Below are 53922 nucleotides of genomic sequence, written 5' to 3' on the forward strand. Positions count from 1 at the left end.
TCTTCGCCGTTCAGGCTGTCAAATCGACACGCCGTGAGGCTCAGAACCAGATCTGCAGCTCGGGGCTCAAGGCGCCGAGGCAACTTCACTAGCTTATCCGTTCCGAAGCGGCTGTCAAATCGGCAGTCGATCCGGGGTGGAAGCTCCAGGTCAGACAGAAGTGTGTCTGCGATCTGCTCCGAGGAGCTGATCGAGTGGAGGTGGTTCTCCGCTTGAGGGGGGTAAGGCTCTCGGCCTCTCCGCTTCCCTGTGGGGCGAACAAGTAATAAGTTACGCGGATCCGCGGGTTCCGGCAAATCAGGCCCGTCCGCCGGGCGTGTCGCCCAGGATCCCGCCTTTCGGGCCGCCCGCCGCCCTGGCCGGCCACGTCGGGGAAACGAACGAAGGCTCCGAGCTGACGCTCGGAGCCTTCGTGAGTTCCGGTGGACCTAAGGGGATTCGAACCCCTGACCTCCTCGATGCGAACGAGGCGCGCTACCAACTGCGCCATAGGCCCGTGAACCTCGTCTACGTTATCACGCTCGGCGAGGCGGTCGAACCGGGTGGATCACCCTGCCGCACGCTTCGCGAGCAGGTCCCGCACATGCGCTTCGATCTCGGCGTCGTCGACGAATCCCATGCGCGCATAAGGGGAACTCGCCGCGGGAAGCTGCACCGGAGCGACAGGAGCCATCTGCTCTGCCCTTTCCCGGAGAGCAGCGACCCTCGCCGCCTTGCGGCGTTCGTTCTGGGCGTCGATCTCCGCCTGTGCGGCCTGGGCGCGCGAGCCCGCCATGGAGACGAGCGGCTCGGGCAGCGGACGGGGAGTCCATGTCGCGCGGCCCTGATCGTGAAGAGGCGGCGCGACGCGCGGAGCGCTCTCCGCCACCTGCTGCGCGGGGCGCCGCACCGAACGATGAGCGACCGATGCCATCCGCTGGAGCACCACTGCGGCTGCCACCGTGAGCGCCGCTCCCGTCCACAGGAGCATCTGCGCCTGCAGGGCGACCAGCTGCCACACCCCTACGCCGACGAGTGCGATCCCTGCGATCAGAACGACCGTCGCGGACATTCGGACTCGACGGCGAGCACGCGCCTGACGGACGGTCGGATCGGCCCGCGTGGCAGCGAGCTCCTCACGCAGCAGCGCGAGCTCGGCGGCCTCCTTCTCGGCCTGCAGCCGCTTGGCGAGCTTCTGCTGTGCGAGCGCCGTGCGGGCGTTCAGCTCGAGATGCACCTCGCCCGGCGTCTCACTGGTCTCGGCCAGCACACGGAGCGCCTGGTTCAACCGCACGGCGTTGCGCTCGGCGGCGTTGTACTGGAAGCGCCCGCGCCAGGACGGCAGCAGGTAGAGCATCCACAGGAGCACGGCGACGAGCACGATCACTCCCCCGCTCAGCACCGGCCCGTCCATGACCACAACGGTACGGGAACAGCCGTCTCCCAGACGTTCAGTCCGGGCGCGTGTCGCGACGGGTTCCGCCGCGCGGGCGCCGCGATCAGAGTGTCAGCCGGTCGGACGGCGGCACGGTCGCCGCATCCGGGGGAACCTGACCGTTCAGCCACCGCGCGAGGACCCCCTGCGGAACGTCCTCTCGCGTCAGCGCGAACGCGTAGTGATCACGCCAGTCCCCGTCGATGTGGATGTAACGCCGGCGCAGACCTTCGTATCGGAAGCCGAGTTTCTGCACCACGCGGAGGCTTGCCGCATTCTCGGGACGGATGCAGATCTCCATGCGATGCAGTCCGTACTCGGCGAAGCACGCGTCCGTGGCGAGCGCCACCGCCGTGGGGGTGATCCCCTTGCCCGCGAAGCGTTCGCTCACCCAGTAGCCGATCGTGGCGGAGCACAGGGATCCGCGCGCGACCCCCCACACGTTGAGCTGACCGGCAACCTCCCCCTCGTACTCCATGACGAAGGGGTATCCACCGCCGTCACGGTACTGCTGGAGCAGACGACGGATGCTGAGTCGCATGTCGAAGGACACGGCACCGTACGGGACGGTGGCCTCCCACGGCTGCAGCCACGAGCGGTTCGCGAGCAGCTCGTGCTGCAGTGCCCTCGCGTCACGCGATCGGACGAGTCGCAGCCCGATGGGGCCGTGCCGCATCCCCGCCGCCTGATCCATCATGCGCTCCGCGCCGCAGTGACGCCTAGAGGCGTTCCGCGAACTCCTTCAGCCACGGGCGCAGCTCGGGACCGAGATCCTCGCGATCGGATGCGAGCTGCACGATCGCCTTGATGTAGTCGACGCGGTCGCCCGTGTCGTACCGGCGGCCTCGGAAGACGACGCCCACGACGCCGGGGCCCTCGGGACGGGTCGCCAGCTCCTGCAGAGCGTCGGTCAGCTGGATCTCTCCGCCCTTGCCCGGCTCGGTGCGCTCGAGGACCTCGAAGATCGAGGCGGGGAGGACGTAGCGTCCGATGATCGCGAGGTTCGAGGGAGCATCCTCCTGGGCGGGCTTCTCGACGAGTCCCGTCACGCGGACGGCATCCGATCCCTCGATCTCCTCGACGGCAGCGGCGCCGTACATGTGGATGTTCGCGGGGTCGACCTCCATGAGGGCGATCACCGCGGCGCCGGTGCGCTCGTGCTCGGCGATCATCTCGGTGAGCAGCTCATCGCGCTCGTCGATGAGGTCATCACCGAGGAGCACGGCGAACGAGCTGTCGCCCACGTGCGTGCGGGCACGCAGCACCGCATGACCGAGGCCCTTGGGCTCGCCCTGACGCACGAAGTGGATGTCGGCGAGATCGCTCGAGTGGATGACCCGCTCGAGACGACCGGTGTCGCCCTTCTCCATCAGCTTCACCTCGAGCTCCGGCACGGAGTCGAAGTGGTTGGAGATCGCGTTCTTGTTGCGGCCGATGATGACGAGGATGTCCTCGATGCCCGCATTGGCCGCCTCTTCGACGACGTACTGGATCGCCGGCTTGTCGACGACCGGCAGCATCTCCTTCGGCATCGCCTTCGTCGCAGGCAGGAATCGTGTTCCCAGTCCCGCAGCGGGAATGACGGCTTTGATCTTCTGATGACCCATCGTCCCAGCCTAGCGGTGCCGCCGCCGTAGACTCGGAGGCATGGCGAACGACGTCGAGCACGAGAAGCGCGCACTGCGCGCCGAGCTGCGCGAGAGACGGCAGCTGCTCAGCGAATCGCAGCGCCAGGACGCGTCCTCCGCCATCGCGCGGCGGCTCGACGACCTGGTGGCCTCCGTCGGCGCTCGCTCGATCTCCTGCTTCCTCTCCACCTCCACCGAACCCGACACCCGCGAGTTCGTGAGCGCCGCCGTGCGCCGCGGAATCCGCGTGCTCCTCCCCGTGACCAGATCGGACGGACTCCTGGACTGGGCCGTCGCGACGGACGACGATGAGATCGCTGCGGGGCTGTTCGGCCTGCCGGAGCCGACGGGGGAGGTGCTCGGGCCGATCGCGGTGAACGACGTCGACCTCATGATCATCCCCGCGGCCGCGGTCGATCGCACCGGCATGCGCATGGGGTGGGGACGAGGCTACTTCGACAAGACGATCGGCTCGATGGAGAGATGCCCTCCCGTCTACGCCGTCATCTATGATTCCGAGGTACTCGACGTCCTGCCGAGAGAGGTCCACGACCAGCCGGTGACCGGAGTCGTGACCCCCACGCAGACCCTGCTCCTGTCGCCCACGCGACGCTGACCCCGCGAGGATCACCATGCCCACCTATGCCTATGCCTGCCGTTCGTGCGGGCACGCCTTCGACGCCGTGCAGAGCTTCTCCGACGACGCCCTCACGGTCTGCCCCGAGTGCGGCGGCGAGCTGCGCAAGCAGTACGGATCCATCGGCGTGACCTTCAACGGCTCGGGCTTCTATCGCACCGACTCGCGCTCCGGATCCGGTGCGCCCGCAGCCGCCCCGGCATCATCGAAGGCGGAGCCGACCAAGAGCGCCGCTCCGGCGCCGGCGTCGAGCACCACCTCTTCCTGACACACAACAGACCTTCGGAGGTTCCCATGCTCAAGGGTTTCAAGGACTTCATCCTTCGCGGCAACATCATCGACCTGGCCGTCGCCGTCGTCATCGGCACGGCGTTCACCGCCATCGTGACCGCCGTGGTGAACAGCATCATCACGCCGCTCGTCGCACTGTTCTTCCAGGCCGACGCCACCGGCGAGTTCGGCTGGACGGTCACGAACATCTACGGCGACGACGTGACGTTCCCGATCGGCGACCTGATCTCGGCGATCATCAGCTTCCTCGCCGTCGCCGCCGTCGTCTACTTCGTCTTCGTCCTGCCGATGAACACGTTCAAGGCACGGGTCGAGGCCCGCAAGGGCACTCCCGCCGAGGAGCCGCAGGAGGAGCCGGCCGCCGCGACCGAGGCCGAGCTGCTCATCGAGATCCGCGACCTGCTCGCCAGGAACGTCCGCAGCTGACGTCTGCTCACATCTTGTGCACGAAGCGCACGGCCCGGATCGGGTCGTGCGCTTCGTCGTATGCCGCTCAGTAGTGCGGAGGTACGTCCTGCATCAGCCGGTCGTCGTTGGGTCCCTTGGGCCCCGTCGGCCCCTTCGATGCGCGAGGGACGGATGCCGTCGGCCGCGGCCCCTCCGGCACCGTCGTCTCGGGATCGACGTCCGTACCGGGCACGGGGGTCAGTCGCGCGCGCCGGGATCCCGCGACCCGCACGACCTTCTGCCGCGGCGCATCCGGACCGGTCTGCTCAGTCATCCTGCGGATCGTCGAGATCGAGCGGCTGCGTGTCGTTGTCGGCCCTCGGCGTCGACGGGGAGATGCCGAGCACGGCCGCGATCCGCGTCGCGGCGGTCGCCGGGTCGCTGTACAGATCGAAGGCGTGCACCCGCACGTAGTGCCAGCCCAGACGCCGCAGCACATGCGGACGCAGGCGCAGCGTCTCGCGCAGCGACTCGCCGCGGGACTCGGGGTCGGACTCGATCACCACTGCCTTGCCGTCGTGCTGGGCGACGAGCGGCAGCAGACCCCGGTAGTCGACGTCGACCGCGGCACCCAGGCGCCGCAGCTCACGGGCCAGCGCCAGCGTCAGGGGGTCGGCGAGATCCTCGAGACGGGCATCGCGACTCCGCGTCGCGAGACCGCCGAGGATCGACATCAGTGTGGCCGCGCCGTACTCGAGCCGGCCGTCGTCGAACGCCGAGGGGCGTATCGACGACACGATGACCATGGACCGCCGCGCTCTCGTCATTCCGACCGTGAGCAGTCGCTCGCCGTCGGAGGTCGACAGGTCGCCGAAGTCGCTGAGCACCCGACCGTGCTTCGTGAGCCCGTACCCCAGGGAGAAGATGACACGATCCCGGCTCTCGGCGACGGATTCTTCGAGGGTGAGCACTGCGAACGGCTCCGCGGTGTCGCGGCCGACGAAGTCCGCGACGTCGGACCGCCCCGCGAACGCGGAGGTGACCGCGGCGCGGACGCGCTCGGCGTGCCGTCTGCTCGCGGTGACGACCATGAGCGACTCATCGGGGCGATGCACGGCGTGCTCGACGACGAGCGTGACGACGCGGGCGACCTCGGCATCCGGGCTCTCGACCGCCCCGGAGATCGGATCCGGCGCTCCGGTCCCGCCCTCCACGTAGTCGACGGTGAGGCTGCCACGCCCGAGATACGAGCCGGCCCACGGCAGCGAGACGATCTCGCCGCCGTAGAACGCATCGTTGATGAGCTCCGCGAGGTCCTCTCCACCGGCGCGGTAGCTGCGGGTGAGAGTCATCACCGGCAGCAGCTCGGAGAGCCGCTCGAACACCGAGACCTCGTCGAACGGAACCTCGGGCTCCCAGGAGGTCGCCGAGCCGACGGCGACCTCGAAGGGCGTCGGTCGCTGCGTGACGGGATCACCGAAGGCGACGACCTGCCGTGCCCGCCGGATGGCCGGCGCGGCCTCGGCGAGGTTGATGGCCGCGGCATCGACGAGCAGCACGGAGTCGAAGTCGACGGAATCGGGGATCTCGGGCACGAGATAGGGCGACGAGATCCATACCGGTGCCAGCGCGGCGATGAGGGTCGGGGCCGCGCTCACGATCTCGGCGGTCGTCGTGCCCGGCCGCGTCAGCGCCTTGCGGAGGTTCTGCGACTCCTGCGGCTCGTCGACGATCGCGATCTTCCACTGGTTCGCCAACTGCCAGGCGAGCAGCGGACCGGCCATGGCCGCGTGCGCCTCGTCGACCAGGCGGAAGTCCCGCTCCAGTCGGTCGACGACTGCGGTGTTCGCGCCGAGCAGCGCCCTGTCGTCCTGCAGTGCGCGCTCGAGCAGCGACTGCCACCAGGCGAACTCCAGCTCCTCGCCCACCTGCGCCTCGGAGACGTGCCTGACCGACAGCTCTGCGAGCAGCGGCTCGAGCCCGAGGCCGGCGAGGCGGTCACGCAGCTGGGCGCGTTCGACGAGGTTGTCGAAGACGTCGGACTTGGCGGCGAGTCCCGCGAGGATGCGCACGAGCCGTGCGACCGGAAGGGACGCGAGAGGCTCTCGGCGACCGAGCGCCGCATCGAGCTCCGAGAGCTCGGCCGTCACCCGCTGCCAGGCGGCATGGACCTCGGCGAGCCCGAGGGGGATCTCCGGCGCCGCGCCGGCCTCGACGCAGCGCTGCCACTGCGTGCGCTGCGACTGGATGCGCAGCAGCGCCTCGTGCATCTCCGTGACGTGGATGCCCGGGCGCACGTATTCCTTGGCGAGCCGTCGCAGGCGGCGACGGTTCGCGCTCGACATCGCCGGTGCGTCGCGGCGGGAACCGTGCGCCAGGATCAGCTCGCCGAGCGGACGCTCGAACACCGTCGGGCTGAAGCGGTCGAGGGAATCGCGGATGCCCTGCAGCAGGCGCAGATACTCACCGAGCTCGTCGATGGTCGAGAACGGACGCATGTGCGTCTGCGCGATCAGGGCGTATCCCCGCTCCAGCAGGGCGGGCACGCTGTCGGCGTGCAATCGCGCGGCGAGGTCGTGAGCGGAGCGCGCGGCCTCGGTGCTCGAGAACGTCACCCCGTACCACGGCGAGTCGTCGGGACCGAAGCGGAACTCCCCGAGACGAGCGGCCTGCGACAGCGCCTCGGCGGCCTCCGACCGATCGTCGGCGAGGCGACGCAGGGTGTCCGGTGTCAGCCGTGCGGTCGTCGACGGCGGCGTGGGCAGAGACGCGAGCCGGGTGAGCTGGCGCGTGGCGTCGAGGACCGATGCGCTGGTCCCCGCGACGGGCGACGTGAGCGCCCGGCGGTAGTCGCGCAGGACGGTGCGCAGGCGGACCAGCGCGTCGTCGACGTCGCTCACCTTGGGCGCGGTCGCCTTCTCGTTGCGACCGATGGCCCGAACGAGGTCTCGGCGCACGCTCTGGCTCGACACCGCGAGGCTGTCGAGTCCGATGCCGGCGAGCCGGTGGCGGACGCCGTCGAGAGTCGATCGCCGGGCGGAGACGACGAGGACGCGCTTGCCGGCGCGCACGAGCTCGCCGAGCGCGTTGATGACGGTCTGCGTACCGCCCGTTCCCGGAAGGGTCGCGACGGTCAGCGAATGCCCGGCGGCGATCCTGGCGAGGACGGCCTCCTGCTCGGCATCCGCATCGAGGAGGAGGTTGTCGGATGCCGGCGCGCGGTCGTCCGGCCCGGTGTGGTGCGGTGCGGGCCTGCGGGCGCTGACCTGCTCGCGATCGCCGACGTGGCCCGCGAGGGCATTGAGCACGAGGTGGTCGAGGTTGCCGCCGTCTCGGGACATCGCTCCGCCGACATCGGCGAAGGTCGACACGACGAGGCGCGGCAGCACGGTGAAGGTCTCGATCGAACGGGTCGTCGCGCGGAGGCTGTCGATCACCGGCTGCGGTTTGAAGATGCCGCCGTCGTAGGCGAGCGCGGCGAGCGCGGTCGCGTCGATCGTGATGCCGAAGTGCTCCCGCGCGATGCGCACGAGCTCGGGGTTCACCTCGAACGCTCCCTGCAGCTTGAGCTCGAAGTCCGAATGGTGGCGGCGGATGGCGAGCGGGCGCAGCAGGACCGGGGCGGCGAAGTCCGCGCCGCCGATCCGCCAGCCTGCGACGCCGACGGCCAGATGCACGGCCTCGATGCCCCGAACGGTGCGGAGCTCCGTGTTCTTCGCCGTGATGCGCTCGGCGGCGAGTCGCGCTGTGCGCAGACCCACCTCGTCGCGGAAGAGATTGGAGAGGAGCGTCGACTTGCCCGTGATGAACTGCGGCAGGCTGCCCGGATGCGCCTTCGAGATGTCGATTCCGGATTCCGGGCTGTCGCGGAACGTGACGAGAGGGGAAGGACCGCCGAGATCGGCCGCCTCGGCGCGCAGGCGGGTGCGTTCGGCCTCCGCCGCGTGAGCGACCTCGACGCCGGCGGGGGTCACACGCATATCGCTCAGGGTCACCGGGGCAGCGCTCACCGCCTCCGCAGCCTTGCTATCACGTCGCCACACACCTCACACACTATGCGCGCCGGGGCGTCGGGGCGGTATCCCGAGCGGGTTTCACGGGATTTCCGCCCTCGAGCGCCGCCCGACGTGCGCGGCGACTGCTCCTGCACAGATCGGCGGGGTGAGCGACCTCTCCCCCGTCACCGCGATGCGCTCCGTCGGTCCTCCGCGCGGCCCTCCAGTATGGGATGCATGACCTTCCGCTACGACTTCGCCCCCACGCCGTTCGGGGATGCGCTGGCGGTGTTCTCCGACGAGGGGATCGTGCGCTTCGATCTCTCCGAGTCGGAGGACCCGTCGGTCCCCTGGCTCCTCGAGAGCGTCTCCCGTCAGCTGCACGCCGTCCCCGAACCCGATCCGGGGGCCGCCGACGATCTGACCTCGCTGCTGGAGGACTACTTCGGCGGGGAGCCGGTGCGATTCGACGACCGCCTCGCACTCGACTGGCGCCTGGCCGTGGGCTTCTCCCGTACCGCTCTGGCGACGATCTGCTCGATCGAGTGGGGCCAGACGCTGAGCTACGGCGAGGTCGCCGTGCTCGCGGGCCACCCCGGTGCCGCTCGTGCGGTGGGCACCGCCTGCCGGCTGACCCCGTTCTCGATCATCGTTCCGGTGCACCGTGTCGTCCGCTCCGACGGCACTCCCGGTCATTACGGCGCGCACCCCGAGCGCAAGCGCTTCCTGCTCGACCTCGAGTCGCATGGCTGACCGGCCGTGATCGACGGACACGGGACGACGGCAGGAAGACGACGTGGACCCCGGCGAGTAGGCCGCCGGGGTCCACGTGGTTCATGCGCCGATGCGAAGAGCGCTCACGGGCCGCTCAGTGGTCGACGGCCTTCTCCGCACCGAACCCGGTGAGCGAGCGCACCTCCATCTCGGCCGCCAGCTGAGGCGACTCCTTCTGCCTGCTGGTGATGGTCCCGAGCCAGCCGAGGAGGAACCCGAGCGGGATCGACACGATGCCCGGGTTGTTCATCGGCCACAGCACGATGTCGATACTCGGGATCATCGCGGTCGGCGATCCCGAGAACACCGGCGAGAGGATGATGAGGATCATCGCCGCGGCGAGCCCGCCATACATGCTCCACACGGCGCCGCGCGTGTTGAACCTCCGCCAGAACAGGGAGTACAGGATGGTGGGCAGGTTGGCCGACGCGGCGACGGCGAACGCCAGGGCGACGAGGAACGCGATGTTCTGTCCCTGAGCGCCGATGCCTCCGACGATGGCGAGGATGCCGATCACCACGACGGTGCGGCGCGCGACGCGCACCTCGCCGTTCGGGTCGGCTTCCACGGGGTTCCCCGCAGCATCCTTCCGGCCCTTCTGGATCACGTTCGCGTAGATGTCGTGCGCGAACGATGCGGCCGCCGTGATCGTCAGCCCCGCCACCACCGCGAGGATGGTCGCGAAGGCGACGGCCGAGATGAATCCGAGCAGCACCGGACCGCCGAGATACAGGGCGAGAAGGGGTGCCGCCGAGTTCGGTCCGCCGGGGGCGGCAGCGATCACGTCGGCGCCGACGAGCGCCCCGGCGCCGTACCCGAGCACCAGGGTGAGCAGGTAGAAGCCGCCGATCAGCCAGATCGCCCAGACGACGGAGCGACGGGCCTCCTTCGCCGTCGGCACGGTGTAGAAGCGCATCAGCACGTGCGGGAGTCCCGCGGTACCGAGGACGAGAGCCATGCCGAGAGAGACGAAGTCCCAGGGATTCGCGCCGTACTGGAGCCCCGGTCCGAGGATCGCCTCGCCCTTGTCGGAGTTGGCGACCGCCGCCTCGAGCAGCGTGTTGAGGTTGAACCCGTTGATCGCGAGCACCCAGATCGTCATCGCGATCGCCCCGCCGATGAGGAGGAACGCCTTGACGATCTGCACCCACGTCGTGCCCTTCATGCCGCCGATCAGCACATACACGATCATCAGCACGCCGACGACGGCGATCACGATCGACTGCCCGATGCGCCCCTCGATGCCGAGGAGCAGCGATACGAGACCGCCGGCTCCCGCCATCTGGGCGAGGAGATAGAAGAAGCACACCGCGAGCGTGGTGATGGCGGCCGCCATCCGCACCGGACGCTGCTTCAGCCGGAACGAGAGCACGTCGGCCATGGTGAACTTGCCCGTGTTGCGCATGAGCTCCGCGACCAGCAGCAGCGCTACCAGCCATGCCACGAGGAACCCGATCGAGTAGAGGAACCCGTCGTATCCGTTGATCGCGATCGCGCCGCAGATCCCGAGGAACGAGGCCGCGGAGAGGTAGTCCCCCGCGATCGCGAATCCATTCTGCGGTCCGGTGAATGAGCGACCGGCGGCGTAATAGTCCGCAGCCGTCTTGTTGTTGCGGCTCGCCCTGATGACGATGAACAGGGTCACCGCGACGAAAGCGCCGAAGATCGAGATGTTGAGGATCGGATTGCTCTCGACCGCGACCGGCTCGACTGCCAGAAGGATGCCGTTCATGCTCCGCCCTGCGCCTTCTCGAGGTCTTCACGGATCTCTGTGGCGATCGGATCCAGCTTTCGATTGGCGAACGAGACATAGGTCATGGTGATGGCGAATGTGGTCACGAATTGCCCGAGACCGAGCAGCAATCCGACGGTGATATCGCCCCAGACCCGCTGGGACATGAATTCCGTCGCGAAGGCGGCCAGCAGCACGTAGACGAAATACCAGATCAGGAAGAACGCGGCGAGCGGGAAGATGAATGAACGCTGCGTGCGTTTCAGTGTGCGGAATCGCTCGGATTCCTCGACGGCGATGTAGTCGATCACACCGGCCGAATCGGGCGTTGAATGGTCGGTCATGGGGCCTCCTTGCCTCATGTTCGCGGCTCGCACGGGCGTGTCGTGCGAGTGGTAGGGTCGACGCTACGAAACGGGGAACGGTGCCGTCACCCCCGAAAGTAGGTAGTCGTGAGCACAACGGCAGAGCTGGAATCCGAGACCGAGCTGGTCACCAGGGCTGTGCGGGAACTGGCCAGACGGACGCACTTCCCGGTGACGTTCGGAGGCCTGATCGACGAGGGCGTCGTCAGTGTGACGAGCATCGTCGGAAACCGCACGCACAGCCTCGATGGTCTGCGCGTGCGACCCGAGCGCGGACTCGGCGGGCGAGCCATGATGGAGCTGCGCCCCCGGATGACCAACGACTACGGGTCGTCGCGACAGATCACCCACGACTACGACGTCTTCGTGCTGGGTGAGGGACTGCGCACGCTGCTGGCTCTGCCGATCGTGGTGGGCGGACGCCCTCGCGGCGTGCTCTACGCCGGCGCCTGGGACAGGACGCCGGTGGACGGCATCACGACCGCGCCGGCCATGCAGGTCGCGCAGTCGGTCGCCGATGAGCTCCGCGTCCGCGACGAGGTCGAACGGCGACTGCGCGCCGCGTCGCCGGCACCCGACGCGGTGGCTCCGCGTCATCGCGAGGAGCTCCGCGAGAGCTTCGCCGAACTGCGCAGCATCGCCGCGGCCGTCGAGGACGCGGGGCTGCGAGATCGCATCGCCCAGGTGGAGCATCGACTCCTATCGCTCGCAGGCGAATCCGTGCCGGTCACGACCGGCGCCGTCCCGACCGTCCACCTGTCGCGCCGCGAGACGGATGTGCTGGCCTGCGCCGCCCTCGGCGCGACGAACGCGGAGATCGCCGGCCAGTTGGGGCTTCGCGAAGGCACCGTCAAGGCCTATCTCGGCACCGCGATGTCCAAGCTCGATGCCTCTACCCGTCACGCGGCCGTGACCAAGGCCCGTCGGGCGGGGCTCCTCCCCTGACGCGCCGCGGGGAGGCCTGATCCGCGCGAACTGCCCAGTCCCTGCCCAGGCCGCAGGGCTAGCATGGGGATCGGTCGGCGATCGTCGGCCCCGGACGAGGTAGACCAGTACCCGGTGAGCGCAAAAGACTGGTCCGGAAGGACCGATAATGTCGTGGCTGATTCTGATCGCATCCGGAGTCCTCGAGGCCGTCTGGGCGACTGCCCTGGGCAAGTCCGAAGGCTTCACCAAGCTCTGGCCGAGCATCATCTTCGTCGGCGGACTCATATTGTCGATGATCGGGCTCGCATTCGCCATGCGTGATATCGCCACGGGGACGGCGTACGCGGTCTGGGTCGGGATCGGCGCGACTCTCACCGTGGTGTGGGCGATGATCACCGGCGACAGTGAAATCTCCTGGATGCGCATTCTGCTGCTCCTGGGGCTCGTCGGCTGCATCGTCGGGCTGAAGCTGATCGACCCGGGACACGAATAAGCGTCATCGCAATTCGACCGGGCACGGGGTAATGTCATTTCCATGGCGAGACGAATTGTGCATCAACTGGTGGATGACATCGACGGCAGTGTCCTCGAAGTCGGCGAAGGCGAGACCGTGCATTTCTCGCTCAATGGGACGTCCTACGAGATCGACCTGAATTCAGCGCACGCCGAGGAGCTGCGTGCGGCCCTCGAGCCGTACATCTCGGCGGGACGCCGGGCGGGATCGGCGGGCGCGGCAGGAGCCGGGCGCTCCTCCTCGTCGCGCAAGCGCCCTGCGCGCAACCCCGAGGTGGCAGCGATCAGGGCGTGGGCGAACGACAACGGCTACACGCTGTCCGAGCGGGGCCGCATCCCGGCGCCCGTGGTCGAGGCGTACAACGCCGCGCACTGACTCACTCCGAGGTCGCGACTCCGGCCTGGGCCCACGGCTCATCCCGGAGCGCGATCTCGCCTGCCATGTCCGTCAGGAACCGGATCACGACCTCGCGTTCATCCGCCGTCAACCGCGCCGCGGAGTAGAACCGCTTCGCCTGCTGCTTCCCCACGGTCTCCATGGCGGCCTGCCGGGTCTCGGGCGTGATCGTGATCGCCAGTGCCCGTCGGTCGGTGGGATGCGGCGCACGCTTGATGTGCCCGCCCTTCTCCAGCCGGTCGAGCAGCTTCGTCGTCGACGCGGTCGAGATCCCCAGATGCGTCGCGATGCCTCCCGGCGTCGCTGTGGCCCCGCGGTTCGCGCACACGATCAGGTAGTGCAGCGCGCGCATGTCCGTCTCGTTGAGCTTCATGTAGCGCCGCGACGCGAGCGAGAGCTTCTGCTCCGCATCCCTGAGGTTCCCGAGTGCGCCCATGAGCACAGCGATCTGGCGCAGATCCTCCGGGTCCACCCCTGAGCGATCGATCAGCGCGCTGCGCGGATCGGTCGCCTCCACGTCGTAGATCGCCGCATGGGCGAGTCCATCCGGCGAGGTCGCGCTCCGCTCCGCGACCGCATCCGACGAGCCGCTCCCCCAGGGGCTGGCGTCAGATCCGTTGTCCATGCCATCATGCTACACACGATTGGATTCATGTTATGTTGATTATTAGCTAAGCTAGCGAAATCGAGGAGGTTCCCCCGTTGGATGAGGTCACCCTCCTTTCTGCAGACGGAGACGCGATCGGCGTAGCCGCCAAGGACACGGTGCACACCACCGACACCCCGCTGCATCTCGCGTTCTCCTGCTATGTCCTGGACGGTGACGGCCGCCTCCTGGTGACGCGGCGAGCGCTGTCGAAGCGCACCTGGCCGGGGGTCTGGACCAACAGCTTCTGCGGTCATCCCCGCCCCGACGAGGACATGGCGGATGCGGTGCACCGGCGCGCCCTGGACGAGCTCGGCCTGACGATCACCGACGTGACGATGGTGCTTCCCGACTACCGCTACCGCGCCGTCGACGCGAGCGGGATCGTCGAGAACGAGATCTGCCCGGTGCACGTCGCCGTGGCCGACGGCGAGGTGTCCCCCTCCCCCGACGAGGTCGCGGAGTGGGCGTGGGTCGATCCTCGCGTCTTCGCAGACACGGTGGCATCCGCGCCCTTCGCCTTCAGCCCGTGGCTCGTCGAGCAGCTGTCGCAGCTGCGCGCCCACGGAGCGGTCTGATCATGTCGTCGACGATCGTCCACGAGGACATGGGCATACGCGTCGAGGAGATCCTCCGTCAGCGCTTCAGCGTCCACAGCGAGAGCGCCGAGGCATACGGAGCGGAATTCGCATCCCTGTGGCGGGCGGCGGCGGATCACGCCCTCGGCGGCAAGCTCGTGCGCCCTCGCCTCCTCCTCGACATCCACCGGGCCCTCGCGCCCGACGCCGGGACCGAGCCGACCGCCGCAGCGGTCGATGTCGCCACCCACATCGAGCTCCTCCACTACGCCTTCCTCCTGCACGACGACGTCATCGACGGCGACCTCACCCGGCGTCGGCGGCCGAACCTCATCGGCGCCCTGGCGGCGGCGAGCCTCGGCACCAGCGAGGAGGACTCCTTGCACTGGGCGCGATCCAGCGCCATCCTCATGGGCGACCTCCTGCTCTCCGCGGCCGTGCTCGGTTTCGCCCGCGCCGACATCCCGCACCAGGCGAGGATCGGACTCCTCGATCTCATCGAACAGGCGATCATCGAGACCGTGGCGGGTGAGCACACCGACGTCGCCCTGAGCCACGGCATCATCGCGCCCGAGCTCCCCACGGTGCTCAGCATGAGCGTCTACAAGACGGCCACGTACTCGTTCTCCCTCCCGCTGCGGGCGGCGGCCCTGCTCGCCGGCGCACCGCTGACGGCACAGGACACGCTGCACGCCGTCGGCCGCCACCTCGGCCTCGCCTACCAGCTGCAGGACGACCTGCTCTGCGTCTTCGGCGATCACCGGACGCACGGCAAGGATGCGTTCTCCGACCTGCGCGAGGGCAAGGAGACGGCGATCATCGCCTACGCCCGGTCGACGCCCGCCTGGCCGCACATCGAGCCCGCCTTCGGCTCGTCCGACCTCAGTCTGCAAGCCGCCGCAGAGATCCGTGACCGCCTTCGCGACTGCGGGGCCGAGAGCTTCGTCACCGGACTGATCGGAGATCAGCTCGACTCGATGCACGCACTCCTCGCGGATGCCGAGCGCAGCGGTGACCTCAACTCCGACGCCGCGCGCTCGATCCTCATGGCGGCGGCGCGGCTCGAGGGGCGTCAGGCATGAGCCCGGCCCCCGGAGCGGATCCGGACGACAGCCTCGGGAGGTTCAGCCGCGCAGCGGACACTGCCTCCACCGACGTCATCCGCACCTACTCGACGTCCTTCGGCCTCGCCACCAAGCTCCTCGGTTCCCGACACCGCCAGCACGTCCGCAACATCTACGCGATGGTCCGGATCGCCGACGAGATCGTCGACGGCGTCGCCGCTCAGGCCGGGCTGAACAGCTCGGCGCAGAAAGAGGCGCTGGCCTCGTACGTCGCCGAGACGCACCGCTCGATGCGCACCGGCTACAGCACGGACCTCGTGCTCCACGCCTTCGCACGCACGGCACGGGAGTGCGGGATCGGCGAGGACCTGACGCAGCCGTTCTTCGACTCGATGAGCGCCGACATCGCCGACCCGACGGACTTCGCCGTCTACGACGCGGAGGCTCATGAGAGATACGTCTACGGCTCGGCAGAGGTCGTCGGGCTCATGTGCCTGCGCGTGTTCCTGCGCGACGTCACCCGCACTGAAGAGGAGACAGCCGTGCTCACGCATGGGGCCAGACAGCTCGGCGCCGCGTTCCAGAACGTGAACTTCCTTCGCGACCTCGCCGATGACACCGACCGGCTGCAGCGCGGATACCTCGGCGACTCGGGGCGTCTGACGGATGCCGACCGCGACGCCTGGGTGCGGACCGTCGAGTCCCAGCTCGACGACGCCCGCCTCTCGATCCCGCTGCTGCCCAAGGACAGTCGCGCCGCCGTCCGCAGCGCGCATGCGCTCTTCGCGGCGCTCACCCGACGCGTCGCACGGACCCCGGCATCCGAGCTGTACCGGCGCCGCGTGCGGGTTCCCGATCCGATCAAGGCGCTGCTCGCCGGCCGCGCCCTCGTCATCACCGCCCTGGAGCGGGACCGATGAGCCGGATCGCCGTGATCGGTGCGGGAGTCGCCGGTCTCGCCACTGCCGGACTGCTCGCTCGCGAGGGCCACGAGGTGACCGTCTACGAGAAGAACGCGCGGGTGGGCGGACGCGCGGGCACCATCGAGCGCGAGGGGTTCCGCTTCGACTCCGGTCCCTCCTGGTATCTGATGCCCGAGGTGTTCGATCACTTCTTCGAGATGATGGGCACGTCCACCGAGGAGCAGCTCGACCTCACCCTCCTCGATCCGGGCTATCGCGTCTTCCGGGCCCCTGCCTCCGACGGGCGCCCCTCGCCGTCAGTCACGGTCCCGACCGGGCGCGCCGCGGTGACGAGGCTGTTCGAGGAGCGCGAACCCGGATCGGCCGGGGCACTCGACGCCTACCTCGACTCCGCACACGAGGCCAGGACGATGGCGGAGAAGTACTTCCTCTACAACCCCTTCACGCGCCTCCGCTCGCTCACGACGCCCGAGGTGCTGCGCGCGCTCCCCCGACTCTTCTCGCTTCTCGGCACGCGGCTGCAGGCCTTCGCCGCCCGGCGCTTCCGTGACCCGGTGCTGCGGCAGATCCTGGGCTACCCGGCGGTCTTCCTCGGCACCGACCCCCGCAGCGCACCCGCGATGTACCACCTGATGAGCGCACTCGACCTCGACGAGGGGGTCAGCTACCCGCAGGGCGGGTTCTGGCGCGTCGTCGAACGGATCGCCGAGCTCGCCCGGCATGCAGGAGTCACGATCGTGACGGAGGCCGACGTCACGGCGATCCTGACCGAGGACGCCGGCGGACGACCGCGGACCACCGGGATCTCCTGGCGTGACAGAAGCGGGGATTCCCATGTGTCCGAGGCCGACATCGTGGTCTCCGCGGCGGACCTCCACCACACGGAGACGTCGCTGCTGCCGCCTGATCTGCGCTCCTATCCCGAGACCTGGTGGCGCCGACGCACGAGCGGTCCCGGCGCCGTGCTCGTGATGCTGGGCGTCCGCGGCGCCCTGCCGCAGCTGCCGCATCACTCGCTGTTCTTCACGGACGACTGGGATGCGAACTTCGACGCCATCTTCGGCGATCGGCCGTCGATCCCCTCCCCCGCCTCGACCTACGTCTGCCGTCCGAGCGCGACGGATCCGACCGTCGCACCGGACGGGCACGAGAACCTCTTCGTGCTCGTGCCTGTCCCGGCGGACACCGGGCTGGGCGGCGGAGGCGCAGACGGCGCGGGCTCCGAGCAGGTCGAGCGCGCGGCCGACGCGGCGATCGACATGATCTCGCGGTGGGCCGGCGTCGATGATCTCCGGGAGCGCATCGTGGTGCGCGAGACCAAGGGACCGGCCGACTTCCGGGACGATTACAACTCCTGGCGCGGAGGGATGCTCGGTCCCGCCCACACGCTGGCGCAGAGCGCGATGTTCCGGGCGCAGAACGAGTCGCGCCGAGTCGCGGGCCTGTACTACGCCGGAGCGACCACGGCACCGGGTGTTGGCGTGCCGATGTGCCTCATCAGCGCGGAGATCGTGCTGAAGCGCATCCGCGGCGACCACTCGAGCGGCCCGCTCGACGTGGCCACCGCCGCACCGACGGGAAGCCGGGCGGAGTGATGGGGTTCCTGTATCTCGCCGTGCTTCTCGCCACGCTCGGCTGCATGCTTCTGCTGGACCGACGGTTCCGGCTGTTCTTCTGGCGCGACGCGGTCTCGGCATCCGTCGTCACCGCCGTCGGGCTCGCGTTCTTCCTGCTGTGGGACGTCGCGGGCATCGCCGGCGGGATCTTCTTCCGCGGCGAGGCCGTCATCGCGACGGGGATCGTGATCGCCCCCGAGCTGCCGATCGAGGAACCGGTGTTCCTGCTGTTCCTCGTGGTGTGCACGATGGTCGTATACACCGGCGCCGTCCGGGTCCTCGCCCACGTGCGCCGCGGGCGCGCTGTCGAGGAGACATCATGACGTACGTGGAGCTCGCCGCCTGGTTCTTCGGCTCCGCGGTGGTGATCGCGATCGTGCTGTCGCTCGTGTCCCGCGGACACCGCGCGCACCCCGCGGCGATCGCGCTCACGGCGGCCGTGCTCTTCGCCCTCACCGCGATCTTCGACACCGTCATGATCGCGACGGGCCTCTTCCACTACTCCGCCGGGCATCTGCTCGGCATCCACGTCGGGCTCGCGCCTCTCGAGGACTTCGCCTATCCGCTCGCCGGCGCCGTGCTGCTTCCGACCCTCTGGGCGTTCGTGCACGGCCGGCGGCGGCGCACGGGCTCGCACAGTGGGGAGGAAGAGGCATGAGCGCACCCGCACCGAGCGTCCGCACCGACCTCGCGCAGATACTCCTCTCGTCCCGCCCGATCAGCTGGATCAACACGGCGTTCCCGTTCGCGGCCGCCTACGTCCTGAGCACTCGCGAGATCGACCTGACCCTCGTGCTCGGCACCCTGTACTTCCTCATCCCCTACAACCTGGCGATGTACGGCATCAACGACGTGTTCGACTACGCGTCGGACCTCGCGAATCCGCGTAAGGGCGGGATCGAGGGCGCCCTCCTCTCCCCCCGCATCCACCGCGCGACGCTGTGGGCGGCGGCGGTGACGAACATCCCGTTCCTCGTGTACCTCGTGGCCGTGGGCGACCCCGTCTCGTGGGTCTGGCTCGCGATCAGCGTCTTCGCGGTGATCGCCTACTCCGCTCCCGGCCTGCGTTTCAAGGAGCGCCCGTTCCTCGACTCCACGACGTCGAGCCTGCACTTCGTGACGCCGGCGATCGTCGGCCTCGCCCTCGCGAACGGGCCGGTCACCGTCACCGCGGTGATCGTCCTCGTCGCGTTCTTCCTGTGGGGCATGGCCGCGCACGCCTTCGGCGCCGTGCAGGACATCGGCCCCGACCGCGAGGGCGGCATCGGCTCGATCGCCACGGTCATCGGCGCGAGGGCGACCGTGCGCCTGGCGATCGTCCTCTGGATCCTCGCGGGCGCGGCGATGCTCTTCACCTCGTGGCCGGCGCCTCTCGGTGCGCTGCTCGCGCTGCCGTACATCGTGAACGCCGCCCCCTGGTGGAACGTCACCGACGACACGTCGGGGCGGACGAATCGCGCCTGGCGCCGCTTCATCGCGCTGAACTACTTCGCCGGCTTCCTCGCGACGATGATCCTCATCCTCGCGTGGGTCTCCTGACGATCCTCCCTTCTGCCCGCCCCCCTTTCTCCGAGAGGCATCCGATGCCCAGCCCCGATCACGCCCCGAGCCCCACGCCCCGCCAGCGCACCCGGCGGCACTCCTGGGCGCGCGTGCTCATCCCCGTCGCCCTCATCCTCGTCTGGCTCGTCGGCGCAGGACTTGGCGGGCCGCTGTTCGGCAAGGTCGACGAGGTGTCGTCGAACGACCAGACCAGCTACCTCCCGGAGTCCGCGGACGCGACGCAGGTGCAGCAGCTTCTCGGGGAGTTCACCGACAGCGACGCCATCCCGGCGATCGCCGTGTTCGTCTCCGATGCGGAACTCACCGACACAGAACTGCAGACCATCTCGGATGCCGTCGCGGACGCGCCGTCCGTCGAGGGCGTGAGCGAGGACGTCTCGCCCGCCCTCACCTCCGACGACGGCCGTGCCGTGCAGGCATTCATCCCCATCGAGGGCGACGCGGAGCTCGCGGATGCGGTCGTAGCCCTGGGCGACGAGCTGCGTGACGCCGCCCCTGACGGCGTCGCCGTGTACATCACGGGCCCCGCAGGATTCAGCGCCGATCTCGTGGCGGGCTTCGCCGGCATCGACGGGCTGCTGCTCGGCGTCGCCCTGCTCGCCGTCCTCGTCATCCTGGTGCTCGTGTACCGGTCGTTCCTGCTGCCGATCGTCGTACTGTCGACGAGCCTCTTCGCGCTCTGCGTCGCGCTCCTGGTGGTGTGGTGGCTGGCGAAGTTCGAGGTGCTGCTGCTCAGCGGGCAGACCCAGGGCATCCTGTTCATCCTCGTGATCGGCGCGGCCACCGACTATGCCCTGCTGTTCGTGGCGCGCTTCCGCGAGGAACTGCGCGTCGCTCAGGACAAGGGCGCCGCCGTGCTCGCCGCGTGGAAGGGCTCGTTCGAGCCGATCGTGGCGTCCGGCGGCACCGTGATCGCCGGACTGCTGTGTCTCCTGTTGAGCGACCTGAAGTCGAACAGCACCCTCGGCCCCGTCGCCGCCATCGGCATCGTGTTCGCGATGCTCGCCGCCCTCACCCTTCTGCCCGCATTGCTGCTGCTGTTCGGGCGCGCGGTCTTCTGGCCCCGTCGACCGAAGTTCGAGCCCGAGGTCGTCGCCGAGGAGCACGGCATGCGCAAGACCGGACTCTGGGCGCGACTGGCGCGACTCATCACGAAGCGACCGCGCCTGATCTGGGTCGTCACCACACTCGTGCTCCTCGCCGGCGCCTCGGGCGTTCTGCAGCTCAACGCCGTCGGAGTGCCGCAGTCGGATCTCGTGCTCGGCGCCTCGGAGGCCCGAGACGGCCAGGTCGCCCTCGGCGAGCACTTCCCCGGAGGCTCGGGCAGCCCGGTCTCCGTGATCGTCGCGGAGGACAGCCTGCAGGACGCGGCGGACGTGCTGCTGGCCAGCGACGGAGTCGACGGGGTCACCGTGACCTCCGCGGACTCTCCCAGCGGATCCGCCCCCGTGACCGCAGACGGCATCACCGCGGTGGGCCCTCCCGGAACACCCGCGCCCGAGCCGACCGTGGTCGACGGCGAGGTCCTGCTGCAGGGCACGCTCACGGATGCCGCAGACTCGGACGCCGCGGCATCGACGGTGCGCGACCTGCGCTCGGAGCTGGACGGGATCGACGCGCTCGTCGGCGGCGTGACCGCGACGGCGATCGACACGAACGACGCGTCGATCCACGACCGCACGCTGATCATCCCGGTGATCCTCGTCGTCATCATGCTCATCCTGATGCTGCTGCTGCGCTCGATCCTCGCCCCGGTGCTGCTGATCATCACGACCGTGCTGTCCTTCGGCACCGCGATGGGCGTCTCGGCGCTCGTCTTCAACGGCGTGTTCGACTTCCCGGGCGCCGATCCGGCCGTCCCGCTCTACGGATTCGTGTTCCTCGTCGCTCTCGGCATCGACTACAACATCTTCCTGATGACGCGTGTGCGCGAGGAGTCGCTGCAGCACGGCACCCGAGAAGGGGTGCTGAGGGGACTCTCGATCACGGGCGGGGTGATCACCTCGGCCGGCCTCGTGCTCGCCGCCACCTTCGCCGCGTTGTCGGTGATCCCGATCCTGTTCCTCGTGCAGCTGGCGTTCATCGTCGCCTTCGGCGTGCTGCTCGACACCTTCGTCGTGCGATCGCTGCTCGTGCCCGCGCTCGCCTACGACCTCGGCAAGGTCATCTGGTGGCCGTCGAAGCTGTGGCGCCGCGGTCAGGACTGAGCGCTGACCGCGGAGTGGTGCCCTCGACTGGATTCGAACCAGCGACCTGCCCTTTAGGAGAGGGCTGCTCTATCCTGCTGAGCTACGAGGGCGCGGAGTCCAGTCTAAAGGACGCCCGAGCCCCTCTCCGGACCCGGGACTCGCTCCGCACCCGAGCGCCGCTCAGGCCGCGAGGGCCAGGTACGGCTCCCAGCGAGGGTCGCTGCGCTCGCTGCCGCGCACCGTCCAGGAGGTGCCGCGAGGGGGCCGGGGAGTGAACCGCAGCTCCCAGCGCATCTCCTGCGGGGTGCGGTCGCTCTTGACGTTGTTGCAGCGCAGGCAGCAGGCGACGAGGTTCTCCCATGAGTCCGCCCCGCCGCGCGACCGCGGCAGCACGTGGTCGATCGTCGACGCCGCCTTGCCGCAGTAGCCGCACCGGTGGTCGTCCCGGCGCAGCACACCGCGCCGGGTCACCGGCACTCGTCTGCTGAGGGGGATGCGCACGTAGCGCGACAGGATGATGACCGCAGGCCGGTCGTACACGCCGTGGCTGCCCCAGACGGGATCATCCTCCACGCGCTCGATGACCGTCGCCTTGTCATTCATGACAAGGACCAGAGCTCTCTTGAACGACACGATCGCCAGAGGCTCGTATCCCGCGTTCAGTACCAGTGTGCGCATCGTCATCCTCTCGATCCGCCGGGACGGCTTCCCGGCACTCTCGACTCACACGAAGCCGCACGGAGCGGAATCGATCACAGGGACGAAAAAAGGCGCTGTCTACAGACAGCGCCTTGTGCGCACGGCAGCACCGTGGCGTCCCTGCGGCCGATGCTGAAGGACGTGACGACCGAGGGCATCCATGGTTCGGATGCACGGTATTCGCTCCATCAGCTTCTCCCGCCTGTGCGACAACGGGTTCAGGCTAACCCATCGCAGAGGGGCGGGGGCCGAATTCCCGGTGAACACCCGAGGGCGTGTTCCCTCCGAGCTGCACGGGCGCGCTCGCATGAACCCGTTCGGCAGAGGCTCGACCGGGTTCAGTCGGAGCTCAGCCGGGGTCGGTCGATGCTCAGCCGGCGTTCGCGCCGAGCCAGGCGATCGGCTCCATGAGACCGCCGTTGACCCAGACCTCGAAGTGCAGGTGGTTCGCGGTGGAACGACCGGTGCTGCCGACGAAACCGATCAGCTGTCCGGCGGCGACCGTCTCGCCGGCCTGCACCTGGCGCGAGCCGTAGATCATGTGACCGTAGGTCGTCTGGACGCGCTGACCGCCGATGACGCTGTCGAGCATCACGGCGACGCCGTATCCGCCGATGCTCTCGGCCGATGCGCGGACCACGCCGGCCGCAGCCGCGTAGATCGGAGTTCCCGCAGGGGCGAGCATGTCGGCACCCTGGTGCGCTCCGCCGACCGTGCGGCTCACACTGTACGAGCCCTGAGGCAGCGGATACCGGACCTCGCCCGATCCCGGGGAGACGAGTGCGTAGTTGCCGATGTCGAAGGATCTGCTGCCGGCCGACGTGGCGGCGGCGGCGGTCGCGGCCTTGGCTGCCGCACGCGCTGCTGCCGCCTCCTCCGCCTTCTTCTTCTCGATCTCGTCGGGCGTGGTGGCCGTGAACGTGCCGCGGCTCAGCGATGCGGAGGTGGCGTCAGAGGCCACGACGAGGGACTGCGCGTCGACGGCGGCCATCTGCTGGACCGTCGTGGCCGTCTCGGCCGGCTTCGACGACGCGTACGCCGGAAGCGCCACGGCGGCGACGAGGGCGCCGACCGCTCCGAAGATCGCGATCGACCGCAGCGGCTTCACTGCCTTGCGGGCGTTGATCCCCGCACGGGCGGTGCGGGCTACTGCACGGTCTTCAGATGTCTTCGCGGGCGACTCGATGTCTCTGACCAAAACGTAATCCTCCTGCGCCTGCGCGCTCGGGCAGCGCTGGCTCGTCGGCACTCTGCTCTCGTGGCACGAATGTAGCTTCGGGTACTTTGTGCGTTCCTACCGAGAGGGCGACGAGCCTGGAAGGCGAGACCTCTCGGGTATCGCCTGCGGGCTTTCGCGGACGACCTGTCCGAGGCTACCCGAAGATAACGATCGTGTCACCCTGCGAACCTGGCAATCGTCGGAGAGGCGGAATTCCGCGGCTCAGCGCCACGGGATCCCGTCCGATCAGGCCGGTTCCCCGACGAGGAAGATGTGCGAGGCGAGCTCGACCGGGAGCTCGAGACCGTCGTCCTTGCCCTCCATCTGGATGAGGACGTAGCCCTCGTTGAAGCGGTAGTCGCCCTTCGCGCCCGGCACGACGCCGGCGTCACGGAGCTGCTCGAGCAGCTCGGGGTCGACCTGAGCGGGCTCGGCGAGGCGGCGCACGGTGCCCTCGATCGGGGCGCCCGCGGCGTTGAGCTTCTGCACGAGGCCGATGACGCCCTCGTCGAAGGTGCGGGCCGGGAGGTCGCCCAGCTGGTCGAGCCCCGGGATCGGGTTGCCGTACGGGGACTCCGTCGGGTGCCCGAGGAGCTCGACGAGACGGCGCTCGACCTGCTCGCTCATGACGTGCTCCCAGCGGCAGGCCTCTTCGTGCACATAGGCCCAGTCCAGCCCGATGACGTCGGACAGCAGGCGCTCGGCGAGACGGTGCTTGCGCATCACGTCGACGGCCTTGCGGCGACCGGAGTCGGTGAGCTCGAGAGTGCGGTCCTCGGACACCACGACGAGACCGTCTCGCTCCATGCGGCCCACCGTCTGCGACACCGTCGGGCCGGAGTGACCGAGGCGCTCGGAGATACGCGCGCGCAGAGGGACGATGTTCTCCTCTTCGAGCTCGAGGATGGTGCGGAGGTACATCTCCGTGGTGTCGATCAAGTCCGTCATAAGGCCCTCCGAGTCTCGTTAGGCAAGCCTACATTCCCGTGCGGACATCGGGCGTCACGCGGTGAATCGCAGCGGACGGCACGCCCTAGACTCGGACGCATGGCGATCGAGATTCCCCGAGACCTCCTGCCCGCTGACGGCCGCTTCGGATGCGGTCCCTCGAAGGTGCGCGCCGAGCAGCTCGATGCGCTGCTCGCTGCCGGCCCGACGCTCCTCGGCACCTCGCATCGCCAGGCGCCGGTCAAGAACCTCGTCGGCAGCGTCCGCGAGCAGCTGGCCGCTCTCTTCCGCCTTCCTGAGGGCTACGAGATCATCGTCGGCAACGGCGGCTCGACGGCGTTCTGGGATGCCGCGGCGTTCGGTCTGATCGAACGGCGCAGCCAGAACCTCGTGTTCGGCGAGTTCGGCGGCAAGTTCGCCGCGGCGGCCGCCGCTCCGTGGCTCGAAGCGCCCGATGTCCGCAAGGCCGAGCCCGGTTCGCGGGTGGCGGCGGAGATCGTCGACGGCGTCGACGTCTACGCGTGGCCGCACAACGAGACGTCGACCGGTGTCGCCGCCCCCGTCGAGCGGGTCGCCGCCGAGGGCGCACTGACCGTGATCGACGCGACCAGCGCGGCGGGCGGCATCGACTTCGATCTCACCCAGGCGGACGTCTACTACTTCGCGCCGCAGAAGAACCTCGGCTCCGACGGCGGACTGTGGTTCGCGGCCGTGTCGCCGGCGGCGATCGACCGCATCGAGAGGATCGCGGCCTCCGGCCGCTACATCCCCGAGTTCCTCAGCCTGAAGAACGCCGTAGACAACTCGCGCCTGAACCAGACGCTGAACACCCCGGCGCTGACCACGCTGCACCTGCTCGACAGCCAGTTGAGCTGGATCCTGGCGAACGGCGGCCTCGCCTGGGCGGGCGCGCGCACCGCCGAGTCCTCGGGCGTGCTGTACGACTGGGCCGCCGCATCCGCCGTCGCGACGCCCTTCGTCTCCGATGCCGCGCATCGCTCCCCCGTGGTGGTCACGATCGACTTCGACGAGACCATCGACGCTGCCGCCGTGGCCAAGACCCTGCGCGCCAATGGGATCGTCGACACCGAGCCGTACCGAAAGCTCGGTCGCAATCAGCTGCGGGTGGCGACGTTCGTCTCGATCGAGCCGGACGACGTCCGCCAGCTCACCCGGGCGATCGACCACGTGCTCGCGCACCAGGGCGACTGACCACCCACCGGGACTCACCCGGGTACGACGAAGGGGCCGCGTGAACACGCGGCCCCTTCGTCGTCGTCACCCTGCGTCGGGGAAGCGAACCCCGACGGCGTCACTCCTCTTCGTCGGACGCGTCGTCTTCGTCGTCATCGGCGTCGTCGTCCGACTCGTCATCATCGTCCGACTCGTCGTCATCCGACTCGTCGTCATCCGACTCGTCGTCGTCATCCGCGTCATCCGCGTCGTCCGACTCGTCGTCATCCGCATCGGCGGAGTCGTCCAGTTCGTCGATGTCCACGCCGTCGAGATCGCCCGCGTGAAGCACACGCGGCTCGGCCGCGAGTTCGTCCTCGTCCAGGTCGTCATCGTCATCGTCATCGTCATCGTCATCGTCGAGTTCGTCGTCGTCGAGTTCGTCGTCGTCGTCGAGCTCGTCATCGAGTTCCTCGTCGTCGAGATCGTCGTCATCGATGTCGTCGCCCTCGAGCGCATCCGCACCCGCATCCGCATCGGCTGCCGTTCCGTCGGCCGCCGCAGCGGCCTGCTCGGCGAGCTCCACCTGATGGGCCCGGTATTCCGCGAGGCGCTCCGCCCAGGGCACCCACTCGGGAGCGAGCAGCGCTCCTTCGCCGGGAAGCAGTTCGACCTCGAGGACGGTCGGCTCCTCGTCATCGACCCGTGCGACCGTCACCGTCCAGTACCAGCCCGGGTAGCCGGACAGTCGGTTCTCGAAGCGGAGCGACACCGAGCCGTCCTCCTCGGGGAGGTAGCCCGCGGCGGGCCCGATCGAAGTCGCGGGAGTGATCTCGCGCAGCGCAGCGAGCGCGAGATCGTGAGCGTCGACCAGACGCTGATCGAGGTCAGGCTTCGAGGTCATCGGCTACCTTGCGGAGAACGGCGGCGATCTTGCGACCGTGGCCGGAGGCGGGATAGCGACCGCGACGGAGGTCGCCGCCGATGCCGTCGAGCAGCTTCACGAGGTCCTCGATGATGATGGCCATGTCGTCGGCGGGCTTGCGCTTCGCCTTGGCAAGGCTGGGCGGCGCCTCGAGCACCCGCACCGAGAGCGCCTGGAGCCCGCGCTTGCCGTCGGCCACGCCGAACTCCACGCGTGCACCCGCCTTCACGGCCGTGCCCGCGGGCATGGCCGAAGCGTGCAGGAAGACGTCCTGGCCGTCATCGCTGGCGATGAAGCCGAAACCCTTGTCTTCGTCGTAGAACCTGACCTTGCCGGTGGGCATGGGAGACACCTCGCTGAATCGGTGTGGAGCTGGATGACGGCATTCGCCGCCACACCCAGCCTACCGGTCGGGGAGCAGAGAATCCGAAGGTCGCGCCGCCGAACCGCTTCCCCCACCAGCGACTAGGCTGAGACGGATGAGCACGCATACTCCCGACCCGGATGTACCCGTTCGCCGGGTCGATCGCATCCTGGCCTTCGGCGCCCTCGGCATCGCCGCGGCATCCGTCGTGTGCTTCTTCGCGATCATCGTCGGAACCGCTGTCGGGATGCAGCAGGAGGACTTCGGCGGCGGGGCATGGCCGGTCATCGCGGCCGTGCCGTACTGGGGACTCCCCCTCGCCTTCGTGATGATCATCGTGCTGCTGGCGATGAGCTTCATCCGCAAGAGTCGCGCGGCGTCGCGCCCCTGAGGAATCCGGCATGAGCACGCACGCACGTCCGCTGGCCGAATGGTTGGCCGCGGCGAGCGATGCGGAGCTGGCCGCACTCTTCGACGCGCGTCGCGTGCGTACCGATGCCGGGTGGCAGGACTTCTTCGACGCCGCGGAGGCGCTGCTCGATCCCGCCTCGATCGCGCGCATCCTGCCGACGCTGTCGATCGCCGAGGCCGTCGTGCTGTCCGATGCCGTCGAGGCCGGCAGGGCGGCGTCCGATTCCTCCGAGCGGACGACCCTCGAGCGCCTGGCCCTGCTGCGACCGGACGGAACGCCGCCGCCTCCCGTGGCCACAGCCGTGTCCGAACGCGAGAAGCCCGTCCTCCCCGAGGCGGCGGCGCCCAGGGCATCGGACGACGCCGAGCAGGCGCATGCGGCGGAGCGCGCGTTCACCACGGTGTCGACGCTCGCGGATCTCCTGCTCCTCGCCCGCGCCAAGCCGTTCGCGCTGCTCACCGGAGGGACGGTGAGCGCCGCCGAGAAGCGCCTGCTGAACGAGGCGGGGGTCGCCGCCGAGTCGATCGACGACCTCATCGCGATCGCCGCGGACGCCGGACTCGTGCATGCCGACGAACGGAGGCTGCGCACGACGGCCCACGCCGACGAGTGGCTGCGATCCTCGGTCGCCGACCGCTGGAGCGGTCTGGTCACGGCGTTCCGTAGTTCGCTCCCTCGCGGCGTCCGCAGTGCGGACGGCGGGTGGATCCCCACGACGGCGTGGTCGCACGCGCATCCGTGGGACCCCGCCGGCGCCGCCCGCGCCGAAGCGCTGCTCGGTCGCGCCCGACTTCTCGGGCTCCTCGCCGACGGGGACAGCGAGCCGGAGTGGACGAGGCCGCTCCGTCGTGGAGACCGGGTCGACCCCGAGCCGCTGACCCGGTTGCTCCCCGCCGAGGTCGACCGCATCTTCCTTCAGAACGACCTGAGCGCGATCTCCCCCGGCCCCCTGGCCCCCGCATTGGATGTGCGCCTGCGCACGATCGCGTCCCGTGAGTCCGCGGCGCAGGCGTCCACCTATCGCTTCTCCCCCGAATCCATCGCCCGTGCTCTCGTCGCCGGCGAGACCGAGCAGTCGATCCTCGCCTTCCTCGACACGCTGTCGCTCACCGGCATCCCGCAGCCGCTGCGCTACCTGGTCACCCAGACGGCGCAGCGGCATGGCCTCGTGCAGGTGTCGACGGATCCCGAGACCGGCCGCACCCGTATCGAGAGCGGCGATCCGCACCTGATCGAAGCCATGGCGGTCGACCAGACGCTGCGGCCGCTCGCCCTGACCAAGCACGTCGGCTCGATCACCACCCGGGTGGGCCGCGACACCGTCTACTGGGCGCTCATCGACGCTCGCTACCCGGCGACGCTCGTCGACGAGGACGGCATGGTGATCAGCGGTGAGCGCACACCGGTGGCCCCCGCCGACGGATCCACGACCGTCGACCATGGTCCGCTCATCGCCGCGCTCCGCTCGCACCAGGGTCCCGACGCCGACGCCGCGTGGCTCGACCGCGAGCTCGAGGCGGCGGTGCGGGCCAGAGCGGTGCTGAAGGTGACGGTCGGGATGCCCGACGGGTCTACGCGGGAACTCGTGCTCGAGGCGACAGGTCTGGGCGGAGGCCGGCTCCGCGGACGCGACCGCACGGCCGACGTCGAGCGCACCCTCCCGGTGTCGAGCATCCGCGCCGCCTCCGTGATCGCGCAGTAAACTGGACAGCTATGTCTGATGGCCCCCTGATCGTCCAGAGCGATCGCACCGTGCTGCTCGAAGTCGCCCACGCCGATGCCGAGAGCGCCCGCCATGAGCTCGCCATCTTCGCCGAGCTCGAGCGCGCTCCCGAGCACATCCACACGTACCGGATCACCCGGCTCGGGCTGTGGAACGCACGTGCCGCGGGCCACACGGCGGAGGACATGCTGGAGACGCTCGACCGCTGGTCGCGCTTCCCGGTGCCCCCGTCCGTGTCCGTCGACCTCCGCGAGACGGTCAACCGATACGGCCGGCTGGTCATCGAGCGCGACGACGAGGGCACGCTCATCCTCCGCTCGAACGATCCCGCCGTCCTCGCGCAGGTGGCGAACAACAAGCGCATCCAGCCGCTGCTGATCGGACACCCGTCACCCGAGACGTTCGTCGTCGACGCCTGGGCCCGGGGGCAGATCAAGCAGGAGCTGCTGAAGATCGGCTGGCCCGCGGAGGATCTGGCGGGATACACCCCGGGGACGCCGCACGAGATCGAGCTCGCCGAGGACGGCTGGCAGATCCGGCCTTACCAGCAGGACGCCGTCGACGCGTTCTCGAAGGACGGCTCGGGCGTCGTGGTGCTGCCGTGCGGTGCCGGCAAGACGATCGTCGGCGCCGGCGCCATGGCCGCCACGAAGACCACCACGCTGATCCTCGTCACCAACACGGTGTCCGCGCGTCAGTGGCGCGACGAGCTGTTGAAGCGCACCAGCCTCACCCCCGAGGAGATCGGCGAGTACTCCGGTCAGGCCAAGGAGGTCAAACCGGTCACCATCGCGACCTATCAGATCCTCACGGCGAAGAGGAAGGGCGCGTACGCCCACCTCGCCCTGCTGGACGCTCTCGACTGGGGCCTCATCGTGTACGACGAGGTGCACCTGCTCCCGGCGCCGGTCTTCAAGCTCACCGCCGACCTGCAGGCTCGCCGCCGCATCGGCCTCACCGCGACGCTGGTCAGAGAGGACGGCCGCGAAGGCGACGTCTTCAGCCTCATCGGTCCCAAGCGATTCGACGCCCCGTGGAAGCAGATCGAGGCCCAGGGCTTCATCTCCCCCGCCGCCTGCTACGAGGTGCGGGTGGACCTGCCCCCGACCGATCGGCTGGAGTACGCGGCGGCGACCGACGACGAGCGCTACCGGCTCGCCGCATCCGCCCCCGCCAAGATCCAGGCGGTGCGCGAGCTCATCGCGAAGCACGAGGGCGAGCGGATCCTCGTGATCGGCCAGTACCTCGACCAGCTCGACTCCCTGTCGCAGTCCTTGAACGCGCCGCAGATCACGGGCGCCACGCCCATCGACGAGCGGGAGGAGCTCTACCGGGCGTTCCGCGAGGGCGAGATCTCCCTGCTGGTCGTGTCGAAGGTCGCGAACTTCTCGATCGACCTCCCCGAGGCCTCGGTCGCGATCCAGGTGTCCGGGTCGTTCGGCTCCCGTCAGGAGGAGGCGCAGCGTCTGGGGCGTCTTCTGCGCCCCAAGCAGTCCGGCCACACCGCCAGCTTCTACACGCTCGTCGCGCGCGACACGATCGACCAGGATTACGCCCAGAACCGTCAGCGATTCCTGGCCGAACAGGGCTACAGCTACACGATCATGGATGCGGACGCGATCGCCGCCTGACCACGAACGCGTTCCGCTGCGTGCGGGGCTCCGCCGTCGGCGTCCCCGCCGCTCCGACGGATCACCAGCAATCCCATGGCCGATGTCACCATAATGGGGTCATGACTGATGCGCGCATCCTGGTCGTCGACGACGAGCCCAACATCCGCGACCTGCTCTCCACAGGTCTCAGCTTCGCCGGGTTCCAGGTGAAGACGGTCGCCAACGGCGCCGCCACCATCTCGGCCGTGCTCGAGGAGGAGCCTGACCTCATCATCCTCGACGTCATGCTGCCCGACATGAACGGGTTCAGCGTGACGAAGCGCCTGCGCGGCGCGGGCTTCACCGCCCCGATCCTCTTCCTCACCGCGAAGGACGGCACGGAGGACAAGATCGAGGGGCTCAACGCCGGCGGCGACGACTACGTGACGAAGCCCTTCAGCCTCGACGAGATCGTCGCCCGCGCGCAGGCGATCCTCCGCCGCACCATGCAGGCCGACGAGGAGTCCATCATCCGGGCGGGCGAGCTGTCGATGGATCAGGACACGCACGACGTGCAGGTCGGCAAGGAGTCGATCGAGCTCAGCCCCACCGAGTTCAAGCTCCTCCGCTACCTGATGCTCAACCCGAACCGGGTGCTGTCGAAGGCGCAGATCCTCGACCACGTCTGGGAGTACGACTTCAACGGCGACGCGGGCATCGTCGAGAGCTACATCTCGTACCTCCGCCGCAAGATCGACCCGCACACCGAGGAGTCCGTGATCCAGACCAAGCGCGGCTTCGGATACATGCTCAAGGTCGGCAAGTAGTCCGGTCGACGCGCATCCGCTGACGTCCGACAGCATCCGTCATCAGGGAGGACCGCATGGCGCACAAGCCCGACGCGGTCACCCGCTGGTGGCGGGGCATCAGCCTGCGCGCCAAGGTCACCGGCGTCACGGTCGCGGTGCTGGCGCTGGGGCTGCTCGCCGCCGGGCTCGGCACGGTGCCGATCCTCCGCAACGCGCTGATCGCCAACATCGACGCGCAGCTTCCGGCGCTGGTCTCGCCCGACCTCGCTGAGCGGTACTTCGACATCACGACTTCGGTCGACGGCGAGACCCAGTACACGCCCACCGAGTCCCCTCGGGACTTCTTCGTCGCGATCTATGACGGCGAGGGCGTGCTGCAGACGAAGACGGGGACCTCCGCGAACGGGTCGATGCCGCTGTTCCCGGCCTCGTTCACGCTGCTCGACGTGCAGGTGAAGGGTGACAGCGTCTTCCCGCTGGAGGGCACGAAGGGAGCGAGCTACCACGCCGCCGTGGCCAGCCAGCCCGGCGAGGGAGGCGGCTCTCTGCGCATCCAGATGGTCGCGATGCCGCTCGACTCCGTCGACCGGATCATCGGGCAGTATTTCGGCATCTACCTGACGGTCGCCTTCGTCACGATCTTCATAGCCGCCGTGCTGACGCGGGGACTCGTGACCCTCACCTTCCGGCGGCTGGGGCAGGTGGAGTCGACCGCGATGTCCATCGCCGCAGGCGACTTCAGCCAGCGCCTCACCGACCTCGAACCCACCACCGAGGTCGGCCGCCTCAATGCGGCCATCAACACCATGCTCGATCGCGTCGACGGCTCTCTGGCGCAGCGCGACCGCACCGTGCGCCACATGCGCCGCTTCATCGGCGATGCCAGCCATGAGCTGCGCACGCCTCTCGTGAGCGTCCGCGGCTACGCCGAGCTGTACCGGATGGGCGCCATCAAGGGCGAGGAGGACACCGCGAGAGCGATGGAGCGGATCGAGAAGGAGGCCATCCGGATGGGCGTGCTCGTCGAGGACCTCCTCGCACTCGCACGCCTCGACGAGGAACGCGAGCCGGAGATCGAGGCTCTCGACCTGCGCCCGATCGCGCGGGACGCCGCCCTGGATCTGCGCGCCGCTGCGCCCGCGCGCACGGTGACCGTCGTCGACCGCACCGTCGAGGCGCCGCTCATCGACGTGACGACCCGCGCGAACCCGGTCGTCCCCGCACCGGCGGTCCCGGCCCCGCGAGGTCTCTCGCGCGGCACGCTCTCGAGGCTGCGTCGACGCCCTCGATCAGCGGAGAAGGTGCCGGCCATCGATTTCACCGAGGCGACGGACATCCCGGTGCGTACGCCCCCGATCGTGCTCGGCGAGGAGAACAAGGTCCGCCAGGTGGTGACGAACCTGCTCGGCAACGCCCGTCGCTTCTCGCCCGAAGAGAGCCCCATCGAGATCGTCGTGGACGCCGACCGCGTCCGCGGCACCGCGAGCATCGCGATCGTCGACCACGGCGAGGGCATTCCCCCGCAGATCCGCGAGCAGATCTTCGAGCGCTTCTGGCGGGCCGACACCTCCCGCGCTCGGGAGACGGGCGGATCGGGACTCGGCCTCGCGATCGTCTCGTCCATCGTGAAGGCGCTCCACGGAGACGTCGCCGTCTCGGAGACGCCCGGCGGCGGAGCGACGTTCACCGTCACGCTCCCCCTCGCACCGTCCCGGGCCACGCCGGCGCATCTGCTCGAGGACACGCAGCCTCTCGAGTCGTTCGACCTCGGCGACCGCTGAGACCCTGCCTCCACGTCGTGTGGAGCGGCGGGTTTATGCACACCCCTCGCGATCACCCGGCAGAGACCCGACGCCCGCGACAGCTCGACTCCTATCGTCGGAATCCCATCGAAAGGAGTTCTCATGTCCGTCTTCACCGTCGACACCGAAGCCGTGGGTGCCGCGCAGGCGTCGACACTGGCCACCATGGAGCGCGTGCGTGCCGAGTCGGCGACCCTCATGGCGCAGCTGTCGCAGCTGCAGTCGTCCTGGGTCGGCACCGCGTCGACAGCGTTCCAGTCGTGCGCCGAGCAGTGGCGCGGAGCACAGCTGCACGTCGAGCAGGTGCTCGAATCCATCGGCACCTCACTGGGCAGCGCTGCGACGCAGTACGCGGATGCCGATCAGTACTCGGCGAACCTCTTCCGCTGATCGCCGCCCGCCACAGAACGCAGAAACGCCCCGACCGAGGTCGGGGCGTTTCTGTCAGTGCTGATGGATCAGAAGTCCATGCCACCCGACGGGTCACCCATCGGCGCGGCGGCCTTCTCGGGCTTGTCGGCCACGACCGCCTCGGTGGTGAGGAACAGAGCCGCGATCGAGGCTGCGTTCTGCAGCGCCGAGCGGGTCACCTTGGCGGGGTCGATGATGCCGGCTGCGAACAGGTCGACGTACTCACCGGTGGCCGCGTTGAGTCCCTGGCCCGCGGGGAGCTCGGAGACCTTGTTCGCGACGACACCCGGCTCGAGGCCGGCGTTCAGAGCGATCTGCTTCAGCGGGGCCTCGATCGCGACGCGCACGATGTTCGCACCGGTCGCCTCGTCGCCCGAGAGCGACAGACCGTTGAGAGCCTTGGTGCCCGACTGGATGAGCGCGACGCCACCACCGGGGACGATGCCCTCCTCGACGGCCGCCTTCGCGTTGCGGACGGCGTCCTCGATGCGGTGCTTGCGCTCCTTGAGCTCGACCTCGGTTGCCGCGCCCGCCTTGATGACGGCGACGCCGCCGGCGAGCTTCGCGAGGCGCTCCTGCAGCTTCTCGCGGTCGTAGTCGCTGTCGGTGTTCTCGATCTCGCGACGGATCTGCGTGACCCGACCCTCGATCTGGTCCGCCTCGCCAGCACCCTCGACGATGGTCGTCTCGTCCTTGGTGACGATGACCTTGCGAGCGCGACCCAGCAGGTCGAGCGTCGCGTTCTCGAGCTTCAGGCCGACCTCTTCGGTGATGACCTGACCACCGGTGAGGATCGCGATGTCCTGCAGCTGCGCCTTGCGACGGTCGCCGAAGCCGGGAGCCTTGACGGCGACCGACTTGAAGATGCCCTTGAGCTTGTTGAGCACGAGAGTAGCGAGAGCCTCGCCCTCGACGTCCTCGGCGATGATGACGAGCTCCTTGCCGTCCTGGATCACCTTGTCGACGATGGGCAGGAGGTCCTTGATGTTCGAGACCTTCTGGTTCGCGATGAGGATGTACGGGTCCTCGAAGACCGCCTCCTGGCGCTCCGGGTCCGTGACGAAGTACGGGTTCAGGTAGCCCTTGTCGAAGCGCATGCCCTCGGTGAGCTCGAGCTCGGTGCCGAAGGTCTGCGACTCCTCGACGGTGACGACGCCCTCCTTGCCGACCTTGTCGATCGCCTCGGCGATGAGCTCGCCGATCGCCGGGTCTGCTGCCGAGATGGAAGCGGTCGCGGCGATCTGCTCCTTGGAGTCGATCTCCTTCGCGCTGGCGAGGAGCTCCTCGGTGATCGCGGCGACGGCCTTCTCGATGCCGCGCTTGAGCGAGATCGGGTCGGCGCCGGCTGCGACGTTGCGCAGTCCCTCGCGGACGAGAGCCTGAGCGAGGACCGTGGCGGTGGTGGTTCCGTCACCGGCGACGTCGTCGGTCTTCTTGGCGACCTCCTTGACGAGCTCCGCGCCGATCTTCTCGTACGGGTCGTCGAGCTCGATCTCCTTGGCGATGGAGACACCGTCGTTCGTGATCGTGGGGGCGCCCCACTTCTTCTCGAGCACGACGTTGCGGCCGCGCGGGCCGAGCGTCACCTTGACGGCGTCGGCGAGGATGTTGAGGCCGCGCTCGAGGCCGCGGCGGGCCTCCTCATCGAAAGCGATGATCTTTGCCATGAGTTTTGTCGTCCCTCCTGGACGTAGACGTTGGGTTTAGCACTCAGAGTGAGAGAGTGCTAACGCCATTCTGGCACTCGACCCCATCGAGTGCAAGCCACGGAGGGGACTACGGGGCGGGGGTGTCCTCAGGATCCGCCGGCGCCTCCGCCGACCGGTCGAGACCGATCACGACGGTGAGCTGCTTCTGCTCCGTGTCGTTGAGATCGGCGTAGAAGTCGCTCTGCTCGACGGCCGCTCCGCCGATCAGTCCGGCGAGCCCGATCGCCGCGAGCTCGTCCTCGGGGGCGATGTAGTAGACCGTCGTGGTCGAGAAGTCCTGGCTCGTGCTGTCGCTCGCGAAGACCGTCTCGGCAGGCCAGCCGTTGTTGATCAGCACGTCCCGCATCTGCTCGTCGAGGCCCTCGTCGGCCGTGGCGTTGAGGATCATGACCGAGAAGGTGGTGTCGACGACTCCCGTCTCCTCCGGGATCGGGGTCGACGACGCGACGGGCTCAGGGAAGAGCGAGATGCGCCCCATGACGACGAGCGAGCCGAAGATGCCGGCGATGATCAGCACCAGGGCGGCGACGAAGGACCAGAGCAGGACGACCCATCCGTTCATCCCCGGAGCCTCGGCGCGGTGAGCGCCCACGCGTCCTGAAGAGCGGGGCACGTCGTCGAATCGGTCTCGGGTGGGCTTTGACACCCCTCGATGCTAATGGCACGCGCCTGGGGATCCGCGCCGGGCGCGCTGGCGGCCTGGAGCGAGCCCCGGCCGGGCGGTCAGCCGACGAAGCCGGGGGTCCGGGTGGATCGCTGCACCGCGCGCGCGTCCCTGATTCGGCGCAGCCGACGCACGAGCATCGGGTCGTACTCCAACGCCCGGTCGGAGTCGATCAGCCGTCCGAGGAGCTGGTAATACCGCGCGGCGCTCATGCCGAGCTGGGCGCGGATGACCTCTTCCTTCGCCCCGCCGTGCCGCGGCCAGGCGGTCTCCAGAGCGAGGATCGCGCGGTCGCGCTCGGTCAGGTCTCCCAGCATGTGACCAGATTAGGTCGGCTGGTCGCCGTCTCCCGCGCGCCACTCCCACCATCGCCCGAGTGGATCTGCGGCCGCCCGTACGCGACCGTCCAGGGCCACCACGAACCCGGGCCATGCATCGGCGTCGACCGGCGGCTCCCACACGTCGAGGAGAGCAGGCGGATCTATCGTCACCCACCGGGCGGGCAGCTCCCGGATGCGCCGGATCAGCGCCTCGCGCGGCGCGCGCGGGATGTGCACGAGCACTCCGGGCGTCGTGATCACGAGGGTCGCATCTGCCGGGGCCGCGGCGGCGAGCGCGTCGATGCGGTCGAGCGCATCCCCCGCCACGAGCAGTGGAGGATCCTGGGCGACGATGTCGAGGGCTGCGGCGACCCGGTGCTCGCGCCCCTCCTCCCCCGGCCACACGAGTCCCTGCAGCCACCGGCGGTCGCGCTCGTCTCGGGCGTCGAGCGGGGCGAGGTCGATACCGGCGCGCCAGACGATCTGCGGCATGCTCAGCGGCGGCAGCGTCCCCTCGACACGGCTCTCCAGCACCACGGGCGACACGCCGTCCGCCGGATCGAGCGAGATCCGGAGGCCGCCGTCCGCATCGGTGAAGCGGTAGGAGTACCGGTCCGGGTACAGGCACAGCCCGGCCGACGCCCCCACCTCGAGGAGGGCGAGCGGGCCTTCGATCTCCGCCAGCACGGGGAGCAGCGGAGCCAGACGCAGCGGCTCGTTCGTCTGCAGCCGTCGGGAGGTGCACTCGTCGACGACCTCGTCGGCGTGCGAGATCACGAACGATCGCCACCGTGCGTAGTCGACGAGGCCGACGCCCAGCATCCGGCTCACCGCGAAGACCAGCGGGGGCTGTCGTCGCTGCTCGGGGATGCGGGCGAGGATGCTCTGCACCACGCCGTCGTCGGCCACGCCGGCCGCCCACTCGGCGTACAGCGCGCTGCGCCCCGGCGCCTCCTCCTCGGCGAAGCGCGCGTAGCGCTGCTGCACGGCATCCGTCATGCGTCCATTCTGACGTGACCCCGGAGGTCGTCCGGCACGAGAGAATGGGAGGAGACCCCAGGAGGACCGATGTCGTACAGCGTGGACAAGACAGAAGAAGAGTGGCGAGCGGAGCTCGGTGACGAGCAGTACGCGGTGCTGCGTCAGGCGGCGACCGAGCGCGCCTGGACGGGCGAGCTGCTCGACGAGGGGCGCGCCGGGCTCTACACCTGCGGCGCGTGCGGAGCGGAGCTCTTCAAGAGCGGCACCAAGTTCGACTCCGGATGCGGGTGGCCCAGCTTCTACGAGTCGATCCGTCCGGAGGCGGTCGAGCTCCTCGAGGACGACAGTCTGGGCATGGTGCGCACCGAGGTGCGCTGCGCCTCGTGCGGGTCGCACCTCGGACACGTCTTCCCAGACGGATTCGGCACGCCGACCGGCGACCGCTACTGCATGAACTCGATCGCCCTGAACTTCACCCCCGACGAGTCGTGAGCGCGCTCGACGCGGTCCGCGCTCGGCAGTCCTGGTCGAAGGTCACCGATGAGGCGCCCTCCCGCGACGAGCTGCTCGAACTGGTCGCCGCCGCCGGGCGCGTGGCCGATCATTCATCGCTCCGGCCCTGGCGGCTCATCGAGCTCCGTGGCAGCGACCGCGAGGTGCTCGGTGCGGCGATCGCGAAGGCCGAGGGCGACCGATCCCCGTCCTCCAAGCCGCTCAGAGCACCGCTGCTGATCGCGGTCGTGGCGAGCTTCCGCAAGAGCGAGAAGGTGCCCGCGTGGGAGCAGGAGGCCGTGGCCTCCGGTGTCGCCCACGTCCTGAGCCTCCTCCTCGACGAGGCCGGGTGGGGTGTGCTCTGGCGCACCGGCCACTACACGCGCTCGAAGGCGGTCGCGAAGGCGCACGGGCTGAAGAAGAACGAGGTGCTCCTCGGCTGGCTCTACGTCGGACGCAAGCCCGCCGGTCGCCGACCAGGACGACGCAAGCCGGTGGATGCCCGCAAGCTGCTCACGCGGATGCCGAAGAACCAGAAGAAGAAGTAGCGCGGGTCCGGTCGGTCAGCGTCGCCGCCTCCGTGGCAGCGCCACCACCACGGACGCCACCGCCGCGGCGGCCATCCCTGCGATCTGCCACAGTGCGGGACCGGACTGCGCCGGCCAGAGCAGGTCGATCACCACGGATGCCGCCAGCTGGCCGAGCACGGATCCCAGCCCCATGAGCAGCACGCCGGTGTGCGCGACGATGACGGCACCGAGCAGGATGTAGGCGAAGCCGAGCAGGCCGCCGAGATACAGCCACGGCTCCGCCGGCGGCGCGTCCGGGAGGCCGCGGACCAGCACGCTCACCGCGGCCGCGATCACGAGCGCGATCGTGCCGGCGATGAAGCTCATGAACGTCGCGGTGATCGGCGACTGCACGCGCTGGGCGAGCCGCCCGTTGGTGGCCGCCTGCCAGGCGATGCCGACTCCGGCGGCGAACGGCAGCACGAGCATCCACAGCGGCGCGGTCGACAGCACGTCCCCGCCGACCGAGATGCCGACCGCGGCGAGCGCGAGCACTCCGCCGAGGACCCTGCCCGGGGTCACGGCCACGACACCGGCCGGCCCGAACCCGATGCGGTCGAGCACGAGGCCGTGCAGGGTCTGCCCGGCCACGACGCCGACCGTGAACAGGGAGACCCCGAGGACTCCCGCCGTCAGCCCCTGCGTCGACACCGTGAGCGCTCCGCAGGCGCCGCCGAGCAGCATCCACGTCGGGATCGTGCGATCGCGGATGCCGTCGCGCAGTCGACCGACCCCTCGCCGTGCGGAGGGGGTGCAGGCGATCACGGCGATGAGCGCCAGCAGACCCACCGCGAAGGAGATGAGACCGGCGACGATCCCGTTGTCGACGCGGACGCCGAGCACGCCGTTGATGCGGGCCTGCACGGCGGTCATGACGCCGATCGCGACAGCTCCTCCGAGTGCCACCGGGGCGGGCAGTCGGCGGGTCGGAGTCACCCGTCGACCCTACCCGAGCACGCGTCGGCGCCCTTCGGTGCGGATGTCGGAGCCCCGGCGTACGCTGGCCGCATGTGCGCGAGCTACGGACTCGATCCGCGATTCACCGACACCGAGCTCCTCGAGGCGGCCGACGAGGCGGTGCTCGACGGCCTGCGAGGATGGGCGGAGGAGAACGCGGGCGAGACGCTGCGACCGACGGGCAAGAACCTCCGCAACCTCAACCCGATCGTCGTGCAGCCCGAGGGCACACCGACCCTCGAGCCCGCGTGGTGGGGATTCCTGGTCGGGGGCGAGCCGTCGAAGTTCCCCTCGATCAACACGCGCTCCGAACGGCTGCAAGACCGACCGGGCGGGTTGAAGACGCGAGCGCTCGTGCCGGCCACCCGGTGGTACGAGATGAAGAAGCCCGAGCGGGTCTGGCACGAGTTCCTCGTCGACGACGGCGCACTGTTCGGCATGGCCGCCGTGACGCAGCGGGGTCGCACCGCCGACGGAACGTCGTTCACCTGCTACTCGATCGTCATGCGTCCCGCACCCGAGCACCTCGCCGACATCCACGATCGGATGCCGCTGCTGATCCCCGCCTCGCTCAGCGCGGACTGGCTCACCGCCGAGCCGACCAGGGAGATCATCGACGAGGCGATCGCCGCATCAGACGAGATGGCGGAACGCGTGCGGACCGCCCCGCGAGCGGACGACAAAGGCGCGGATCGGCTGTTCTGAGCACATGACTCCGACTGAACTCATCGACGCCGCGACGTCCCGCGCCGAGGAACTGCCCGGCGCCGAGCGCGAGAACCCGTTCGGACCCGAGTGGGACGCGTACAAGGTGCGCGGGCGGGTGTTCCTGCTCATCCCGCTCGACGGCACCGGACGGGTCACCCTGAAGTCCGACCCGGACGACGCCGTGGCTCTGCGCGAGGCCTTTCCCGACATCGTCCCCGGCTATCACATGAACAAGAAGCACTGGCTGACGCTCCTGCCGGGGCCGTCGCTCGAGGACGAGCTCGTCAGCGAACTGGTTACCGAGTCGTACCTGCTGGTCGTCGAGAAGCTGCCGCGCGCGCGGCGCCCCGTCGATCCGCAGACGTTCGGTCGCACTGTCCTCTGAACCGATGCGCACGGCGCGGGCCTCCGCCATGAGGAGGACCCGCATGACGGCTCGAACGGTACCCGGGGAGGACGCGGCGATCGGATCCCCCGCGTAGCGTCGGAGACATGATCACAGCAGAGGGCCTCACGAAGAGGTTCGGAGACAAGACAGCCGTCCAGGACGTGTCGTTCACGGTGCAGCCGGGAACCGTCACGGGCTTCCTCGGACCCAACGGCGCCGGGAAGTCGACCACGATGCGGATGATCGTCGGCCTCGACCGACCGACGTCCGGCACCGTCACGGTGGCCGGGAACGAGTACCGCAAGCTGCGGGCGCCGCTCACCGAGGTGGGCGTGCTGCTCGACGCGAAGGCCGTGCACACCGGGCGCACGGCCCGCGACCACCTCAGGGCGATGGCGGCGACGCACGGCATCCCGTCATCGCGTGTCGATGAGGTCATCGACCTCGCCGGCATCGGATCCGTGGCGCGCAAGCGCGCGGGCAAGTTCTCGCTCGGCATGGGGCAGCGCCTCGGCATCGCGTCGGCCCTGCTCGGCGACCCGCACACGCTCATCCTCGACGAGCCGGTCAACGGCCTCGACCCCGAGGGGGTGCGATGGGTGCGCCAGTTCGTCCGCCACGCCGCGTCCGAGGGCCGCACGGTGCTGCTCTCGAGCCACCTGATGAGCGAGATGGCGCAGACCGCCGATCACGTCATCGTGATGGGCCGCGGCCGAGTGCTGGCCGACGCTCCGCTCGAAGAGCTCGTGCGCGCCTGGACCACGAACACCGTGCGGGTCCGCACCCCGCGCGCCGCCGACCTCGCCGCCGCCGTCGGCGGCCCCGCCGTCGAGATCGTCAGCTCGGCACCCGACCTGCTCGACATCGTGGGTCTGCCTGCCGCGCGAATCGGCGACCTCGCGGCAGAGCGCGGCATCCCGCTGCATGAGCTCACCCCCACCACCGGATCGCTCGAAGACGCCTATCTCGCCCTCACCGGCGACTCCGTCGAGTATCGGACCAAGGAGATCGCATGACCGTCCAGGCTCCTCCCCGCACCCGCCAGCCCGTCGCACACGGGCACCGGCTGACGTTCGTCCGTGCGGTACGCGGCGAATGGATCAAGCTCGCGACCCTCCGGTCGACCTGGTGGTCGATCGGCATCGCCGCCGTGCTCACGATCGGCATCGCGGTGCTCATCGCCCAGGCGGTCGATCTGCCGGGCTTCGACCCCATCCAGGCCGTCGTGATGCCGATCCAGTTCACGATGCTGCTCGCCGGCATCCTGGGTGCGATCTCGGTCACCGGAGAGTATTCGACCGGCATGATCCGATCGACGCTGGCGGCGAACCCGAAGCGCGGCGCCGTGCTCGCGGCCAAGGCCACGGTGGTCGCCGTGTTCCTCTTCGTCTCGTCGCTGGTGATCTTCTCGCTCGCCGCCGTGGCGGTGTCGGCCGTCGTGGCTCCGCGCGACCAGAGCATCGACTGGTCGGACCCCGCGGCCTCCCTGCTGCCGATCCTGGTGTCCTCCGTCGCGATGGCCGTCTTCGCCCTGATCGGCGTGGCCTTCGGCTTCATCCTCCGCTCGGGGGCGGGCGCGATCGCCGCGACCGTGGGGCTCCTGTTCGTCCTGCCCATCGTCGCGAGCTTCTTCGCGATCGCCGGAGAGGCGTGGGCCTGGGTGACGGATGCCGCGAACTACCTCCCGGTCGCCGCGGCGCAGAGCGCGATCCTGCCGGAGGGCGCAGCCCTCGAAGGGCCGGTCGCCTATCTCACGCTCGCTGCGTGGGTGGCCGCGGGCATGCTCGCCGCCTGGGCCGTGCTGCGCGGCCGCGACGCGTGACCGCGCCGCGGCGCCGGACGTCCGCGTAGAGTCGCCCGGTGAGCATCCTGAACAGCCGCAGTCTCTCTGTCCGCGAGGACGAGGGGCTGCGGCTACCGCGTCCGCCCGGCGTGCTCCGGCGTTTCTGGGCCCGACACCCGATCGTCGCCGATGTGCTGCTCATGCTCCTCTGCATGGCGCTGTCGCTGCTGCCCGCCACGACGTTCAGCCGTCAGCAGCCCGAGCCGTTCGGCACCGTCCTGTCCGCGATCGCGCCCGTGCTCATCGTGGCTGCGTGCGTGTCCCTGCTCTGGCGCCGCCGGGCGCCACTGGTGCCCTTCGTCGCCTCGTTCGCGGTGGAGACGATCTTCCTCTTCGCCCAGCTGCCCGTGGGCACACCGCTCATCCTCGTGACGTGCTACTCGCTCGCCGTCTACCGGTCGTCGCGGCTCGCGTGGGCCGGGTTCGGCATCGCCGTCGCCGTGCTCGCGGGCGTCGCGGGTCTGCTCACGCTCGCGGGTGTCGCGACCCTGCAGATCGCCGTGAACACGACGGTGTCGTCGGTCGTGCTGGGCATGATCGGCACCCTCATCGGGGTCAACGTCGGAGGACGCAAGAGGTATCTCGACGCCGTGATCGATCGTTCTCGTCAGCTCCTCGTCGAACGCGACCAGCAGGCCCAGCTCGCAGCGGCCGCAGAGCGCGCCCGCATCGCCCGGGAGATGCACGACATCGTGTCGCACTCGCTGACGGTGATCGTCGCCCTGTCCGAAGGTGCGGCGGCCACGCCCGACCCCGCCCAGGCGAGGATCGCAGCGTCATCGGCGGCCGACACGGCGCGCGGCGCTCTGACCGAGATGCGGGCGATGCTCGGGGTGCTCCGTGCCGACGACTCCCCACTGCCGCTCGCCCCGTTGGAGCCGACGTCGCCGCACGACACGGTGTCGAGCGCGCAGCGCGCGGGATATCCCGCGACGATCGCGGTGTCCGGGGAGGCCGAGGTCTCCCCCACGGTGGCCCATGCCGTCGGACGAATCGTGCAGGAGGGCGTCACGAACGCGATGCGCCATGCGCCGGCGGCGACGACGATCGCTGTGCGCCTCTCGTATGCCGCGGAAGCGGTGGAGGTGGAGATCGTGAACAACGGCGTCGACGGCGGCATCGGGCGCTCGGGGTTCGGCCTCCGCGGACTCGCGGAACGAGCGAGCCATGCGGGCGGAACGATGACGTCCGCGCCGACGGGCGACGGGCGGTGGATCCTCCGCGCCACGCTGCCGACCGCGCCTCCTGCTCAGGGAGCGTCCTCCGACCTCGCCGGCCCGGCGCCCGCCCCGAACCGGATCATCCCGAAGGAGACCCGACCGTGACCACGCCCATCCGCCTTCTTCTCGTCGACGATCAGGAGCTCATCCGTCTGGGCTTCCGCATGGTCCTCGAGGCCGAGCCCGACTTCCTCGTCGTCGGGGAAGCCGCCGACGGGCACTCCGCGATCGCGCAGGTCTCGGCGCTGCAGCCCGATCTCGTCCTCATGGACATCCGGATGCCGGGGCTCGACGGGATCGCGGCGACCGAGGCGATCGTGCGCGACAACCCGCTGGCGCGGGTGCTCGTGCTGACGACGTTCGACCTCGACGAGTATGCGTTCGGGGCGATACGCGCCGGCGCGAGCGGCTTCCTCCTGAAGGACGCGCAGCGGCACGAGATGATCGCCGCCGTGCGCGCGGTGCACCGCGGCGATGCCGCGCTCGCTCCACGGATCACACGGATGCTGCTCGAGCACGTCACCTCGCAGCTCGGTGCGACACCGGCTCCGAACGCCGCAGAACCCTTCGCCGACCCGACGGCACTGCTCACCGATCGCGAGCGCGATGTGTTCCTCGAGATCGCACGCGGCCTGACCAACGCCGAGATCGCCCGGGCGCTCTATGTGAGCGAGTCGACGGTGAAGACGCACGTCGGCCGTGTGCTGGCCAAGCTGGGCGCTCGTGATCGCATCCACGCCGTGATCCTGGCGCACCGACTCGGCGTCGTGGACGACGACGCCCTGCCCTCCGGTCCATGACCGAGGGCAGGGCGCATCGAACCGCTCAGGCCTGAGCGGGCGTCCACTCCGAGACACGGTTGAGCGTCTCGATCTCGTCGGCGCCGAGCTCCAGCCGTGCGCCGGCCAGGAGGTCGGGCACCTGCTCGACGGTGCGGGCGCTGGCGATCGGCGCGACGACGGTCGGCTGCGCACGCAGCCACGCGAGCGATGTCGCGGCGATCGACGCACCGTGTGCGGCACCGATCTCCTCCAGGGCGTCGATGACGCGGAGTCCGGCGTCGGTGGCGTACTTCGCTGCGCCCGCGGCACGCGGCGACGTCTGCCCGTCGGTCTCGACCGAGCGGTACTTGCCCGTCAGGAATCCGCTCGCGAGGGAGTAGTACGGCACGAGTCCCAGCCCGAACTCCTCGGCCACCGGGATGATCGACTCCTCGACCTCGTTGCGATGCACGAGGTTGTAGTGCGGCTGGATCGCCACAGGCTGCGCGACGCCGGTGCGCCGCGCGATGTCCATCCACTCGCGGATGCGGTCCGCCGAGTAGTTCGACACTGCGACGTGTCGCACGAGCCCGTCGGCGACGAGCTGACCGAAGGCACCGACCGTCTCCTCGAGGGGCACGCTCTGGTCGTCGAAGTGCGCGTAGTAGAGGTCGATCGACTCCACCCCGAGCCGGCCGAGCGAGGCTTCGGCAGCCTTGCGAACGTTCCCGGCCGAGAGACCGCGGAAGTCCGGATGCTGGCTGACCTTGGTCGCGACGGTGAGTCCCGCCGGCTTGCGGGAAGCCAACCACTCGCCGATGATCGTCTCGCTCTCGCCGCCGGAGTTCCCGGGCACCCAGGAGCTGTACGAGTCCGCCGTGTCGATGAAGTCGCCGCCTCCGTCCACGAACGCGTCCAGCACGGCGAACGACGCGTCGCGGTCGGCCGTCCAGCCGAACACGTTGCCGCCGAGCGACAGGGGGAAGATGTCGAGGTCACTTGTTCCGATACGAGTCATGCTTCGAGACAACCGACGAGCGATGTCGGGTATTTCTCGATGACGCCGCGTGTCGGTCTGTCAAGCCGCATGCCGGTCATCGGCGCACGGCGTACTGTGCTCTCATGGGAACTCTCGAGTACAACAGCTCTCACCCGCCGATCCATATCGACGACGCGACCCTCGCGCATGTGAAGGTCATCATCGGCACGAAGCTGCGCCGCCAGGAGAGTTTCATGATGACGTGGCTGTCGCCTACCGGCGACTCGAGCGGGCGCATGACCGCGTGGGTGCATCCGAGCATTCCGCTCGTGCTCGCATTCGACGACCAGAAGATGCCATCGATCGACCGAGCGCGGATCGCTCGCATGATGGACGGCCTGAACGCCCACGGCGAACTCGTGATCGACACGCTGTCGGACAGCTGACGCCGCGCGAGTCAGTCGAGGTCGGATTCGACGTTCGCCGGGGCTTCCAGCGGAAGCGCAGCGGGGGCTTCGACGTTGCGGGTCGCCTGCCGCAGGCGCGCGACCAGCTCGGGATCTTCCAGTTCACTCCCCTGCTCGCTCACGCTGCGGATGACGATCTGGCTTGCGGGTCCGATGAGGAACTTCGCGCTGGCCTCCGTGCCGTCGTCCTCGCGGATGGGGATCTCGACGATCTCCGCCCGCTCGTTGTCACCCAGCGCGCGGCTGTATGCCAGCAGCGCGTCCGCGATGTCGTCGCCCGTCAGATACTCGTCTCCCGCGTACGTGATCATCTGCATGATCCCTTCGTAGTACAGCTGTCCTCGCACGGGGCGGTCCTTGCCCCCGTGACCGGCGACTGCTAGTGCCAGGGGAGCCGCCGGGTCTACGATGTCCGGCATGGAGACGTCCCTGCTGGTCCTCGCCGTGCTTGCCATCGGATGGTTCGCGGTGCTCATGCGGCGACCGCGTCGGGACCTCCACCCGGATGCCGACGGCCCCGGGGTCGATCCCGCGCTCACCCGCGCCCTCGATGCCACCGCGGCGGATCAGGCCCGCATGCGCGGCTACCCCTGAGAAGACCGACCAGCAGCCTGCATCCGCTGGTCCGTGAAGGATCTGAGAGCCGACTACGGGACTCGAACCCGTAACCCCCGTATTACAAGTACGGTGCGCTACCAATTGCGCCAAGTCGGCGGATGCCACCAGCTTAGCGATGGCGGCGGGCGACTCCGAACTACGAGGCCGGGGTCTCGGTCGCGGTCGGCTCGGGCGACGGCGACGGCGACTCGGTGGAGTAGTACGCGTCGCTGGCGACCGTGAGGACGAACTGCGAGAACTCGCTCGGGTCGTCGAGTGCCCCGACGTACGCCTCGCCGTTCACGACGATCATCGGCGCCGACGTGAGGACGAGGTCCTCGGAGCCGTCGAGCGGCCCTTCGAGGGCGCGGGACGTGGCGTCCTTGGCCCAGGTCACGTAGTCCTGCTCCTCGATGCACGAGCGGACGGTCTTGGCGTTGTCCGCACCCACGGCGCCGGCGATGTCGGCGAGCTCGGCGTCGGAGAAGCCGTCGGTGTTGACCTCGGGCTGGTCGTCGAGCAGATCGTGGTTGAACGCGTAGAACTGCGCAGGCGAGTGCGTCGCCACGCAGGCTGCGGCGGCGGCCGCGCGCAGCGAGTACTTCGTGCCGTTCGAGCTCGCGGTCAGCAGCGCGACCGGGTGGTAGGTGACGCTCGCGGCGCCCTCGGTGATCCAGTTGACGAGCTGGCGTGCATTGGCGCGCTCGAACTCACCGGCATCCGGAGACAGGTAGTCCACGTACACGTGGATGTCGACCGTGCTCGCGGTCGTGGGCTCGGGGGTCGGGGCGGCCTCGCCGCCCGCCTCGGTCGCCTCGGGGCTCGGTGTCGCGGCCGCCGCGTCCGTGGACGCCGCCGATGCGCTGATCTCGGAGACGAGGATGCCGTCTCCGTCCATGCCCCCGGGGGTGAGCTGCGGCTTCGACACCTGCGCCGAGACGGCGAGGGTGACGGCGGTGCCGATCGCACCCACCGCGACGATGGCGAGCACCCCGAGGATGATCCGTCGCATGATGCGCGCCCTCGACTGCTGGGCATGCACCTTCTGTGCCTTCTCCCGCACGACCTCGCGCGAATTGCGAGGGCTGGGGACGTTCGGCGTCTCGTCGCTCGACATCGTTCCTCTTGACAGTCTCAGGGGGGCAGGGTGGCCCGATCGCCACTCGGGCGGCGAACGCCGCGGAAACACGGCCGAGAACGATGTTAACCAGCCTGGCTGAGAAATACCCAGATGCCCCCGTTTCTGCCATACTGAACGCGACCCGATGAGGGGTCACGGCGGGTCACTCCGCCGCTCTATCACTACGGATCGTCCGGCACGTACCTGCCGGTGAAGGAGAAACACAATGGCATCTGTCACTTTCGACGAGGCGACCCGCCTGTACCCGGGCGGCACTCGTCCCGCAGTCGACAAGCTGAACCTCGAGGTCGGAGACGGCGAATTCCTCGTCCTCGTCGGCCCCTCCGGATGTGGCAAGTCCACGTCCCTCCGCATGCTCGCCGGTCTCGAAGAGGTCAATGCCGGACGCATCCTCATCGGTGACCGCGACGTCACCGACGTGCCGCCGAAGGACCGCGACATCGCGATGGTCTTCCAGAACTACGCGCTGTACCCGCACATGACGGTCGCCGAGAACATGGGCTTCGCGCTCAAGATCGCCGGCGTCGGCAAGGAGGAGCGTGCCACGCGCGTCCTCGAGGCGGCCAAGCTGCTCGACCTCGAGCAGTACCTCACGCGCAAGCCGAAGGCGCTCTCGGGCGGCCAGCGTCAGCGTGTCGCCATGGGTCGCGCCATCGTGCGTCAGCCCCAGGTGTTCCTCATGGACGAGCCGCTGTCGAACCTCGACGCCAAGCTCCGCGTCCAGACGCGCACGCAGATCGCGTCGCTGCAGCGTCGCCTCGGCGTCACCACGGTCTACGTCACGCATGACCAGACCGAGGCGCTCACGATGGGCGACCGCATCGCCGTGCTCAAGGACGGCCTGCTCCAGCAGGTCGGCTCGCCGCGCGACCTGTACGAGAAGCCGAACAACGTCTTCGTGGCCGGCTTCATCGGCTCGCCCGCGATGAACCTGTTCTCCGCCGACCTGGCCGACGGCGGCGTCCGCTTCGGCACCGAGGTCGTCCCGCTCGACCGCGACACCGTGGGCCGTGCCAACGGCTCGCAGGTCACGGTCGGCGTTCGCCCCGAGGACATCACGGTCGGTCCGGCAGACGGCAAGGGCCTCTCGGTCGTCGTCGACCTGGTCGAGGAGCTCGGCGCAGACGGCTACCTCTACGGCCACACCGAGATCAACGGCAAGCGCGCCGACCTGGTCGCACGCGTCGACGGTCGCAACCACCCGAACGCGGGTGAGACGGTCACGCTCGCGGCGAACGCCGGCCACGTGCACGCCTTCGACATCGAGTCGGGCGAGCGCCTGAACGACAAGCCGGTCGTCTCCGCCTGATCGGATCCACGGACGCGGCGCGGGCTGACTTCGGTCGCCCGCGCCGCTTCTTCTTTTCCCACCTCGTGAGGAGAGCAATGCAGGACGCGCTGCGCATCACCGCGAGCACGGTCGACCCCGGGCTCCTCGCCCTCCCCTGGTCGACCGGCCTCGCCACCTGGCCCTCCGAGCACATCGTGTCGCTCCCGAAGGGCCTCTCCCGGCACCTCGTGCGCTTCGCCGACCTCTCGGGACGCGTCGTCGCGGTCAAGGAGACGACCGACGAGATGGCGAGGCGCGAGTACGACATGCTCGGCAACCTGCGCCGCCTCGATGTCCCGTGCGTCGAGCGGGTGGCTGTCATCGCGGGGCGAACGGATGCCGACGGCGAGCCGCTTCCCGCAGCCCTGGTCACCTCGCACCTGCGCTTCTCCATGCCGTATCGCGCGCTCTTCACCCGCGTGCTGCGTCCTGACACGGCCACCCGGCTCGTCGACGCTCTGGCCGTGCTGCTCGTGCGGCTGCACAACGTCGGCTTCTACTGGGGCGACGTGTCGCTCTCCAACACGCTGTTCCGCCGCGACGCCGGAGCCTTCGCCGCCTATCTCGTCGACGCCGAGACCGGTGAGCTGCACGAGGAGGGCCTGACCGACGGCCAGCGCGCCTACGACCTCGACCTCGCGCGCACGAACATCGCCGGTGAGGTGATGGACCTCGCCGCGGGCGGGCGCCTGGAGCACGGTGTCGACGCGATCGCGATCGCCGACGGCATCGTCTCGTCGTATCACTCGCTGTGGGCGGAGCTCACGGCACAGGAGTCGTTCGCCGCCGCCGAGACCTGGCGCATCACCGAACGCGTCGAGCGGCTCAACGCGCTCGGTTTCGACATCGACGAGATGTCGATGTCGACCACCTCCGACGGCACGGTCGTCGAGATCCAGCCGAAGGTCGTCGACGCCGGCCATCACCAGCGGCGCCTGATCCGCCTGACCGGACTCGACGTCGAGGAGAACCAGGCTCGACGCCTGCTCAACGACCTGGACGAGTTCCGCGCGCGGTCGACCAAGCAGTGGGCCGAGGAGGAGATGTACGCGCACGAGTGGCTGACCCGGGTCTTCGAGCCCGTCGTCCGTGCGATCCCCTATGAACTGCGCACCAAGCTCGAGCCGGCCGAGGTGTTCCATCAGGTGCTCGAGCACCGCTGGTACCTCTCGCAGGCTCAGGGGCGCTCTGTTCCGCTGGCCGAGGTGCTGACGAGCTACATCAACGAGGTGCTACGGCATCGCCGCGATGAGGCGACCATCATGGGACCGCCCACCGAGACGATGAGCCTGCCGGTCGTCACCGGCGCGAACCCCGTGTCCGATGACGACGAGGTGGACTGGCGCGACCTCGTCTGAGCTCCGCGATGGTCGCGGAGGTCCGACTCGGCGTCAGTAGCCGACGGTGAACCGCTCGCGGTGATGCGCAGGGCGCTCGATCTCGTCGACGACGGCGACCGCGAAATCCGCGCCGGAGATGAAGGAATTGCCGTCCGCATCGCGCACGAGCAGATCGCCGCCGTCACGGTAACGACCCGTGCGCTCGCCCTCGGCCCAGGGGCCGAACACCTCGGCCGGGTGGATGAAGAACCAGTCCAGCGCAGGGTCCGTCTCCTCGAGCAGGGCGAGCGAGTCGATGCCGACCTGCGCTTCGTGCCGGTACTCCTCGGGGAAGTCGAGGTCGAACAGTCGCGGGCCGCCCGGGGCGACGAGACTCCCGCCCGCTCCCCCCACGACACCCAGCCGGATGGGCGTGCCGGTGAGCAGCCCGACCACACCGGTGAGCGCATCGAGCACACTGTCGCTCATGTCGCCGCGGGGCGAGAGCGCCGAGACGACGGCATCCGCGTCGGCGAAGGTCCCCGTGAGCGGCGCCAGGTCGAGGACCGAGCCCTGCACGTAGGTCGCGCCGTCGACCGCATCGGTCGGCGTCGACCGCGAGATCGCGGTCACCTCATGACCGCGACTCACCGCCTCGGCGACGATGTGCCGACCGGCATAGCCGGTGCCTCCGAGGACGACGATGCGCGCCATGAATGCTCCTACTTCGCGTTGCGGATGGTCGAGACCTGGTAGAGCGCGACCGAGGTCGCGATACCGGCGTTGAGCGACTCGGTCGCCGTCGAGATCGGGATCGAGACGATCTGATCGCACGTCTCAGCGACGAGGCGCGAGAGCCCCTTGCCCTCGGAGCCGACCACGATGACGACGGGACGGTCGGCCAGCTGCAGCTCGGGCAGCTGCACGTCGCCGTCGCCGTCGAGCCCGAGCACGAAGACGCCCTGCTTCTTGAACTCCTTGAGCTGGGTCGTCAGGTTCGTGGCCAGGGCCACGGGCAGACGCGCCGCCGCGCCGGCGCTGGTCTTCCATGCCGCCGAGTTGACGCCAGCCGAGCGGCGCTGCGGAAGCACCAGACCATGAGCGCCGAACGCCGCCGCCGAACGGATGATCGCACCGAGGTTGCGCGGATCGGTGATGCCGTCGAGGGCCACGAACAGCGGCACCTCTCGACGGTCGATGACCTTCTCGAGGAGGTCCTGCGGGTGCGCGTACTCGTACGGCGGCACCTTGATGGCGACGCCCTGGTGCACGCCGTCGAACCCGGCCATGCGGTCGAGCTCCTGCCGGGTGACCTCGAGCACGGGGATGCCGCGGTGGGTCGCGATCGACAGCATCTCCTTGACGCGGTCGTCCATCTCGACGCGCTGCGCGATGTAGAACGCCGATGCCGGGATCTTGGCGCGAAGCGCCTCGAGCACCGAGTTGCGGCCGGTGACGACCTCGGTCTCGGTGGTGTTGTCCTTCGCGCGAGCGCTGCGGTTGGGGTTTCCGCCGGAGGTCTGCCGCTGCCCCGGCTTGCCCTTGCCACCTGAGGCGGCGTAGCGCTCGGCCGCAGCCTTGCGCTTGCCGGCGGGGTGCCAGGCGCGGTCCTCCGCCTTGGGGGTCGGTCCGCGGCCTTCCAGCGCCTTGCGTCCGAGTCCGCCGGTGCCCTTGGTGGGGCCCTTCTTGTTTCCCTTGTTCGCGCCGGGGCGCTGTGGCTTAGCCATCGATACTCCAATGAGTTCCGGCCGGAGTGTCCTCCAGCGTGATTCCTGCGGCGGCGATCGCGTCACGGATGCGATCCGCCGCCGCCCAGTCCTTGTCAGCGCGCGCCTGGGCGCGCTGGGTGATCATCGTATGCACGAGGGCATCGAGAGCGGATGCCGAGGCTCCGCCACCCCCACGCCACTCGGGCGACAGAGGGTTGATGCCGAGCACGAGCGTCATGTCGTGCACGTCCGAGACGTCCTGCCGCGCCTGATCGACACGTCCGGCATCGAGGTGGGCGTTGCCCGACCGGACGCTCTCGTGGATGACCGCGAGCGCCCGGGGAACGCCGAGGTCGTCGTCCATGGCCTCGGTGAACGCCGTCGGGAGGCCTTCCCTGTGCTCGGCCCCGCGGGCGGGCGCCATGCGATCGCCGCGCTCGAGGAAGGTGCGGATGCGCCCGAGCGCCGCCTCCGCCTCGAACCAGGACGATTCCGAGAGGTCGAGGCTCGAGCGGTAGTGCGCGGCCGCGAGTGCGTAGCGCACCACGAGCGGGTCGTGCTCGGCGATGACGTCGGCGGCGAGCGTGAAGTTGCCCAGCGACTTGGACATCTTCTGTCCGTCGACCGTCACCAGACCGTTGTGCACCCAGTAGCGGGCGAAGCCGTCTCCGGCGGCCGTCGACTGGGCGAGCTCGTTCTCATGGTGCGGGAAGCGCAGGTCGAGACCCCCGCCGTGGATGTCGAACTCGGAGCCGAGGTAGCGCTTCGACATGGCGGAGCACTCGATGTGCCAGCCGGGGCGGCCGGTTCCCCAGGGCGCCTGCCACGTGGCATCCGCCGGTTCATCGGGCTTGGCGCCCTTCCACAGCGCGAAGTCCTGCGGGGCGCGCTTGCCGCGCGGGTCGGCGTCCTCGGCCGCTTCCATGGCGTCGATCGACTGGTGCGTGAGCGACCCGTAGTCCGCCCACGAGCGCACGTCGAAGTACACGTCGCCCGAGCCGTCGGGCGCCGGGTAGGCGTGCCCGCGCTCGATGAGCGTCGCGATGATCTCCTGCATCTGCGGCACCGAGGCCGTGGCCCGCGGCTCATACGTCGGCGGGAGGATGCCGACGCCGGCATATGCCGCCGTGAACTCCTGCTCCATCCGGTACGCCAGCGCCCACCAGGGCTCGGCGTCCGTCGCGTTCGCGAGCACCTTGTCGTCGATGTCGGTGATGTTGCGGACGAAGGTCACACGGCCGTATCGCTTGGCCAGCCAACGGCGCAGCAGATCGAAGCTGAGCGCAGCGCGGACGTGCCCGATGTGCGGACCGGACTGCACGGTGGGTCCGCAGACGTACATCGTGATGTTCTCGGGATCGAGAGGCACGAAGTCGCGCAGCGATGCGGCGCGGGTGTCGTAGAGGCGGAGTGTCACCGCACAAGCTTACCGGGCGGCCGATGCCGAAACCTGGATGAGTCGGGGCTCAGCCCGCGACGAAGGACAGGCGTCGGTTGGCGAACTCGCCGATGCCGATCGGTCCCATCTCGCGGCCGAACCCCGAGCGCTTCACGCCGCCGAACGGAAGCTCCGCGGCCTCGGCGGCGATGATGTTGACGTGGGTCATGCCCGCCTCCAGCTGCGCGGCGATGCGGGCAGCCCGTGCCTCGTCGGTGGAGAACACCGAGCCGCCGAGCCCCATGTCGCAGTCGTTCGCGAGTGCGAGTGCCTCCTCGTCGCTGGATACCCGGTACACCGTCGCGACGGGCCCGAAGATCTCCTCCCGGTACGAATCGGAGTCGCGGGGCACCCCGACCAGAACGGCCGGCGAGTAGTGGGCGCCCGGCCCGTCGGAGAGCACTCCCCCGGCCAGGAGGGTCGCCCCGGCCGCCACCGCACGCTGCACCTGGGCGTCCACGGTCTCCGCCGCCGTCCTCGTCGAGAGCGGCACGAACTCGCCCTCTGCGAGGTCGAGCTGATCCCCGGGGACGAGTCCCTCGGCGAGCCGCACGAGCTCGGCGACGAACTCGTCGTGGATGTCGTCCATGACGATCAGTCGCTTGTTCGAGTTG

At 69.3% G+C, this 53922-nt stretch carries 59 protein-coding genes, 3 tRNA genes and 1 riboswitch (1 of these 63 only partly in view); of the genes, 34 read left to right on the forward strand and 28 right to left on the reverse strand.

Going from position 1 to position 53922, the window contains the following annotated elements:
- Positions 1 to 423 precede the first annotated feature (423 nt).
- The 4 genes from BN2660_RS01205 to galU all read right to left on the reverse strand — a co-directional run bounded on the left by BN2660_RS01205 (position 424) and on the right by galU (position 3021).
- Positions 424 to 496 (reverse strand) — tRNA-Ala (locus tag BN2660_RS01205).
- A 51-nt stretch (positions 497 to 547) separates the two neighbouring features.
- Positions 548 to 1393: a hypothetical protein gene (locus tag BN2660_RS01210; RefSeq protein WP_091226243.1), complete on the reverse strand. Its 846-nt coding sequence runs from the start codon at positions 1391 to 1393 to the stop codon at positions 548 to 550.
- Positions 1394 to 1478: 85 nt separating this feature from the next.
- A complete protein-coding gene (locus BN2660_RS01215) occupies positions 1479 to 2090 on the reverse strand; it encodes a GNAT family N-acetyltransferase (protein WP_091226537.1) in 612 nt (203 codons plus the stop codon).
- A gap of 43 nt (positions 2091 to 2133) precedes the next feature.
- A complete protein-coding gene (galU, locus tag BN2660_RS01220) occupies positions 2134 to 3021 on the reverse strand; it encodes a UTP--glucose-1-phosphate uridylyltransferase GalU (protein ID WP_091226246.1) in 888 nt (295 codons plus the stop codon).
- A 40-nt stretch (positions 3022 to 3061) separates the two neighbouring features.
- Between galU and BN2660_RS01225 the strand changes: the two genes are divergently transcribed.
- The 3 genes from BN2660_RS01225 to mscL are packed head-to-tail and all read left to right on the forward strand — an operon-like array spanning position 3062 to position 4396.
- The gene (locus BN2660_RS01225) at positions 3062 to 3658 is read left to right on the forward strand and encodes a 5-formyltetrahydrofolate cyclo-ligase (RefSeq protein ID WP_091226248.1); all 597 of its coding nucleotides are present in this window, start codon (positions 3062 to 3064) and stop codon (positions 3656 to 3658) included.
- Between the two features lie 16 nt (positions 3659 to 3674).
- Positions 3675 to 3947 (forward strand): FmdB family zinc ribbon protein, encoded by a 273-nt coding sequence (locus BN2660_RS01230; protein ID WP_091226250.1) that lies wholly within the window; start codon positions 3675 to 3677, stop codon positions 3945 to 3947.
- Positions 3948 to 3973: 26 nt separating this feature from the next.
- Positions 3974 to 4396: a large conductance mechanosensitive channel protein MscL gene (gene mscL, locus BN2660_RS01235; protein ID WP_091226253.1), complete on the forward strand. Its 423-nt coding sequence runs from the start codon at positions 3974 to 3976 to the stop codon at positions 4394 to 4396.
- 67 nt (positions 4397 to 4463) lie between these two features.
- Here mscL and BN2660_RS01240 read toward each other — a convergent pair whose 3' ends face one another.
- Positions 4464 to 4691, reverse strand: a complete 228-nt coding sequence (locus BN2660_RS01240; protein ID WP_091226255.1) for a hypothetical protein — start codon at positions 4689 to 4691, stop codon at positions 4464 to 4466.
- Positions 4684 to 8337 carry an AAA family ATPase gene (locus BN2660_RS01245; RefSeq protein ID WP_255304988.1) on the reverse strand — a complete coding sequence of 1218 codons (3654 nt, stop codon included), beginning with the start codon at positions 8335 to 8337 and terminating at the stop codon, positions 4684 to 4686. Before BN2660_RS01245 ends, BN2660_RS01240 begins: the two co-directional genes overlap by 8 nt.
- A gap of 252 nt (positions 8338 to 8589) precedes the next feature.
- Here BN2660_RS01245 and BN2660_RS01250 point away from each other — a divergent pair, with 252 nt between their 5' ends.
- A complete protein-coding gene (locus BN2660_RS01250) occupies positions 8590 to 9105 on the forward strand; it encodes a methylated-DNA--[protein]-cysteine S-methyltransferase (protein ID WP_091226262.1) in 516 nt (171 codons plus the stop codon).
- A gap of 115 nt (positions 9106 to 9220) precedes the next feature.
- On the opposite strand, the gene BN2660_RS01255 is transcribed toward BN2660_RS01250, so the two are convergent.
- The gene (locus BN2660_RS01255; RefSeq protein WP_091226264.1) at positions 9221 to 10858 is read right to left on the reverse strand and encodes a solute symporter family protein; all 1638 of its coding nucleotides are present in this window, start codon (positions 10856 to 10858) and stop codon (positions 9221 to 9223) included.
- Positions 10855 to 11202, reverse strand: a complete 348-nt coding sequence (locus tag BN2660_RS01260; RefSeq protein WP_091226266.1) for a DUF485 domain-containing protein — start codon at positions 11200 to 11202, stop codon at positions 10855 to 10857. Before BN2660_RS01260 ends, BN2660_RS01255 begins: the two co-directional genes overlap by 4 nt.
- 108 nt (positions 11203 to 11310) lie before the next feature.
- Between BN2660_RS01260 and BN2660_RS01265 the strand changes: the two genes are divergently transcribed.
- The 3 genes from BN2660_RS01265 to BN2660_RS01275 all read left to right on the forward strand — a co-directional run bounded on the left by BN2660_RS01265 (position 11311) and on the right by BN2660_RS01275 (position 13039).
- Positions 11311 to 12168, forward strand: coding sequence for a LuxR C-terminal-related transcriptional regulator (locus tag BN2660_RS01265; protein ID WP_091226269.1), 858 nt, complete (start codon positions 11311 to 11313; stop codon positions 12166 to 12168).
- Between the two features lie 69 nt (positions 12169 to 12237).
- Positions 12238 to 12305, forward strand: a riboswitch (guanidine-III (ykkC-III) riboswitch).
- 11 nt (positions 12306 to 12316) lie between these two features.
- Entirely contained in the window at positions 12317 to 12643 is a 327-nt protein-coding gene (locus BN2660_RS01270) for a DMT family transporter (RefSeq protein WP_091226272.1), read from the forward strand.
- Positions 12644 to 12685: 42 nt separating this feature from the next.
- On the forward strand, positions 12686 to 13039 hold the full coding sequence (locus BN2660_RS01275; RefSeq protein ID WP_091226274.1) for a histone-like nucleoid-structuring protein Lsr2: 354 nt from the start codon (positions 12686 to 12688) through the stop codon (positions 13037 to 13039).
- A gap of 1 nt (position 13040) precedes the next feature.
- Here BN2660_RS01275 and BN2660_RS01280 read toward each other — a convergent pair whose 3' ends face one another.
- Entirely contained in the window at positions 13041 to 13685 is a 645-nt protein-coding gene (locus BN2660_RS01280; RefSeq protein ID WP_091226276.1) for a MarR family winged helix-turn-helix transcriptional regulator, read from the reverse strand.
- 77 nt (positions 13686 to 13762) lie between these two features.
- Here BN2660_RS01280 and idi point away from each other — a divergent pair, with 77 nt between their 5' ends.
- The 8 genes from idi to BN2660_RS01320 are packed head-to-tail and all read left to right on the forward strand — an operon-like array spanning position 13763 to position 21657.
- The gene (gene idi, locus BN2660_RS01285; protein WP_091226279.1) at positions 13763 to 14284 is read left to right on the forward strand and encodes an isopentenyl-diphosphate Delta-isomerase; all 522 of its coding nucleotides are present in this window, start codon (positions 13763 to 13765) and stop codon (positions 14282 to 14284) included.
- A 2-nt stretch (positions 14285 to 14286) separates the two neighbouring features.
- Positions 14287 to 15366 carry a polyprenyl synthetase family protein gene (locus BN2660_RS01290; protein ID WP_091226282.1) on the forward strand — a complete coding sequence of 360 codons (1080 nt, stop codon included), beginning with the start codon at positions 14287 to 14289 and terminating at the stop codon, positions 15364 to 15366.
- On the forward strand, positions 15363 to 16268 hold the full coding sequence (locus tag BN2660_RS01295; RefSeq protein WP_091226284.1) for a phytoene/squalene synthase family protein: 906 nt from the start codon (positions 15363 to 15365) through the stop codon (positions 16266 to 16268). Before BN2660_RS01290 ends, BN2660_RS01295 begins: the two co-directional genes overlap by 4 nt.
- Entirely contained in the window at positions 16265 to 17866 is a 1602-nt protein-coding gene (crtI, locus tag BN2660_RS01300) for a phytoene desaturase family protein (protein ID WP_091226286.1), read from the forward strand. Before BN2660_RS01295 ends, crtI begins: the two co-directional genes overlap by 4 nt.
- A complete protein-coding gene (locus tag BN2660_RS01305; protein WP_091226288.1) occupies positions 17866 to 18210 on the forward strand; it encodes a lycopene cyclase domain-containing protein in 345 nt (114 codons plus the stop codon). The genes crtI and BN2660_RS01305 overlap by 1 nt, the downstream gene beginning before the upstream one ends.
- A complete protein-coding gene (locus tag BN2660_RS01310; protein ID WP_091226290.1) occupies positions 18207 to 18545 on the forward strand; it encodes a lycopene cyclase domain-containing protein in 339 nt (112 codons plus the stop codon). Before BN2660_RS01305 ends, BN2660_RS01310 begins: the two co-directional genes overlap by 4 nt.
- Positions 18542 to 19426 (forward strand): prenyltransferase, encoded by an 885-nt coding sequence (locus tag BN2660_RS01315; RefSeq protein ID WP_091226293.1) that lies wholly within the window; start codon positions 18542 to 18544, stop codon positions 19424 to 19426. The genes BN2660_RS01310 and BN2660_RS01315 overlap by 4 nt, the downstream gene beginning before the upstream one ends.
- A 44-nt stretch (positions 19427 to 19470) precedes the next feature.
- A complete protein-coding gene (locus BN2660_RS01320; RefSeq protein ID WP_091226295.1) occupies positions 19471 to 21657 on the forward strand; it encodes an MMPL family transporter in 2187 nt (728 codons plus the stop codon).
- A 15-nt stretch (positions 21658 to 21672) separates the two neighbouring features.
- Here the strand turns inward: BN2660_RS01320 and BN2660_RS01325 are convergent.
- The 4 genes from BN2660_RS01325 to BN2660_RS01340 all read right to left on the reverse strand — a co-directional run bounded on the left by BN2660_RS01325 (position 21673) and on the right by BN2660_RS01340 (position 24505).
- Positions 21673 to 21749, reverse strand: a tRNA-Arg gene (locus BN2660_RS01325).
- 70 nt (positions 21750 to 21819) lie between these two features.
- Positions 21820 to 22317, reverse strand: a complete 498-nt coding sequence (locus BN2660_RS01330; RefSeq protein WP_091226539.1) for an HNH endonuclease — start codon at positions 22315 to 22317, stop codon at positions 21820 to 21822.
- A 391-nt stretch (positions 22318 to 22708) separates the two neighbouring features.
- Entirely contained in the window at positions 22709 to 23536 is an 828-nt protein-coding gene (locus tag BN2660_RS01335) for a M23 family metallopeptidase (protein WP_091226297.1), read from the reverse strand.
- Between the two features lie 267 nt (positions 23537 to 23803).
- Positions 23804 to 24505 carry an iron-dependent transcriptional repressor DtxR gene (locus BN2660_RS01340; protein WP_091226300.1) on the reverse strand — a complete coding sequence of 234 codons (702 nt, stop codon included), beginning with the start codon at positions 24503 to 24505 and terminating at the stop codon, positions 23804 to 23806.
- A 99-nt stretch (positions 24506 to 24604) separates the two neighbouring features.
- Here BN2660_RS01340 and serC point away from each other — a divergent pair, with 99 nt between their 5' ends.
- Positions 24605 to 25717 carry a phosphoserine transaminase gene (serC, locus tag BN2660_RS01345; protein WP_091226302.1) on the forward strand — a complete coding sequence of 371 codons (1113 nt, stop codon included), beginning with the start codon at positions 24605 to 24607 and terminating at the stop codon, positions 25715 to 25717.
- A gap of 100 nt (positions 25718 to 25817) precedes the next feature.
- Here serC and BN2660_RS01350 read toward each other — a convergent pair whose 3' ends face one another.
- Complete coding sequence (locus BN2660_RS01350; protein ID WP_091226304.1) at positions 25818 to 26582, reverse strand: DUF3027 domain-containing protein; 765 nt, start codon at positions 26580 to 26582, stop codon at positions 25818 to 25820.
- The gene (locus tag BN2660_RS01355) at positions 26566 to 26946 is read right to left on the reverse strand and encodes a cold-shock protein (RefSeq protein WP_091226307.1); all 381 of its coding nucleotides are present in this window, start codon (positions 26944 to 26946) and stop codon (positions 26566 to 26568) included. The genes BN2660_RS01350 and BN2660_RS01355 overlap by 17 nt, the downstream gene beginning before the upstream one ends.
- Positions 26947 to 27082: 136 nt before the next feature.
- On the opposite strand from BN2660_RS01355, the gene BN2660_RS01360 reads away from it, so the two are divergent.
- The 6 genes from BN2660_RS01360 (at position 27083) to BN2660_RS01385 (ending at position 33695) form a co-directional block, all read left to right on the forward strand.
- Positions 27083 to 27358: a multidrug ABC transporter ATPase gene (locus BN2660_RS01360; RefSeq protein ID WP_091226310.1), complete on the forward strand. Its 276-nt coding sequence runs from the start codon at positions 27083 to 27085 to the stop codon at positions 27356 to 27358.
- A 10-nt stretch (positions 27359 to 27368) separates the two neighbouring features.
- On the forward strand, positions 27369 to 29081 hold the full coding sequence (locus tag BN2660_RS01365; RefSeq protein ID WP_091226313.1) for a helicase-associated domain-containing protein: 1713 nt from the start codon (positions 27369 to 27371) through the stop codon (positions 29079 to 29081).
- Positions 29082 to 29092: 11 nt separating this feature from the next.
- Positions 29093 to 30733, forward strand: coding sequence for a DNA repair helicase XPB (locus tag BN2660_RS01370; RefSeq protein WP_091226316.1), 1641 nt, complete (start codon positions 29093 to 29095; stop codon positions 30731 to 30733).
- A 101-nt stretch (positions 30734 to 30834) separates the two neighbouring features.
- Positions 30835 to 31521, forward strand: a complete 687-nt coding sequence (locus tag BN2660_RS01375) for a response regulator transcription factor (protein ID WP_091226319.1) — start codon at positions 30835 to 30837, stop codon at positions 31519 to 31521.
- 56 nt (positions 31522 to 31577) lie between these two features.
- Complete coding sequence (locus BN2660_RS01380) at positions 31578 to 33284, forward strand: sensor histidine kinase (RefSeq protein ID WP_091226323.1); 1707 nt, start codon at positions 31578 to 31580, stop codon at positions 33282 to 33284.
- Between the two features lie 123 nt (positions 33285 to 33407).
- Positions 33408 to 33695, forward strand: a complete 288-nt coding sequence (locus tag BN2660_RS01385; protein ID WP_091226326.1) for a WXG100 family type VII secretion target — start codon at positions 33408 to 33410, stop codon at positions 33693 to 33695.
- Between the two features lie 68 nt (positions 33696 to 33763).
- Here the strand turns inward: BN2660_RS01385 and groL are convergent, their stop codons facing one another.
- The 4 genes from groL to BN2660_RS01405 form a co-directional block, all read right to left on the reverse strand.
- Positions 33764 to 35383, reverse strand: a complete 1620-nt coding sequence (gene groL / locus BN2660_RS01390) for a chaperonin GroEL (protein ID WP_091226329.1) — start codon at positions 35381 to 35383, stop codon at positions 33764 to 33766.
- Between the two features lie 109 nt (positions 35384 to 35492).
- Entirely contained in the window at positions 35493 to 36071 is a 579-nt protein-coding gene (locus BN2660_RS01395; protein ID WP_255304982.1) for a LytR C-terminal domain-containing protein, read from the reverse strand.
- 77 nt (positions 36072 to 36148) lie between these two features.
- Positions 36149 to 36406 carry a DUF3263 domain-containing protein gene (locus BN2660_RS01400; protein WP_091226334.1) on the reverse strand — a complete coding sequence of 86 codons (258 nt, stop codon included), beginning with the start codon at positions 36404 to 36406 and terminating at the stop codon, positions 36149 to 36151.
- A 9-nt stretch (positions 36407 to 36415) separates the two neighbouring features.
- Positions 36416 to 37408 carry a DUF2332 domain-containing protein gene (locus BN2660_RS01405; RefSeq protein ID WP_091226337.1) on the reverse strand — a complete coding sequence of 331 codons (993 nt, stop codon included), beginning with the start codon at positions 37406 to 37408 and terminating at the stop codon, positions 36416 to 36418.
- Between the two features lie 69 nt (positions 37409 to 37477).
- Between BN2660_RS01405 and msrB the strand changes: the two genes are divergently transcribed.
- Both msrB and BN2660_RS01415 read left to right on the forward strand, forming a co-directional pair.
- A complete protein-coding gene (gene msrB / locus BN2660_RS01410; RefSeq protein ID WP_091226339.1) occupies positions 37478 to 37882 on the forward strand; it encodes a peptide-methionine (R)-S-oxide reductase MsrB in 405 nt (134 codons plus the stop codon).
- Positions 37879 to 38430, forward strand: coding sequence for a nitroreductase family protein (locus tag BN2660_RS01415; protein WP_091226343.1), 552 nt, complete (start codon positions 37879 to 37881; stop codon positions 38428 to 38430). The genes msrB and BN2660_RS01415 overlap by 4 nt, the downstream gene beginning before the upstream one ends.
- A gap of 15 nt (positions 38431 to 38445) precedes the next feature.
- Here the strand turns inward: BN2660_RS01415 and BN2660_RS01420 are convergent, their stop codons facing one another.
- Positions 38446 to 39387: a DMT family transporter gene (locus tag BN2660_RS01420; protein WP_255304983.1), complete on the reverse strand. Its 942-nt coding sequence runs from the start codon at positions 39385 to 39387 to the stop codon at positions 38446 to 38448.
- Positions 39388 to 39459: 72 nt separating this feature from the next.
- Here BN2660_RS01420 and BN2660_RS01425 point away from each other — a divergent pair, with 72 nt between their 5' ends.
- The 6 genes from BN2660_RS01425 to BN2660_RS01450 all read left to right on the forward strand — a co-directional run bounded on the left by BN2660_RS01425 (position 39460) and on the right by BN2660_RS01450 (position 44367).
- Positions 39460 to 40113 (forward strand): SOS response-associated peptidase family protein, encoded by a 654-nt coding sequence (locus BN2660_RS01425; protein WP_091226348.1) that lies wholly within the window; start codon positions 39460 to 39462, stop codon positions 40111 to 40113.
- A 4-nt stretch (positions 40114 to 40117) separates the two neighbouring features.
- Positions 40118 to 40501 carry an MmcQ/YjbR family DNA-binding protein gene (locus BN2660_RS01430; protein WP_091226351.1) on the forward strand — a complete coding sequence of 128 codons (384 nt, stop codon included), beginning with the start codon at positions 40118 to 40120 and terminating at the stop codon, positions 40499 to 40501.
- A 107-nt stretch (positions 40502 to 40608) separates the two neighbouring features.
- Complete coding sequence (locus BN2660_RS01435; protein WP_091226354.1) at positions 40609 to 41520, forward strand: ABC transporter ATP-binding protein; 912 nt, start codon at positions 40609 to 40611, stop codon at positions 41518 to 41520.
- Positions 41517 to 42326: an ABC-2 transporter permease gene (locus tag BN2660_RS01440; RefSeq protein WP_091226356.1), complete on the forward strand. Its 810-nt coding sequence runs from the start codon at positions 41517 to 41519 to the stop codon at positions 42324 to 42326. The genes BN2660_RS01435 and BN2660_RS01440 overlap by 4 nt, the downstream gene beginning before the upstream one ends.
- Before the next feature lie 38 nt (positions 42327 to 42364).
- The gene (locus BN2660_RS01445) at positions 42365 to 43672 is read left to right on the forward strand and encodes a sensor histidine kinase (protein WP_091226359.1); all 1308 of its coding nucleotides are present in this window, start codon (positions 42365 to 42367) and stop codon (positions 43670 to 43672) included.
- Positions 43669 to 44367 carry a response regulator transcription factor gene (locus BN2660_RS01450; protein ID WP_176697045.1) on the forward strand — a complete coding sequence of 233 codons (699 nt, stop codon included), beginning with the start codon at positions 43669 to 43671 and terminating at the stop codon, positions 44365 to 44367. The genes BN2660_RS01445 and BN2660_RS01450 overlap by 4 nt, the downstream gene beginning before the upstream one ends.
- Positions 44368 to 44392: 25 nt before the next feature.
- Here BN2660_RS01450 and BN2660_RS01455 read toward each other — a convergent pair whose 3' ends face one another.
- A complete protein-coding gene (locus tag BN2660_RS01455) occupies positions 44393 to 45346 on the reverse strand; it encodes an aldo/keto reductase (protein WP_091226361.1) in 954 nt (317 codons plus the stop codon).
- A gap of 104 nt (positions 45347 to 45450) precedes the next feature.
- On the opposite strand from BN2660_RS01455, the gene BN2660_RS01460 reads away from it, so the two are divergent.
- Positions 45451 to 45753: a DUF7882 family protein gene (locus BN2660_RS01460; RefSeq protein WP_091226363.1), complete on the forward strand. Its 303-nt coding sequence runs from the start codon at positions 45451 to 45453 to the stop codon at positions 45751 to 45753.
- Positions 45754 to 45764: 11 nt separating this feature from the next.
- On the opposite strand, the gene BN2660_RS01465 is transcribed toward BN2660_RS01460, so the two are convergent.
- Positions 45765 to 46193 (reverse strand): hypothetical protein, encoded by a 429-nt coding sequence (locus tag BN2660_RS01465; RefSeq protein ID WP_141651215.1) that lies wholly within the window; start codon positions 46191 to 46193, stop codon positions 45765 to 45767.
- On the opposite strand from BN2660_RS01465, the gene BN2660_RS16505 reads away from it, so the two are divergent.
- Entirely contained in the window at positions 46192 to 46368 is a 177-nt protein-coding gene (locus BN2660_RS16505) for a hypothetical protein (protein WP_176697046.1), read from the forward strand. The genes BN2660_RS01465 and BN2660_RS16505 overlap by 2 nt on opposite strands.
- A gap of 47 nt (positions 46369 to 46415) precedes the next feature.
- Here BN2660_RS16505 and BN2660_RS01470 read toward each other — a convergent pair.
- A tRNA-Thr gene (locus BN2660_RS01470) sits at positions 46416 to 46488 on the reverse strand.
- Between the two features lie 40 nt (positions 46489 to 46528).
- Positions 46529 to 47488: a DsbA family protein gene (locus tag BN2660_RS01475; RefSeq protein ID WP_091226367.1), complete on the reverse strand. Its 960-nt coding sequence runs from the start codon at positions 47486 to 47488 to the stop codon at positions 46529 to 46531.
- Between the two features lie 229 nt (positions 47489 to 47717).
- On the opposite strand from BN2660_RS01475, the gene BN2660_RS01480 reads away from it, so the two are divergent.
- Positions 47718 to 48821, forward strand: coding sequence for an ABC transporter ATP-binding protein (locus BN2660_RS01480; protein WP_091226370.1), 1104 nt, complete (start codon positions 47718 to 47720; stop codon positions 48819 to 48821).
- A 77-nt stretch (positions 48822 to 48898) separates the two neighbouring features.
- Positions 48899 to 50200 carry a DUF4032 domain-containing protein gene (locus BN2660_RS01485; RefSeq protein WP_091226372.1) on the forward strand — a complete coding sequence of 434 codons (1302 nt, stop codon included), beginning with the start codon at positions 48899 to 48901 and terminating at the stop codon, positions 50198 to 50200.
- Between the two features lie 33 nt (positions 50201 to 50233).
- Here the strand turns inward: BN2660_RS01485 and BN2660_RS01490 are convergent, their stop codons facing one another.
- The 4 genes in view from BN2660_RS01490 to BN2660_RS01505 are tightly spaced (at most 49 nt apart) and all read right to left on the reverse strand, a layout consistent with a single transcriptional unit that may run on beyond the window.
- Positions 50234 to 50875 carry an NAD(P)-dependent oxidoreductase gene (locus BN2660_RS01490; RefSeq protein ID WP_091226374.1) on the reverse strand — a complete coding sequence of 214 codons (642 nt, stop codon included), beginning with the start codon at positions 50873 to 50875 and terminating at the stop codon, positions 50234 to 50236.
- An 8-nt stretch (positions 50876 to 50883) separates the two neighbouring features.
- Positions 50884 to 51888 carry a 23S rRNA (guanosine(2251)-2'-O)-methyltransferase RlmB gene (rlmB, locus tag BN2660_RS01495; protein WP_091226376.1) on the reverse strand — a complete coding sequence of 335 codons (1005 nt, stop codon included), beginning with the start codon at positions 51886 to 51888 and terminating at the stop codon, positions 50884 to 50886.
- Positions 51881 to 53287 (reverse strand): cysteine--tRNA ligase, encoded by a 1407-nt coding sequence (gene cysS, locus BN2660_RS01500; protein ID WP_091226379.1) that lies wholly within the window; start codon positions 53285 to 53287, stop codon positions 51881 to 51883. The genes rlmB and cysS overlap by 8 nt, the downstream gene beginning before the upstream one ends.
- 49 nt (positions 53288 to 53336) lie before the next feature.
- Positions 53337 to 53922, reverse strand: the 3' portion of a protein-coding gene (locus BN2660_RS01505; RefSeq protein ID WP_091226382.1) for an NAD-dependent succinate-semialdehyde dehydrogenase. Its footprint extends 791 nt past the window's final position; the window shows 586 of its 1377 coding nt (coding positions 792-1377); the start codon falls outside the window, past its right edge; its stop codon occupies positions 53337 to 53339.

The organism is Microbacterium sp. 3J1 (assembly GCF_001049495.1).
GTDB lineage: Bacteria > Actinomycetota > Actinomycetes > Actinomycetales > Microbacteriaceae > Microbacterium.

What these genes read in the sequence shown, in the direction of transcription:
- BN2660_RS01210 (WP_091226243.1), bottom strand. Translation starts at nt 1,393, where the DNA reads ATGGACGGGCCGGTGCTGAGCGGGGGAGTGATCGTGCTCGTCGCCGTG.
- BN2660_RS01215 (WP_091226537.1), bottom strand. Translation starts at nt 2,090, where the DNA reads ATGCGGCACGGCCCCATCGGGCTGCGACTCGTCCGATCGCGTGACGCG.
- galU (WP_091226246.1), bottom strand. Translation starts at nt 3,021, where the DNA reads ATGGGTCATCAGAAGATCAAAGCCGTCATTCCCGCTGCGGGACTGGGA.
- BN2660_RS01225 (WP_091226248.1), top strand. Translation starts at nt 3,062, where the DNA reads ATGGCGAACGACGTCGAGCACGAGAAGCGCGCACTGCGCGCCGAGCTG.
- BN2660_RS01230 (WP_091226250.1), top strand. Translation starts at nt 3,675, where the DNA reads ATGCCCACCTATGCCTATGCCTGCCGTTCGTGCGGGCACGCCTTCGAC.
- mscL (WP_091226253.1), top strand. Translation starts at nt 3,974, where the DNA reads ATGCTCAAGGGTTTCAAGGACTTCATCCTTCGCGGCAACATCATCGAC.
- BN2660_RS01240 (WP_091226255.1), bottom strand. Translation starts at nt 4,691, where the DNA reads ATGACTGAGCAGACCGGTCCGGATGCGCCGCGGCAGAAGGTCGTGCGG.
- BN2660_RS01245 (WP_255304988.1), bottom strand. Translation starts at nt 8,337, where the DNA reads ATGCGTGTGACCCCCGCCGGCGTCGAGGTCGCTCACGCGGCGGAGGCC.
- BN2660_RS01250 (WP_091226262.1), top strand. Translation starts at nt 8,590, where the DNA reads ATGACCTTCCGCTACGACTTCGCCCCCACGCCGTTCGGGGATGCGCTG.
- BN2660_RS01255 (WP_091226264.1), bottom strand. Translation starts at nt 10,858, where the DNA reads ATGAACGGCATCCTTCTGGCAGTCGAGCCGGTCGCGGTCGAGAGCAAT.
- BN2660_RS01260 (WP_091226266.1), bottom strand. Translation starts at nt 11,202, where the DNA reads ATGACCGACCATTCAACGCCCGATTCGGCCGGTGTGATCGACTACATC.
- BN2660_RS01270 (WP_091226272.1), top strand. Translation starts at nt 12,317, where the DNA reads ATGTCGTGGCTGATTCTGATCGCATCCGGAGTCCTCGAGGCCGTCTGG.
- BN2660_RS01275 (WP_091226274.1), top strand. Translation starts at nt 12,686, where the DNA reads ATGGCGAGACGAATTGTGCATCAACTGGTGGATGACATCGACGGCAGT.
- BN2660_RS01280 (WP_091226276.1), bottom strand. Translation starts at nt 13,685, where the DNA reads ATGGACAACGGATCTGACGCCAGCCCCTGGGGGAGCGGCTCGTCGGAT.
- BN2660_RS01290 (WP_091226282.1), top strand. Translation starts at nt 14,287, where the DNA reads ATGTCGTCGACGATCGTCCACGAGGACATGGGCATACGCGTCGAGGAG.
- BN2660_RS01295 (WP_091226284.1), top strand. Translation starts at nt 15,363, where the DNA reads ATGAGCCCGGCCCCCGGAGCGGATCCGGACGACAGCCTCGGGAGGTTC.
- crtI (WP_091226286.1), top strand. Translation starts at nt 16,265, where the DNA reads ATGAGCCGGATCGCCGTGATCGGTGCGGGAGTCGCCGGTCTCGCCACT.
- BN2660_RS01305 (WP_091226288.1), top strand. Translation starts at nt 17,866, where the DNA reads ATGGGGTTCCTGTATCTCGCCGTGCTTCTCGCCACGCTCGGCTGCATG.
- BN2660_RS01310 (WP_091226290.1), top strand. Translation starts at nt 18,207, where the DNA reads ATGACGTACGTGGAGCTCGCCGCCTGGTTCTTCGGCTCCGCGGTGGTG.
- BN2660_RS01315 (WP_091226293.1), top strand. Translation starts at nt 18,542, where the DNA reads ATGAGCGCACCCGCACCGAGCGTCCGCACCGACCTCGCGCAGATACTC.
- BN2660_RS01320 (WP_091226295.1), top strand. Translation starts at nt 19,471, where the DNA reads ATGCCCAGCCCCGATCACGCCCCGAGCCCCACGCCCCGCCAGCGCACC.
- BN2660_RS01330 (WP_091226539.1), bottom strand. Translation starts at nt 22,317, where the DNA reads ATGCGCACACTGGTACTGAACGCGGGATACGAGCCTCTGGCGATCGTG.
- BN2660_RS01340 (WP_091226300.1), bottom strand. Translation starts at nt 24,505, where the DNA reads ATGACGGACTTGATCGACACCACGGAGATGTACCTCCGCACCATCCTC.
- serC (WP_091226302.1), top strand. Translation starts at nt 24,605, where the DNA reads ATGGCGATCGAGATTCCCCGAGACCTCCTGCCCGCTGACGGCCGCTTC.
- BN2660_RS01350 (WP_091226304.1), bottom strand. Translation starts at nt 26,582, where the DNA reads ATGACCTCGAAGCCTGACCTCGATCAGCGTCTGGTCGACGCTCACGAT.
- BN2660_RS01355 (WP_091226307.1), bottom strand. Translation starts at nt 26,946, where the DNA reads ATGCCCACCGGCAAGGTCAGGTTCTACGACGAAGACAAGGGTTTCGGC.
- BN2660_RS01360 (WP_091226310.1), top strand. Translation starts at nt 27,083, where the DNA reads ATGAGCACGCATACTCCCGACCCGGATGTACCCGTTCGCCGGGTCGAT.
- BN2660_RS01365 (WP_091226313.1), top strand. Translation starts at nt 27,369, where the DNA reads ATGAGCACGCACGCACGTCCGCTGGCCGAATGGTTGGCCGCGGCGAGC.
- BN2660_RS01370 (WP_091226316.1), top strand. Translation starts at nt 29,093, where the DNA reads ATGTCTGATGGCCCCCTGATCGTCCAGAGCGATCGCACCGTGCTGCTC.
- BN2660_RS01375 (WP_091226319.1), top strand. Translation starts at nt 30,835, where the DNA reads ATGACTGATGCGCGCATCCTGGTCGTCGACGACGAGCCCAACATCCGC.
- BN2660_RS01380 (WP_091226323.1), top strand. Translation starts at nt 31,578, where the DNA reads ATGGCGCACAAGCCCGACGCGGTCACCCGCTGGTGGCGGGGCATCAGC.
- BN2660_RS01385 (WP_091226326.1), top strand. Translation starts at nt 33,408, where the DNA reads ATGTCCGTCTTCACCGTCGACACCGAAGCCGTGGGTGCCGCGCAGGCG.
- groL (WP_091226329.1), bottom strand. Translation starts at nt 35,383, where the DNA reads ATGGCAAAGATCATCGCTTTCGATGAGGAGGCCCGCCGCGGCCTCGAG.
- BN2660_RS01400 (WP_091226334.1), bottom strand. Translation starts at nt 36,406, where the DNA reads ATGCTGGGAGACCTGACCGAGCGCGACCGCGCGATCCTCGCTCTGGAG.
- BN2660_RS01405 (WP_091226337.1), bottom strand. Translation starts at nt 37,408, where the DNA reads ATGACGGATGCCGTGCAGCAGCGCTACGCGCGCTTCGCCGAGGAGGAG.
- msrB (WP_091226339.1), top strand. Translation starts at nt 37,478, where the DNA reads ATGTCGTACAGCGTGGACAAGACAGAAGAAGAGTGGCGAGCGGAGCTC.
- BN2660_RS01425 (WP_091226348.1), top strand. Translation starts at nt 39,460, where the DNA reads ATGTGCGCGAGCTACGGACTCGATCCGCGATTCACCGACACCGAGCTC.
- BN2660_RS01430 (WP_091226351.1), top strand. Translation starts at nt 40,118, where the DNA reads ATGACTCCGACTGAACTCATCGACGCCGCGACGTCCCGCGCCGAGGAA.
- BN2660_RS01435 (WP_091226354.1), top strand. Translation starts at nt 40,609, where the DNA reads ATGATCACAGCAGAGGGCCTCACGAAGAGGTTCGGAGACAAGACAGCC.
- BN2660_RS01440 (WP_091226356.1), top strand. Translation starts at nt 41,517, where the DNA reads ATGACCGTCCAGGCTCCTCCCCGCACCCGCCAGCCCGTCGCACACGGG.
- BN2660_RS01455 (WP_091226361.1), bottom strand. Translation starts at nt 45,346, where the DNA reads ATGACTCGTATCGGAACAAGTGACCTCGACATCTTCCCCCTGTCGCTC.
- BN2660_RS01460 (WP_091226363.1), top strand. Translation starts at nt 45,451, where the DNA reads ATGGGAACTCTCGAGTACAACAGCTCTCACCCGCCGATCCATATCGAC.
- BN2660_RS16505 (WP_176697046.1), top strand. Translation starts at nt 46,192, where the DNA reads ATGGAGACGTCCCTGCTGGTCCTCGCCGTGCTTGCCATCGGATGGTTC.
- BN2660_RS01465 (WP_141651215.1), bottom strand. Translation starts at nt 46,193, where the DNA reads ATGCCGGACATCGTAGACCCGGCGGCTCCCCTGGCACTAGCAGTCGCC.
- BN2660_RS01475 (WP_091226367.1), bottom strand. Translation starts at nt 47,488, where the DNA reads ATGTCGAGCGACGAGACGCCGAACGTCCCCAGCCCTCGCAATTCGCGC.
- BN2660_RS01480 (WP_091226370.1), top strand. Translation starts at nt 47,718, where the DNA reads ATGGCATCTGTCACTTTCGACGAGGCGACCCGCCTGTACCCGGGCGGC.
- BN2660_RS01485 (WP_091226372.1), top strand. Translation starts at nt 48,899, where the DNA reads ATGCAGGACGCGCTGCGCATCACCGCGAGCACGGTCGACCCCGGGCTC.
- BN2660_RS01490 (WP_091226374.1), bottom strand. Translation starts at nt 50,875, where the DNA reads ATGGCGCGCATCGTCGTCCTCGGAGGCACCGGCTATGCCGGTCGGCAC.
- rlmB (WP_091226376.1), bottom strand. Translation starts at nt 51,888, where the DNA reads ATGGCTAAGCCACAGCGCCCCGGCGCGAACAAGGGAAACAAGAAGGGC.